A 53559-nucleotide genomic window follows, 5' to 3' on the forward strand; every position below is an offset into this window, starting at 1 on the left:
GGAAGTGGTCGGGGACGTTCAGGGCGAGGATGTTCGCCGAGGTGCCGACGAGGAAGAAGCCGACCACGCCCAGCAGCAGATAGGCGGCGCCGATGGTGGCGTTGACCGTCTTGGCGGCGCGCACGCCGCTCAGGCCCGCGATCACGAGCGCGGCACCGATGAGAAGGTGCGCGATGTTGTGCAGCGGGTTCACGGCGAAGATCCTCAGCAGCAGTCCGCCGTCGGTGGCGAGGAATCCCACGCCGCCGGTGACGGCGAAGCCCAGGGCGCCGACGACGAGGTAGACGGCGCCGAAGACGGTGGCGACGAGACGGTTCGGTGACGAGTTCATGACGGACCTCCTGTTCGGGTCGCGACCGGTGTCGTGACGGAGGTTGTTCGAGGCGCGACGCCGAACGGATTGGCGGGCGGGCTGCGCGTCAGGCGAGCCGCGCCGCCACGATCCGTGTCGCCGCCTGCGCATCGAGTCGATGACCGACCGACTCCGGCGAGACGATCAGCTCGGCGTGCGGCATCGCCGCCGCGAGGCGCTCGGCAGCCGCGCTGAGGAACGGGAAGGTCTGCTGACCGCAGAGGATCGTCACCGGGACGTCGACGGCGAGCATGGCATCGGTCGGCGTGGACAGCTCGCGCGCGAGTGTCGCGTCGTAGACGGTCGACTGTGCCAGCGGCACCACGCCGGCGAAGGCGTCGGTCGCGCGGAACTGCGCGATCATCGCGTCGGGAAGTCCGACCGCCTCGCGCTGGAACAGGACGACGGCCTCCTCGCGATCTCCCGCGTCGACGAGCGCCTGGATGCGCGAGGGGAGATCGGGAGCCGGCTCGTGGACGCCGAAGTGGAACGGGGGTTCGGACAGGAACAGTGCGCGCACCGGCACGCCCGTCTCGGCGACGAGGGATGCCGCGTACAGGCCGATCACCGCGCCGGAGGAGTGGCCCAGCACCGCCGCCTCCCCTCCCGCGCCGGCGATGACGGCCGCCAGATCCTCCGCCTCCCGACGCACCGAGAACGGCTTCGTGTCGCCGCTGTCGCCGCGGGCGCGCCGGTCGTATGTGATCGCCCGGAGGCCCGCATCGGCCAGCGCCGCGCCGAGCGCGGCGGCATCCTTCGCCGTCGACAGGGCGCCGTTGACGATCACGACGGCGGGCCCCGATCCGGTGTCGTGGACGGCGAGTCGGGTTCCGTCGGCGGAGGTCACATGATGCATGGCCCGATGCAAGCACCGACCCTCGACGTCGTCAAGACATCGCGTGGCGTCGGAGCGCAGGGGGCGGATTCAGAGCAGGTCGGCGCGGTGCACGAGTGCGCCGGCGCCGATGAGCGGGGCATCCCCGCCCAGCCCGGCACGCACGACCTTCAACCGCCCGGCGTAGGCGTTGACGGCGCTGTCGCGAACGACGCGTTCGATGCGGTCCGGATAGTCGTCCGCCACGAACGAGAACCCGCCGCCGACGACCGCCAGCTCGAGATCCAGCAGGGTCGCCGCGCTCGTGAGACCGACGCCCACCGCGTGCGCGGACCGCGCGACCGCCGCGACCGCCACGTCCTCGCCCGCGCGGTACGAGACCGCGAGCTCCTCGCCGGTCGTGCCCGCCCAGCCCTGGGCGCGCGCCCAGGCGACCGTGTGCGGTCCCGAGGCACGCTGCTCGAGGGTGGATGCCGCCGGCTCGCCGTCGACGTCGGCGACGAGGATCTGCCCGAGGTGTCCCGCGTTGCCCGAACCACCGGCGACGAGCCGCCCATCCGACACGATGCCGCCGCCGACACCCGTCGACACGACGAACACGATCGCGTTGCGCACCCCGCGTGCGGCACCCCGCCACGCCTCGGCGAGGGCGATGCACGTGCCGTCCAGGCGCAGCGTCACGGCGTCCAGCCCACTTGCGGTTCGCACCGCCGCCACGATGGCGAATCCGTGCGCCGCGGGAAGGTTGATCGGCGCGATGGTGCCGGCGGTGATGTCGATCGGCCCGGCCGCGCCGATGCCCGCCGCGACGACCTCGTTCCACCGCGGGGGCGCGCGGCATCCGTCGATCACCTCCGTGAGGCCGCGCTCGAGCACGGTGAGGTCCGTGGCGGCGCCCGCGCCGGTCGGGGTGCGGTGGCGCGAGCCCTCGATGATCGCGCCGTCCGCGTCGACGAGGGCGCCCTCGATCTTCGTGCCGCCGAGATCGATCGCCAGTGCCAGAGTCATGCCGCGTCCTTGAGGAGTCGTCGAGAGGGGCGGGGCCGGGAGTATGCCGGGCGCCGTATAGATGTAAGCGTAGTGTCGGCGCCAGCGATCGGCACCCGCCTTTGGCTTCGCCCCACGGGCATCGTCTCCCGCGATGGACCGCCGATCAACGGAGCCGGTCATGGCCACACTCACCCCCGCATCCACTCTCGGCCCGATCCGACAGACGTACGCGACGTCGGAGACGTTCCCGCCGGTCGCGCGTTCGTACACCCAGGTGTCGCAGGTGGTGAAGGAACTCGGGCTGCTGCGCCGGGCTCCGGTCTTCTACGCTCTCGTCGGCTCGGCGCTGGCCCTCTGCCTCGCCGGATGCGTCGCCGGCTTCGTCCTGCTGGGCCAGAGCTGGTTCCAGCTGCTCATCGCGGCGGCGCTCGGCATCGTGCTGACCCAGGTGGCGTTCCTCGCCCACGAGGCGGCGCACCGGCAGATCCTGTCCTCGGGGCCGGCGAACGATCGCCTTGCGCGCATCCTCGCCGCCGGCGTCGTCGGCATCAGCTACTCGTGGTGGGACTCCAAGCACTCCCGCCACCACGCCAACCCCAACCGCGTGGGCAAGGACCCCGACATCGAGGTCGACACGATCTCGTTCCTCGTCGAGGATGCCGTGCAGGCCCGCGGCATCCGCCGGTTCATCACCCGCCGCCAGGGCTGGTTCTTCCTCCCGCTGCTGACGTTGGAGGGGCTCAACCTGCACGCGCACGGCATCCGCCACCTGCTGTCGCGGCAGCCGGTGAAAAAGCGCGGACTCGAGTTGGCGCTCATCACGACGCGACTCGCGGTCGTCATCGTCCCGGTCTTCCTGCTCCTGCCGCTCGGGATGGCCTTCGCCTTCCTCGGCGTGCAGCTCGCCGTGTTCGGCGTGTACATGGGGGCATCGTTCGCCCCGAACCACAAGGGCATGCCCGTCATCGATGCGAACGCCCGACTGGACTTCTTCACCAAGCAGGTGCGCACGTCCCGCAACATCAACGGCGGCTGGTGGGCCACCTGGATGTTCGGCGGCCTCAACCACCAGGTCGAGCACCACCTGTTCCCGAGCATGGCCCGCCCGCACCTCTCGCGCGCACGCGCCGTCGTGCGTGACTACTGCAAGGGCGCCGGCATCCCGTACACCGAGACGAGCGTGTGGCGCTCATACGCCATCGTCATCGACTACCTGAACCGCGTCGGCCTCGCGGCGCGCGATCCGTTCGACTGCCCGATGGTCGCCGGCTACCGCCGCGCCTGACGGCCCACGGCGGCGCCGGCTGCGGTCGCGTCAGGCGTTGCGCTTCACGACGCGCATGAGCCACGCGATGATCGCGATGAGCAGAATGACCAGTCCGATCCACAGCAGGAACTTCGCCGCCTCGACGAAGACGCCGAGAAGGATCAGGACGATACCGACGATGAGAAGGATGAGTGCGAGTGCCATGCGCTCAGTGTGCCCTCGTCGCGAGCGCGGGCGCGGGGGGTTGACATCGTCGCGGGAGGCTGTCAAGCCCCTCGTCGAGGCCGCCCGGTTCGGCTGTACTGAGGATCACCATCCCACGTACTGACGATCCCCGGCGAGGTCGAACCGTGAAAGACATCCTGATCGAGGGGCATCGCATCCTCACGACCGATGACGTCGCGGATGCGGTGCTGACGTACGCGCAGCGACTGAACCAGACCGGCTCCACCGACATCGTCGAGTTCCCCAGCATCGACGACGGTGCCCTCAGCGTCTGCCGGATGCTCCTCGGCAGCGGCATCCCCGTCGCCGTCTTGGATGCGACGACCTCGCTCGCCTCCGACATCCTGGGTGCCGACCGGGCGTGCGCGGAGATCTCCCGACGCACGGCGGCGCTCGCCTGACGGATCGAGCCGATCGGGGCGTACGTGACTCGCACGTTACTCTGGAGCGGTGGGACGGTTCAGTTACGACGGCAATGTGAAAGCCGATTTCGACGATCGCGTGCTCGCGCACCTGCAGGTCGTCATCAGTCAGAAACTCCGCCGCGGCGAGACATTCACCTTCACATGGCGCAACGACACGAGCCTCGGTGACGGGCGCACGGCCATCTGGCTGCACCCGCACGCGTCGATCGTCTACTCGTACCACGGCAGCCGTCAGCCCGCCCTGAACCGGGCGTGGCTGGAGGCGCTGACGCACGCCGCGAACTCGACGGCGGGGTTGCAGATCGTCCCCGAGCCCGAGGGGCCTTACTCCGGTGAGGTCTTGACCGGCTGACGGCCTCGCGCGTCGCACGGGCGAGGGGACCTGTCAATCCCCTCGCCCCGCCGGCTGGTTTCCCCGACACTGGGGGAGAAGGCGGTGACGATGATGACGGCGACGACGCAGACAGCGCATGTCGGCGGCCACCTCGAACTCCTCCCGATCGATGAGGATGCCTGGCGGTTGTGCGACCGGCGCGTGAGCGCACGCGACGCCGAATTCGTCGTGGCCTACATCGAGCGCACGGACGACGGGTTCGAGACGGTCTGGATCAGAGGCGGTGCTCGGCGATCACGTCTGTCGTCGCTGGAGGAGTGCGTCGAAAGAGGCGAAGAGATCCTCCGGGCGCAAGAACAGTCGACCTCGAGCCGGCCGGTTCCGATCCCGCACTTCCCTCCGGCGCGCGGACTCTGAAGCGATCAGTCGTCGGCGACGGCGACCGTCTGGGGAGCGTTGTCCGCGTCACCCTCGACCGACTCGATCTGCTCTTCGGTGAGCTGGATGCCGCCGGACGTGCTCGCCGACTGGGCCAACTCTTCGATCCATGCACGGTTCAGCTCGGTGGGTTCGGGATCGTCGAAAACGAAGCGCAACGGGATCGATGGATGCAGCCAGATGGTGCTGCGGCCTCGCGTCTCGCCGTCGGGGTGCTGCCACGACACGGTGAAGCTCTCGCCGCGGCGGAGCTTGGTGGCCACGACCACCTTCAGGTGTGCGAGCACCCTGTCCTCGATATGGATCGGAGTAGCCGAGCCCCCGTAATAGATCGTGCCCACGGTGCGATTGTAGGCCGTGCGGCGGCGATCAGGGAGCGACGAGACTCACGCCGGCCTGCACGAGCGCGTTCGCGAGAGGGGGAGGTGGGGGAGCGTCGGTGATGAGGTAGTCGACGCCCTCGAGGGGGGGCGACCTGGGCGAAGAGCCGACGTCCGAGTTTGGAGGAGTCGGCGAGCACCGCCGTCCGGTCGGCGCGGTCGATCAGCTCCGCCATCATGGTCGCGTCGCCGAGGTTGCTCGTCGAATACCCGGACCCTGCGTGATCGTGCCGACGGCTCCGCCGAACACGTAGAGGTCGCGAAACGCCGACGGGGCGATCTCCGCGGGGATCCTCAGATTGTTGGTCGCGATCGTCAGATCGCGGTGTCCTCGGAGGGCGGGAACGACGTGGCTGATCGCGGCGGCCGAGGGCGATGTCGTCGCCAGCGGCCGCGGTGAGCTTCTGGTCGCGCGGCCACCGGCGCCGTAACCTGTCGCGTTCGGTGCCCGGGCGGGCGGCGTCAGGAGATGCGGGAGAGCTCGCCGAGGCGGTGCCAGGTGCGGTTGTGGTAGACCAGCGCGTCGCCGGGCTCGCCCGGGGCGACGTCGCGCTCGAGCTGGGACTGCAGCGCGTGCGCCGCGAACACGGTGGAGCCGCCGGCATCCATCCGCTCGATGACGGCGCACCGCACCCACGCGCGCACATCGTGGTACACCGGCTCGCCGGTGACCAGACGTGACCACGGCTGCGACCCGTCGAAGCGATCGACGCCGCTGGTGGCGCCGAGGCGGGCGAGGTCGAGGTCGTGGGCGTCGAGCAGGTGGACGACGACCGTCTCGGCCTTCGCGAGCACGGCGGCCGACGATGAGAGGGCCGACACCGAGAAGATCAGCAGGGGAGGCTCGGCGCTCACGCTCGCGACACTCGTCGCGGTGAGCGCGACCGGTCCGTCGCCGGCGTCGGCGGTGATGACGGCGACGCCGCCCGGGTGGCCGCGGAAGAGCGCCTTGAACTCGTCGGCCGACAGCGACGACGAGAAGCCCGGTGAGGTGAGGTCGGTGGTGTGGTGGGCGGGGGCATCGACCGGCACGGCGATCGGTGCGGTGGGCGACGAGGTCATATCTCCACGGTAAACGCCCTGGCGCAGGCCGGCTCCGTCAGACGCAATACGGCGACATGTCCGGAGCCGTGATCCGTCAGGAAGAGGCTGCGGCGAGAGCCCGGTCCAGGTCGGCGATGAGGTCGGATGCCGTCTCGATGCCGATCGAGAGCCGGATGAGTCCGTCGCCGATTCCGAGCCGCTCCCGCTCCTCGGGCGGGAACGACACGTGCGTCGTCGTCGCCGGATGCAGCGCCATCGAGCGGACATCGCCGATGTTCGTCATACGGCTGATGAGGCGAAGGCTGTCGAAGAAGCGCTCCGCGGCGGCCCGTCCGCCCCGGACGGTGAAGGCGAACACCGATCCGGCGTGGCCGCCGAAGCGCTCTCGCGAGATGCCGTGGAAGGGGCTCGTGGGCAGAGCCGCGAAGTCGACGCTCTCCACGGCGGGGTGCGTCGCCAGCCACGCGGCGACGATCTCGGCATTCTCGAGGTGCTTCGCCATGCGCAGCGACAGGGTTTCGATGCCCTGCTGCAGCAGGAACGAGTTGACCGGCGACAGAGCGGCGCCGAGATCGTTGACGATGCCGAAGCGCAGGTAGGCCTCGAGTGCGCGCTCGCCGTGGCTGTCCACGAGCGCGGGGCGGCCCGGGGCGGCCGGCGCGGTCAGCCCCGGGTAATCGCGGGACGAGCCAGCCCAGTCGAAGCGGCCGCCGTCGACGATCACACCCGACAGGGCGGCGCCGTGCCCGGTGAGGAACTTCGTCGAGGAGTGCACGACGACATCGGCGCCGTGCTCGAGCGGGCGGATCAGGTACGGGGTCGCGACGGTGTTGTCCACGATCAGCGGGATCGTGTGCCGCTGTGCGATGCGAGCGACCGCGGCGACGTCGACGAGGTCGTTCTTCGGGTTGGGGATCGTCTCGACGAAGATCGCCTTCGTCTGCGGCGTGATCCGCCGCTCCCACTCGTCCTCGTCCGCAGCGTCGCGGACGTAATCGGTCGACACGCCCAGTCGTGCGAAGGTGCGATCGAACAGGATGCGCGTGCCGCTGTAGATGCTCGCGGTCGAGACGAGGCGTTCGCCCGCGCCGGCGAGGCCCAGCAGCAGCGCCGTGATCGCCGCTTGGCCCGAGCCGACGACGATCGCCCCGGTCCCTCCTTCGAGCGAGGCGATACGACGCTCGGCGACCTCGTGGGTCGGATTGAGGTTGCGGGAGTACAGCTGACCCGTCTCGGCGCCCGTGAAGCGGTCCTCGGCTTGCGCGAACGAGTCGAAGCGATAGGCGGCCGTCAGGTAGATCGGGGTGATGCGCGCGCCGTGGTTGCGCTCGTCGACCTCGCCGGCGTGCACCTGTCGGGTGTCGAAACCGTAGTCGGCGCTGTCGGGCTGCGTGCTCACCAGCACAGATTAGGGCGGCGCGGGCGATTGTGACGGATCGGCCGTAACACTTCGCGGCATCCCTTGCGCGTGGGCCTCCACCGGCGCCGCTAGCGTGGAACCATGAGCGACAAAGCACGCTGGGCGGTCCTGGGCGCCGGCGTCATCACGGGTGACTTCCTCGCGGCGCTGCCGCACGCCGAACACGGAGTCCTGCACGCCGTGGGCGCGCGCGACGGCATCCGGGCGCGTGAGTTCGCCGACCGGTACGGCGCTGCGGTCGCCGGCACGTACGACGAGGTGCTCGCGCGCGACGACGTGGATGCCGTGTACATCGGCACCGTCCACACGACCCACGCCGAGCTCGCCCACGCCGCGCTCGATGCGGGCAAGGCGGTGCTGTGCGAGAAGCCGCTGGGCATCTCGGTCGCCGAGACGGAGGCCGTGCTCGCCCACGCTGCGCGCGTCGGGCTTCCCGTCGTCGAGGCGTTCAAGTACCGCTTCGGTCCGTTCGCAGAGCAGCTGCGCCGGCTCGTCTCCTCCGGCGCGATCGGCGAGCTGCGATCGGTGGACTCCACGCTCGGGTTCGCCGCCGACGCTCATGACGGGCGTCTGTTCGACCCGGCGACCGCCGGCGGTGCGATCCTCGATGTCGGGTGCTACCCGGCATCCCTCGTCGTGGGGCTGGCCGCGTGGGCGGGCATCGACCACCCGCCCGTGATCGTGGACGCCGACGGCGTCGTCGGCGCCGTCGATGAGCAGGCCCGGGCCACGATCGCGTTCGGCGGGTTCGAGGCGCGGATCGCGACGGCGATCACCGCGGACCTTCCCCGCCGTGCGGTGGTGCGCGCAGCGGAGGGCGTCCTCGAGATCGAGAACGTCTGGGGCAGTCGCGTGGTCTCGACCGCCGACGCCGTGCTGCGCCGCCCCGACGGCACCGTCGAGCGGATCCACACGGCGACGATCAGCCCGATGGCCATCGAGGCCGATGCCACGATCCTGGCCCTGCGGGACGGGCGCACCGAGGCGCCCGAAATGCCGTGGGCGCAGACCCGCAGGACCGCACGCCTGCTCGAGGACTGGCGGGCCGCGATCGGCTGAGCCGGGTCGTGCTGTGCGCTCGCCGCTGTGGAGTTCACAGAATCGGAAACCATCAACGGATGCGCAACCGCTGCCGGTTCAGCGCCTGCGGAACAGACCGCGCCGGCGCCGAGGCTCGGACTCCGACGGCGGGGTGGATGCCGCCGCGGCGCGCCGCCGCCGGCGCTCGTGCCACGCGGCGACCTCGGCGTCGACGTCGCGGGTGGCCGTCACGACGGGCGGACCGCCCTGGAGCTGGCGGCGGGCCTCGACCACGCGGCGGTTGAAGTCCTCGACGTGGGCGCGCACGTCGGCGTCGCGCGTCAGGGTGTCGAGGGTCTGTGTGAACTCGGCATCCTCGGTGCGCAGCATCAGCGCGGCAGGACCGAGGCCGGTGAGGCGCTCGTTCTGGATCTTGCGGCGGATCCACCAGTCGGGGTCGTGGTGATCGCCGAGGCCTTCCAGCGGCTTGCCGGCGCCGGGCAGGTCGTCGAAGTCTCCGCGGCGGATCGCCTGCTGGATGGCCGTCTCGACGTACAACGCGCGTTCGTGGGCTGTGGGCGTGCCGTGCGCGCGGGGAGGTGCATCGTCGGCGCCGTCCGCGGCGGGACTGTCCCCGGACGCGCGCGCCTCCTGCGCGATCCGGTAGCGCGCCGCCTCCAGGCGCGGATCCTCGCTCATGCGTCCAGGTTAGGCGCCGGCGCGCTCAGACGGCCCGGATCGTCGCCGAGGCCGGACCGTGCAGCTGTCCGTGCAGGCGTTCCATGCGGGCATCCAGCAGGGATGCCGAGTCGGCCGCCTCTTTGAGTTCGGCGAGCAGTCCGTCGGGAACCGCGCCGGCGTACTTGTAGTAGATCTTGTGCTCGAGGCTCGCCCAGAAGTCCATCGCGATCGTGCGGAACTGCACCTCGACGGCGACGTCGACCCGCCCCGACGAGAGGAACACGGGGACCTCGACGATCACGTGCAGACTCTTGTAGCCGTTGGCCTTCGGGTGGGCGATATAGTCCTTCACCTCGCGCACGGTGATGTCGTCCTGCTGGGTGAGCAGGTCGAACAGGCGGTAGGCGTCCTTCGTGAAGCTCGTCGTCACCCGGATGCCGGCGATGTCGGTGATGGCCGCGCGGATCGCGTCGAAGCTGGGGTCGACACCCTTACGCGTGATCTTGTCGACGAGGCTGTCGGCCGACTTCACCCGACTGGAGACGTGCTCGATCGGGTTGTAGTCGTGCATCAGCAGGAATTCGTCGCGGAGGATGCCGAGCTTGGTCTCGACCTCCCGCAGGCCGAACTGGTACTCGAGCAGGAAACGCTGGAACTCGTCGCGCATCATCCGCAGCTGCTCGGCCGAGAAGGTCGTCACTCCCTCGTCGGTCGAGATGGACAGGGGCTGCGAAATCGCTTCCATGGTCTCGACCGTAGCCAGCCCTCCTCGGCGCCGGCTGTGCGAACCGGGGGAATCCGGCCGAGCGCCAGGCGAGAATGGAGGGATGCCGTCGTCCACCCCGCCCGCCCGCTTCGGTGACCGCGTGCGGGCCGAGGCGGCCCACGTCGCGCGGAGCCTCGCGACGTTCGGTCCTGCGCGCGGACGGCGCTGGCCGGTGCCGTCTCGCTCGGGCCGCCCGGACCGGTGTTCTTCGTGCTGGTCTTCGGTCTGTCTGCGCAGATCACCTCGCGGCACGGCGGTGCGCGCGCCGTGGACCCGGCGGTCTACCTCGCCGTCGTCGCCGCGTCGGGCGCGTTCGCCTGCCTGCTGGTCGCCGCACCGCTGCTGTTGCCGCGGTACCGCCGCGAGCGGCCTCGACCGCGTGCGGAGCTCTTTCCGCTGCAGTGGTCGGCGCTCGCGCAGACCCTCACGCTGCGTGCGGCGATCGTGGGCGTCGCGGGCGTGGCCGCGGCGGTGGTCGTCGACCCGGCACGCTCGTACTGGATCGTCTGCGCGGGTCTGGCCGTGGTCGGGCTGCCGGTGGGGCGCCGGGATGCGGCGGAGCGCGGCGTCCACCGCACCGTGGGCACCGTGGTCGGCGGCGCGCTGTATCTCGGGCTGGCGTTCGTGCCGCTGCCGGTCTGGGCACTCGGGCTGCTGCTGGGCGTGCTGCAGTTCGCGATCGAGATGGTCGTGGTGCGCCACTACGCGCTCGCACTGGTGTTCATCACGCCGCTCGTGCTGCTGCTGATCGGCGCGGCGACGGGCACGGCCGAGACGCTGCCGCTCGCGCTGGAGCGCATCCTCGACACCGTGGTCGGGGCGGCGGTGGGAACGGCGGCGGCGCTCGCGGTGCGGCTTCGGTCCGAGGACTGACGGCGGTCGGCGACCCTGTTGGCGCGGCGTCGGGGGATTTTCCGCGTATGCATATACTGAGAAATCACATAATCGAGAGTCGGGGGAACGCGGATGTCGGTGCGTCAGAGCCTGTTGGCGATCCTCGATCAAGCTCCGTGCTACGGCTATCAGCTGCGCGCCGAGTTCACTCGACGCACCGGAGCGGCTTCGCTGAACGTCGGCCAGATCTACAACACCCTGGAGCGCCTGGAGCGCGACGGACTGGTCTCCAAGGATGACGTCGACGCCGAGGGCCACGTGTACTGGCGCATCACGGATGCCGGTTCCGCCGCCGTCCGCGAGTGGTTCGACTCTCCCGTGGAGCGGGTAGAAACGACCCGCGACGAGTTGGCGCTGAAGGTCGCGCTCGCAGCGACCCTGCCCGGCGTCGATGTGCTGCACCTGGTGCGCGCGCAGCGCGAAGCCTCGCAGGGGCGGCTCGACGAGCTGACGGCGCGTTACGTCGCCGTGGATGGCGGCGACCCGGCATCCGTGGTGGCAGCGCTGCCGCTGTCGGCGTCGCTGTTCGCCGCCGAGTCGGAGGTGCGCTGGCTCGCACACGTCGAGGACAGGCTCTCCGGCCCGTCATCCGTGTCGCTGGCGCAGGGTCTCTCGTCCGACCGGCCCAAGCGGGGGAGACCGGCGAAGGCCGCCGTCGCCGCGCGGTGAGTGGTGCTTCGCGGTCCCCGCGCCGCCAGGCTGCGGGTGTTCGATGCCGGGGCCGCCGTGCCCTCGCGTCGGTTGGCGCTCGCGCCGGCAACGGCGGCGTCATTCCCGGCGGACGCGCCAACTGAACCGCTCGCGCGCGGCTCAGACCTCGTCGCGCCAGGAGTGCTGCGGCGACCAGCCCAGCAGGCGCTGCGCCTTTGCGGTCGAGAACAGCGAGTCGTTGACGCCGAGCTCGCCCCGGATCTCGACGTCGGGGAAGACATCCGCGACGAGTTCCGCGTTCGGGCGGCTCATGACGGTGTCGCCGGCCGCGATGAGGAAGTGGTCGAAGCCGGCGGGGGCCACCTCGAGCGCGCGGGCGATGACCGCGGCGCCGTCGCGGGCGTCGATGTAGCTCCAGAGGTTCCATTTGCGCTGCGTCGCGTCGGCGTCGAACGACGGGAACTCCGCATAGTCGGCGGGAATCATGACGTTCGAGAAGCGCAGCGCGGTGACCGACACCTCGGGGTGCCAGCGCACGAGCTCCTTCTCCATCGTCTCCTCGAGGTGCTTCACCAGGGAGTAGACCGATTCGGGACGTGCGGCATAGGCCTCGTCGACGGGGATGTAGGGCGGCGGCACGTCGAAGGGCAGGCCCTGCACCGTCTCGCTGGACGCGGTGACGATGCGGGTGATCCCGAGGCGGATCGCCGCCCACATCACGTTGAACGTGACGGCGATGTTGTTGTGGAAGGTCGCGACGGCGGAGCGGATGCCGGGAGCAGGGATGGCCGCGAGGTGCACCACCGCGTCGAGCCCGTCGTGCTGGTCGTTGACGGCCTGCAGCGCGTCGACGGTCTGCCCGTAGTCGGTGAAGTCGACCTGCACGAACCCGGCGCCGCGGGCACCGACGACGTCCATCCCGACGACCTCATGGCCGCTCGCGCGCAGCTCACGGACGACGACGGTTCCCAGTTTTCCGGATGCTCCGGTCACGGCGATACGCATGGTCCCGAGCCTAACTGCGCGCGAACCGCCGCAGCTGCGCGGCACCGACGAGCCCGAGCATGAGGAAGAGCGAAGCGAGCAGCAGCGACCAGCGGGTCGCGTCGGCGAATCCTGCCGACAGTGCCTGCACGGCGGCATCCGTCTGCGATCCCAGCATGCTGGCGGAGCCCTCGGCGCGCAGCTGTGAGATCAGGGTGCCCGCCGAGGTGCGGGTCGCGTCGGCGAGCTGGGAGGCTGCGGGGCCGGTGATCCCGGCATCCGTCAACGCTCCGGGGAGGGTCAGCGCGAGCGAGACCGACAGGGCGGCGCTGGCGAAGGCGGTGCCCAGCGCCGTGCCGATCTGGCGGACGGTCGACTGTGTCGCCGACCCCTGGCCGCTGATCTCCACCGGCACATCGCGCAGCACGGTTCCGGTGAGCTGGGCCGAGGCGAGGCCGAGGCCGAGGCCGTAGACGACGAGCGGCAGGGCGATGAGCCACCCCGGCGTGGTCGCCGTGGCGATCGCGGCGAGGATCAGGATGCCGACGACTTCCAGGGCCAGACCGATCAGCACGGTGCCGGGGGAGCCGAAGCGTGCGGCGAGGTGTCGAGCGGCCGCGCCCGAGGCGAACGCGCCGAACGCCATGGCGGCCAGAACCAGACCTGTCTGCATGATCGACAGTCCGAGCGCCGCCGTGAGGTACAGCGGCAGGACGAAGATGATCGCGAACTCGCCGACGGCCACCATCGCGGCGGTCACGTTGCCCCACGAGAAGGTGCGCAGCGAGAAGAGGTGCAGGTCCAGCAGAGCGTCGCGCTGGACGCGCTCGCGGTGCCGCTCCCAGATGACGAACAGAGTGAGCGCGACGGCCGCGACCGCGAGGCAGATCGGCACGATCGAGATCGGCGCCGTCGCGGGCCACACCCAGCCACCCAGCCGCAGGTCGGCCGTGGGTGTCCACCACCCGAGGTCGGGTTCCTCGATGACGGCGAAGACGAGCGAGCCGAAGCCGATGGCCGACAGGAGCGCGCCGTCGACGTCGGCGCCGCGGCGGAACCCGGCACCGCGCGTCTCGGGCACCGCCCACAGCGCGAGGGCGAAGACGATGGCGCCCAGCGGCAGGTTCACGAGGAACACCCACTGCCAGGAGGCGTATTGGGTGAGCGCACCGCCCACGAGCGGGCCGATCGCTGCCGCGCCCGAGATGACGGCCCCCCACACCCCGAAGGCCGCGGCGCGGTAGCGGCCCCGGAAGACGGCGTTCACCGTGGAGAGTGTCGAGGGCATGATGAACGCGGCCCCGACGGCCTGCACGGCGCGGGCGGAGATCAAAGCGCCACCGGTCGCGGATGCCGCCGCCCACACGCTTCCGCCGACGAAGACGATGATGCCCAGAAGGAACAGGAGCTTTCGTCCGAAGCGGTCCGCGAGCTTGCCGGTGGACAGCAGCAGCGCGGCGAGCAGCACGGCGTACAGGCTCGAGACCCACTGCGCGTCGGTGAGGTCGAGCGTGAGGTCGCGGATGATGTCGGGCATGGCGACGCCCACGATCGTCCCGTCGAGCACGATCATCCCGAGTCCGGCGGCGAGAACCGCGAGCCCCATCCATTCGCGCCGTGACGGCGCCGCATCGATCACACCTTCAGCCATACTGAAAGTATGCACCCGAGGTCCCCGTGTTGTCCATGGGGCGGCGCGGTGCGCTGTCCGGCATCGACGGCGGTGACATCGCGGCGCTGTGGAAGGTTGCGTTCGGCGTGTCCGCCCGTACGCGCACGCGCGTAACCTCGCTCCCATGAGCGTCTCTCCTCTCATTGCGCCTTCCGAGCTGAAGGCCCAGTTGAGCACCCCCACCCCGCCGATCGTCCTCGACGTGCGCTACCGTCTCGATGCCCCTGACGGCCAGGAGGCGTACCGGCACGGCCACGTGCCCGGCGCCGTCTACGTCCGCATGGACGGCGAGCTCGCCGTTCACGGAGTGCCGAGCGAGGGACGTCATCCCCTTCCGTCCCCGGCGGAGTTCGAGCGCTCCGTGCGCCGCTGGGGAGTCGAGGACGGCGACACGGTCGTCGTCTACGACGACTGGAACTCGTTCGCCGCGGCCCGCGCCTGGTGGATGCTCACGGACGCGGGCATTCCCGCCCGGGTGCTCGACGGAGGGCTGCGTGCCTGGCGCGCTGATGGGGGAGCCCTCGAGACCGGCGATGTGACGCCCACGCCGGGCACCGTGACGCTGCACGCGGGACAGCGCCGAAGGCTCGACATCGATGCCGCGGCATCCCTTGCACAGGGCGGTGTGCTCCTGGACGCACGCGCCCCGGAGCGCTATCGCGGTGAGGTCGAGCCGCTCGACCCCGCCGCCGGACACATCCCCGGCGCCCGCAACGCGCCGACCACCGAGAATCTGGATGCCGAGGGGCGCCTCCTCCCCGCTGAGGTGCTGCGTGCCCGCTACTCCGAGTTGGAGGGGCAGGCCGTCGGCGTGTACTGCGGCTCGGGCGTCACCGCTGCCCACGCCGTTCTCGCGCTCGCCGTCGCGGGACACGACGCGGCTCTGTACCCGGGCTCCTGGAGCCAGTGGTCGAATACTCCCGACCGGCCGGTCGCCACCGGCGACCGGCCCTGACACTACGATGTTGACGATGCCACAGACACCTGCCCCGACGACCGCGTCCGTTCCCGTCTCGGGCACCGACCTCACCCTCCGCCTCGGAGCCTACGAAGCGCACATCGCCAGCGTCGGCGCGTCGCTGCGTGCGCTCACCGTCGACGGGCGCGACCTGGTCGTGCCGTTCGCGGCCGACGAGGTGCGTCCCGGCTACCGCGGCGCCACGCTCGCTCCCTGGCCGAACCGCGTCGTCGACGGCGCGTACTCGTTCGGCGGACATACGCACGAGCTCGCGCTCAGCGACATCGGCCGCCCGAACGCGCTGCACGGCCTCGCGGTCTGGCTCGACTTCGCGGTCGTCGACCGCACCGAAGACGCGGTGACGTTGGCCGCCGTGATCGTGCCGCAGTCGGGGTACCCGTGGCGTGTGCGCGTGGAGACCACCTACCGGTTGAGCGCAGACGGCCTCACCCAGACGGTCGTGGCGACCAACGAGAGCGCGGATGCCGCGCCGTTCGGTACCGGCCCGCATCCGTATCTGGTGGCCGGTTCCGCGCCGCTGGACGCGTGGACGTTGACGCTGCCCGCCGAGCAGGTGCTCGAGGTCACCGACCATCAGCTCGCCCCGATCGCGCTCGCCGAGGTCGCCGGCTCGGAACGCTTCGACTGGCGTGCGCCGCGGGTGCTGGGCGAGGTGGAGATCGATCACGCCTTCACCGGTCTCTCCCGCGTGGATGGCGTGGCGACCGTGCGACTGGTCGACCCGTCCGGAACCGGTGTGGAGATGGTCTGGGACCAGGCATGCCCGTGGGTGCAGATCCACACGGCGGACCGTCCGCCCCTGGCCGACGGCAGCCCCGACCCCGGTCATCGCGCCGGCCTCGCGGTCGAGCCGATGACGTGTGCTCCCGACGCCTTCAATGCCGGTCGTTACGACTACGACGCGGGCCTGATCGTCATCCCCGCCGGCGGGTCGGTCTCGGCCTCGTGGCGTATCGCCGCCGTGGACGCCTGAGCGCAGCCGCCGCCCTCTCACGCCGAAGGGCCCCGACACGGATGCGTCGGGGCCCTTCGGCGTGAGATCGGCGACTCAGTTGTCGCCGCGGATCTCTTCCTTGATCTCGTTGCGCTTGTGGACGGAGTCGCGCTCGGCTTCGGCCTTCTTGACCTCGGCGTCGGCCTTCGCCTCGTCGATCTTGTCGGAGACACGATCGACCGTGTCCTCGAAGCCTTCCTTGATCTTCCGGCCGGCCGTCTCGGCCGCGTCCTTCGCGTCGTCGATGAATCCCATAGCGACTCCTTTCATCAGGTCGGACCTCCACGGTATGAAGGATCGCCGCCGCGCGAAAGGGCTTGCCGCCGGCGCGGTGACCGTGGTAGCCGGATCGGGCAGTGTTGGCACGGCGCGCGCGGCCCCTAGGATGGCGCCGTGAACAACACCGGCACTCTGGACCAGTGGCAGGCGGCCTTCGGCGGCGGCACCGGTTTCGTCCTCTTCGTCGCCTACTACGTGCTGCTCGCCGTGGCGATGTGGAAGGTGTTCAGCAAGGCCGGATACCCCGGCATCCTCGCCCTCATCCCGATCGTGAACTGGTTCATCCAAGTGAAGATCGCAGGATTCTCGGCGTGGTGGGGGCTGCTGGCGATCGTTCCGCTCGTCAACGTGGTCTTCTTCATCATCGTGGCGATCCGCATCGGCCGCGGTTTCGGCCACGGCGCCTTCTTCTCGATCGTGCTGCTGCTGCTGTTCGCCCCGATCGGATTCTTCATCATCGGCTTCAGCTCCGATCGGTACACGTCGCCGGCCTGAGCACCCGTCGCGCGTTCCGCCGCGGCGTCGGTCTTCCCTAGGATCGAGGGGAGGGGATGCCGTGGTCAACGAGAAGCGCGTACGCACCCGTGACGTGGTTGCGGAGGGGCTGTACATCGCGTCCGCTGCGACGCGCCTGAGCCTGAAGAACACGATCCTCGTCCACATCCTCGCCGAGGGAGAGGACTTCGACCTCGATCGGTATCTTCCCGAGGCCAAGGAGGCCCTGGAGACCCTCGCTGCCGAAGCGGAGGAAGACGCGGCGCGCACCGAACGACAGCGCCGCGCGGCCCGCGGCCGCCACACCGACTCCGATGGGACGCACGACTATCGCAGCCGCGATGTGCGCAACCTGCGCCGGCGCCAGAAGCAGTCGCTGCACGTCGCCCACGAGCTTCGCCGTCGCGCCGACGACGCCGAAGAGCTGCGCAAGCTGGTCCTCGACGCGCGGGATGCCGCGTGGACGGAGGTCGCGGGCAACATCGATCGGACGCTGCGGATCGAGGCGGCGCGCCCCGACCTCGATCCCGACTACGAGCGCATGCGCACGGCGCGGATGCAGGCCCTGCGGCTCGTTGACCTTCCGAAACTGCGCGCCCATCGCCGCAGCGTCGCGGCACAGCAGAAGCAGCAGGGCCTCGATTCGTCACATCCCGATGCGTAGGCTAAGCTGGTCCTCGGCCCTCGAAGAGGTGCCGGAAACTGCGCCCGTAGCTCAATGGATAGAGCATCTGACTACGGATCAGAAGGTTAGGGGTTCGAGTCCCTTCGGGCGCACACTGTGTTGAGACAGTAACCAGAAAGGCCCGCGGCATGCCGCGGGCCTTTCTCGTTCCCTGGCGGCATCGGCGATCGCGCGTGCGTGCGTGCGTGAAGAAGTGTGACGATCCCGGCCCCGGCGCCTGCGCGGCGACCTAACGTATCTGCGTGGCCACTTCCGCTCCCGCCTCCGTCCGCCCCGCCGGTATCGATCCCCGGGGTCCGCGCTTCGCGGCATCCATCACCGCCCTGCTTCTGCTGGCCGGTACGTTCCTCGCTCTGCTGGGGACGGCCGTTCGCGAGGGCACGACTCTCGCCGAGCGGGTCTCTGACCCCGCGTTCGTCCTGCTGCTCGTGGTCGATCTCCTCTTCGTGTGGGGTTTTGCCGCTCCGCGCACGGCGCCGTGGGGCGCGCTGTACCGCGTCGCCATCCGACCGCGCCTGCAGCCGCCGGTCGACCTCGAAGACCCGCGGCCTCCGCGCTTCGCGCAGGTCATCGGCTTCGTCGTCGTGACGGTCGGCCTCGTGCTGCACGTGGCCGGCGTCGCATGGGCCCTGCCGATCGCCGCGGCACTCGCCTTCGTGGCCGCCTTCCTCAACGCGGCGTTCGGCGTGTGCCTCGGCTGCCTGCTCTACCTCGCGCTCGCCCGGGCCGGGGTGTTCCGCCCGCGTGGCGGGCTGCTCGGCGCCTGAGACCCCTCAGGTCGCACCGGTCAGACGGGCGTGACGCGCAGCCAGACGAACCCGTGCGGGCGTAGCGTGACGCCCTCGTCGAGGTCGACGCTCGCGTCGTGCACGGGGTCGAACGCGGTGCGCGCGAAGCCCGACAGCGTGAGCGGGTCGATCGTGACCTCGGCGTCGCCGACGTTCGCCAGCACCAGCAGCGTGCTGGTCTCACCGAGGCGCTGGTAACCGACGACGGCGGGGTGCGGGGTATGGAAGGGGATGAGCGCGTTGCCCGCGAGCTCCGGAGACTGCTGGCGCACCGAGATCAGCTTGGTGAGCCGGCGGAACACCCGCCCGGCCGGCGTGGTGTCGTCGTCTCGCTGCGCGTAGGCGTCGCGCGGACGATGGCCGCGGTGCACCCAGCGGGTGTCGCCACGGCGAACCGGATCGTCGGCGTAGGAGTAGTCGTTGAGCTGTGCGACCTCGTCCCCGAGGTACAGCAGGGGGATGCCGCCGGTCGACAGGGCGAGGGCGTGCGCGAGGATCACGCGATCCTCCCCGCCGGGGGCGCCGGCTTCGATCCCGGCCAGAGAAGCCGTCGTTCCGGTGACGCGGGCATCGCCGGTGACGGGGTTCTCCTGGAAGGCGACACCGCGCGCGAACGTGCCCTCGTGGCGGCCCGTGTAGAAGCGGTTGAGGAACTGCCGGTGCGCGTAGCCGTCGATGCCGAGCTCCGCGGCGTCCTCGTCGGCGAAGGTCCAGCCGATGTCGTCGTGGCTGCGGACGTAGTTCACCCAGGCGGCGCCGGCCGGCAGTGCGTGGCGACGATCCAGCGCCTGCTGCAGGAGTCGGCCGTCGCGCGTGGCGAGCGCTTCCCACGTCAGCGCCATCTGCAGCGGGTTGTACGACAGCTGGCACTCCTCGGGTGAGATGTAGCTGACCACCTCGTCGGGGTGGACGATCGCCTCGGACTTGAAGATCATGCCGGGCGCTGCCATCGCGAGCACCGCGTTGAACCCCTGCAGCAGCAGGTGGGCTTCGGGCAGCGACTCGCAGGACGTTCCCAGACGCTTCCAGATGAAGGCCACGGCATCCATCCGGAGCACCTCGACGCCCTGGTTCGCCAGGAACAGCATCTCGCCCGCCATCGCCCGGAAGACGGCGGGGTTCGCGTAGTTGAGGTCCCACTGGTAGTGGTAGAAGGTCGACCAGATCCAGCGGCCGTCCTCGAGCTGCACGAACGATCCACGGTGGTCGTCGGGAAAGATCTCGCGCGTCGTGCGCTCGTAGGCGTCGGGCATCCGTCGGTCGGGGAAGATCAGATAGAAGTCGGCGTAGGCGGGGTCGCCCGCCACGGCCTTTTGCGCCCACTCGTGCTCGTTGCTGGTGTGGTTGAAGATGAAGTCCAGCACGAGTGAGATGCCCGCCATCCGCAGCTCCGCCGCGAGCTCGGCCAGTTGCGCCATCGTGCCCAGGCTCGGATTCACGCGCCGGTAGCTCGACACCGCGTAGCCACCGTCGTTGTCGCCGAGGGGAGCGTCGAACAGCGGCATGAGGTGAAGGTAGGTGAGCCCGAGCTCGCGGAACGAGGGGATCAGCTCGCGCACGCCGGCGAGGTTGCCGGCGAAGCGGTCGACGTAGCAGACACCGCCCAGCATGCGCTCGGACTGGAACCACTCGGGGTCGGCGGCGCGTTGCGCGTCGTGCACCTTCAGGTCGAGAGGGCGCGCATTCCACGAGGCGGATGCCGCCGCCACCGTGGCCGCCAGCTGCTCGCGGCCGTCGGCGCGCTCGCCGTAGAGGCGGGTGAAGAGGCCGTGCAACCGCGGGAACTGCTCATCGAACCGGGTGAGGAACGCGTCGTCGAGGCGCCCTGCCGCCTCGCAGGCCTCGAGCGCCGCGACGCGATCGGCGTCGGACGTGGTCAGTGCGGTCATGGTTCCCCCTCCGGTCTCAGCGTATCGGGCAGGGCCCGGCGCGGCGGGCGGCGTAGGCTCACACACGTGAGTGCGTACGTCTCGGCGTTCGACCTGTTCTCCATCGGGGTAGGACCATCGAGCTCCCATACGGTGGGCCCGCTGCGCGCGGCCCGAGATTTCGCGCGCCGCGTCGGGGATCTGCCGGGGCTCTTCCGGGTGGAGTGCGCCCTCTACGGTTCGCTCGGCGCCACCGGGATCGGGCACGGCACGCCCGACGCCGTCGTCGCGGGCCTGCAGGGGTTCGCGGCCGAGACCGTCGATCCGGCGCGCGTGCGGGGCGCCTGGACCGATTGGGTCGACGGAGCGCACCTCCTCCTGGACGGTCGCATCCCGATCCCGTTCTCGCGCTCAGACATCTCGCTCGCACCGCGCACGCGTCTTCCCGGACACCCCAACGCGATGACCCTCGTCGCGCGTGATGCCGACGGAATCGCGCTGCGCGAGGACACCTACTACTCGATCGGTGGAGGGTTCATCCGGCGCGAGGGCGAGTCGGATGCGGTGGCCGCGGCATCCTTCCCGCTGCCGTACGCGACGGCGGCGCAGCTGCTGGACGTCTGCGATACCTACGGGCTCACGATCGCGGAGGTCGCCCGGCGCAACGAGGAGGCGCTGCGGCCGGAGGCGGACGTCGCGGCCGGCCTCGACGCGATCTGGGACGCCATGGCGGCGTGCGTCGATGCGGGCCTGCACGCCGAAGGGGTGCTGCCGGGAATGCTGAAGGTGAAGCGGCGCGCGGGCGCGATCCGCGCGCAGCTGGAGAGCGTCGAGGCGACCGGTCGCGAGCTTCCCGGTGAGTGGCTCGGTGCGTTCGCACTGGCCGTCAACGAGGAGAACGCCGCCGGAGGACGCGTCGTGACAGCGCCGACGAACGGTGCTGCCGGCATCCTTCCGGCCGTCGCGATGTACTGGTGGCGCTTCCTCGCCGATGCGGGCATCGGGGCGGAGAACGCGGTCACTCCCTACGGCGAACTCGTTGGCTCGGCGCTTCTCGGGCTGCACGGTCCGGACGGCCGCGAGGCGGGTGAGGCGGCGCACGGGTCGGAGGACATCGTCGCCACCGTGCAGGAGCTCGCCGAGGCGAACCGTCGTCGCGGCATCCGTCGATTCCTCTTGACGGCCACGGCTCTCGGTTCCCTCTTCAAGGCCAACGCCTCGATCTCGGGAGCCGAGGGCGGGTGTCAAGCCGAGGTCGGCTCGGCGTGCGCGATGGCTGCCGGCGGCTTGACCGCGGTGATGGGCGGCACGAACCGCCAGATCGAGAACGCCGCTGAGATCGCGATGGAGCACCATCTGGGTCTGACGTGCGACCCCGTGGGTGGGCTCGTGCAGATCCCCTGCATCGAGCGCAATGCGATCGCGGCATCCACCGCCGTCACGGCCGCGCGCCTCGCGCTGCGCGGCGACGGCACGCACTACGTGCCGCTGGATGCCGTCGTGGAGACGATGCGTCAGACGGGCATCGACATGTCGACCAAGTACAAAGAGACCAGCGAGGGCGGACTCGCCGTCAACGTCGTCGAGTGTTGAGCGCCGCGAGCGCCTGCCGCGGTTCAGTTGGCGTTCGCGCCGGAAATCGCGATGTGATTACCGGCGCAAGCGTCAACCGAGCAGCCGATCACGCGTGCCAACTTCGGCGTGCAAGGGCGGCGCGGACCAGCGCGACTCCCCGCGAGGGATCGTGTCGAATGTGCGCGGCGCTCAGGCGCACAACATCCCAGCCGAGGGTCGCGTAGTCGGAGTACTTCTCGAGGTCGCGCACCCACTGGCGACGCGAGGTGCGGTGGTGATCGCCCTCGATTCCGCAACGGCGGCCTGCGGCGACAGCCGCGGCCAGATTCTCGAGTCCGGCGTGTTGAGCTTCGGGCAGACGCCGCCCCCATCCGTCGCGCGGCACGCGGATGATCGCATCGCCAATCACCACCAGGTCTCGAATCGTGTGCTCGCGGGCGAGCATCGCCCAGGCGGAGGCGGGCGTCGCGACTGGAAGGCCCGCCCGGACGGTGGTGTGGACGAGCATCGGGGTGATCTGCACGGCGGTGATGCCCGTCCGCCTGAGGGCACGGTGTGGCGCGGGAACGGCGACGTCGAGGTCGGCGGATGCCGCGGCATCCGCGTCGGGGAAGGGGAGCCCGTGGATCGCGAGCGCCGTCGTCCCGGTGTAGAACGCAGGGGGCGGCAGCACGAGTGCGTGGGCGCGGACGCGACCCAGGATGTTGCGCCGGGCGATCTCGTACGGCGTGTCCTCACCGTGCGGTGCGGCGTCGACCGTGTCGCGCCGGACGCGGACTCCGCGGAAGGGTGCGTCGAGGTTGCGGGCTCGTGGAGAACTGGCGCTGTTGCCGCTTCCGGCGCGAGGGTCATGTGAACGGCGCGCGCGATCGCGCACGTTCGCTGTGCGTGAACCGTTGGCACTCTCACTGGTCGAGTGCTAATCTTGACCTAGTTGAGCCGATGAGGCTCAACTTTGAGAACCCACAGAGCCATACACGAACAGGAGAGAACAATGGCCACGTATGACCCGTTCCGTGACCTCGACCGCATCGCGTCGGGCCTCTTCGACACGCGCCGGGGACCCCGCCGGATGCCGATGGACCTCTACCGCGACGGCGACCACTACGTGCTGAGCGCCGACCTTCCGGGAATCGACCCGGGCTCGGTCGACATCGATGTGGACGGCCAGCTGCTGACCATTCGTGCCGAGCGCACCCTCAGCGAGGGCGACGGCGTGAAGTGGATCACGCGCGAGCGTGAGACCGCGAGCTTCCTGCGCCAGCTGAACCTCGGTCAGGGAATCGACACCGACGGCATCACCGCGACGTACAGCAACGGCGTGCTGACGGTGACCATCCCGGTGAGCGAGAAGGCCAAGCCGCGCAAGGTCCAGGTCGTCGCCGACGGCACCGCCCCCACGATCCAGGCCCACGAGTCTGCACAGGAGCCGCAGCCCGTCGAGCAGTAGTCCCGGTCCGCGCACCCGCGCACGAACCGCCCCGTGTCCGCGAGGACCGGGGCGGTTCGCGTATGCGCGCTAGTGTCGAAGCACCCCACCGGAAGCACCAGCACTCGGAACGTCAGCAAGGATGCCGATGACCGCACCTCCCGCCGCGCGCGAGCGCGAGCTCACCGAACCCGTCTCCCTCACCGGCCCCGACGGCCGCCTCAACCCGGCGGCGATCGGCTTCGCCCGCTCGCCGCTCGTCGACACCCGCGGCATCGGACGTGGACGCTTCGTCCGAACGTGGGGTCGCAACAAGAGGTGGGAGTACTGGAACGTCATGACGCCCACGCACATCGTGTCGCTCACGGTGTCGTCGCTGGACTACGCCGCGGTGCACGAGGTGTGGATCCACGATCGTGCCACGACGCGTTCGTGGGGCCGCAGCGTCACGGTGCTGCCGTCGCGGGAGGTGTCCCTGCCTGCGTCGCTGGGCACCGGCATCACGATTGCGCGGCACGCCGGCCTCGCCGCCACGATCACGCCGGCCGAGCGCGGGTCGCTCTGGCGTCTGCACGCCGAGATACCGGACGCGTCCTTCGACATCACGGTGCGCCGCCCGCCCGGACACGAGCTGCTGGCGGTCGTGGTGCCCTGGTCGTCGCGCCGGTTCCAGTACACCGTGAAGGATGTCGCGCTCCCGGCATCCGGTGTGCTGACGCTCGACGGCGTCCACTACGAGGTGCCGGCGGGATCGTGGGCGGTGCTGGATCACGGGCGAGGGCGCTGGCCTTATGACGTGTCATGGAACTGGGGCGCCGGATCGGGCACCCTCGCAGACGGGCGCAGCCTCGGCATCCAGGTCGGGGGACGACGGACCGACGGGACGGGGTCGACGGAGAACGGCGTCGTGCTCGACGGCACGCTGCACAAGATCTCCGAACCGGTGTCCTGGATCTACGATCTGGCCGCGCCGCTTCACCCCTGGCGGGTGCACGGCGGAGGGCTGGATGCCGTGTTCACCCCGTTCTACGACAAGACATCCGCCATGAACCTCGGCGTGGTCTCCTCGCGCACGGACCAGTGCTTCGGCACCTGGTCGGGGACATTCGCCGTGGACGGCGGCGTGATCGCATTCGACGGCATCGAAGGCTTCGCAGAGGACGTCCGCAACCGGTGGTAGCCGGGGCGGCACGAGACGGTCAGGCGCCGCGCAGCTTCGCCGTCAGCTGCTGCAACTGTGCCAGCTCGTCGTCGCTGAGCACCGACATCCGCTCGGCGATCGATCGACCGTGCACTGTCGCGAGTCGCCGGAACGCGGCCGCGCCCCGTTCGGTCGCACGGACGATCGCGCCGCGCCCGTCCAGCGGGTCGACGCACTTGCTGATGAGGTCGCGAGCGACCATGCGGTCGACGAGCCGTGAGACGCTCGGCTGGCTGATGAGCATGTTGGCGGTCACATCGCGCAGGCGCGCGCTGTTGTCGTCACCGCGGACGACGGTGAGCAGCACGTCGTACTCTGCCTGGGTCAGCTCGTCCTCGCCGAAATCTCCGCTGATCTCGCGCAGGATCTCGTGCTGCGCGCGAAAGAGACTCTCCCACGCGGAGATGGCGAGACGGCGGTCGGTCATGGCGTCAACTGTAGTGCGCCACTCGCACGGCGCCCCATAGGCTGAAGCCCATGGGGCGCGCGCGTGCACGGATCGTCGGAGCCGCACTCGCGATCGCCGGTGTCGCGGTCGCGCTGGCGGCCGGGACAGCGAGCCCCGCATGGGCTGGACCCGCGACGGCGGCCGCACAGGTCGCACCCCCGGCATCCGTCGCCTCCGTCGCCGCGGCGGGGGTCGACGACTTCTCGTTCTCGTCGATGACGGCCGACTACACCCTGACGCGGGCCGCCGACGGAACCAGCCGGCTGCGGGTCGTCGAGACGATCGTGGCGCAGTTCCCGGATGCGGATCAGAATCACGGCATCCGTCGGCAGATTCCCGATTCGTACAACGGTCAGCCCCTCCGCCCCGAGCTCATCTCGGTGACGGACGGCGACGGCACGCCGCGCCCGAGCGAGGTGGAGGATCAGGACGGTGTGTTCTCGGTCGTCTCGCGGTCGGACGAGTTTCTGCGCGGCGCGCAGACCTTCGTCCTCACGTACACGCTCGAGAACGTGACGTGGGTGTTCGGTGACTCCGGCCTCGAGTTCTACTGGGATGTGAACGGCGTCGACTGGGGACAGTCGTTCGGCCGTGTGACGGCTCGGCTGCACCTGGACGCGTCGTTGGCGGCATCCCTGACGGGGCGCATGTCGTGCTATCAGGGAGTGCAGGACGCGAAGGAATCGTGCGCGTCGATCTCGTCGACCCCGGATGCCGCGATCAGCGGTTCGGGTACGGTCATCACCGCCGTCGCCGACGACGTGCAGCCGCACCAGACCCTCACGATCGCCGTCGGGTTCGCGGACGGCACGTTCGCGACCTTCGACTCCGGATATCTTGCCTCCCCGTTCGGCTGGGGGCAGCTGGGTGCGGGGCTGCTCGCCGTCGGCGCGGGTGCTCTGGGTCTGCGTGCGCGGCGACGCGAGCTGGCCGATGAACCCGGTCGCCCGACGATCATCGCGGAGTACGATCCCCCACGGATCGTCGACGCGCTCGAGAGCGCCGTGCTGCTCGGGCAGCCGTCGAAGGCGATCCCGGCCGAAGTGCTGGAGCAGGCGGTGCGCGGCTCGATCCGCATCCTGGAGTCCGACGGGCGCGGCTGGGGCAAGCCGAAGCTGATCGCGGAGCTCGTCGACCGGTCGAAGTCGGACGGCGACGGGATGATGCTGCTGGACGGACTCTTCCCGGGCGGGGCGCCGGGGGCGCAGTACCAGTTCGGAAAGCAGGACACCAGGTTCTCCAAGGTCGCGCAGAAGATCCTCGCGGCGGCGGAAACGGAGCTGACCGCGCGCGGGCTGCGGCGGGCGGTGCCGCTTCGCGCCCGCTGGCTGCCGATCCTGCTCGCCGCCGCGGCTGCGGGACTGGCTCTGGGGTTGGGGTTCGTGGCGATCGCGGCCTACGTGCAGCCCGTCCTTCCGTGGACGGTGATCGGCATCAGCGTGGCGATCGCGGTCGTGGTGATCGGGGTGTGCTCCCGCAAGCCGCTGACGGCGCTCGGGGCCGAGACCCGCGATCATCTGCGGGGACTGGAGGAGTTCATCCGCTGGGCCGAGGCCGACCGCATTCGGATGCTGCAGTCGCCGGCGGGTGCCGAGCGCGTCGCGGTGGATGTGAACGACCCGCGCCAGAAGCTGGATCTGTACGAGAAGCTGCTGCCGTATGCGGTCGTGTTCGGCCAGGAGAAGCAGTGGTCTGCGGAGCTTGCGGTGCTGTACACGGCGGTGGGCGCGACGGGACCGTACTGGTACTACGGCTCCGGGGCCTTCGACGCATCGTCGTTCTCCGCCGGGATCGGTTCGCTCTCGAGCGCCGCGATGTCGTCGTCGTCGAGCTCGGGCGGGTCGGGCGGAGGCGGTTCTGCCGGCGGTGGCGGTGGCGGAGGCGGCGGCGGCGGGGTCTGAGCCGCCGTCTGAAGAACCGGCGTCAGGCTGTGTCGTCGTCGCCGGTGTCGGCCTCGAGGATGCTGCGGAGTGTCGCCACGTCGATGGTGGTGCGCTCGCCGTCGATCCGCTCGTGCAGGAGGAAGGGCAGGCCCAGCTCGTCGAGGTAGGCGATGGTCTTCTCGAGGCGGGGAACGACGTCGATGTGCTCGCGCCCGAACAGGGTGGCGATCAAGAGCGGCTCGCCCTGCTGGATGCTGCGGCGCAGCTCGATCGTCGAACGGCCCGTGATCCGATACAGCGCCTGCAGGATCGCGCTCGGAAGGTCGGGAGTGCCGTCGATGGTCAGGGAGATGGCGTCGTCGGGCATGGTGACATTCCATCACGGGGATGGGGTCCTCCCCGTTGTGATTCAGAACGGTGGTGGTTCGAACACGAGCGTGCGCGCGGGGCGGTCATCGTGCACGCGCCCGGTGGGGCTGGTCCATTCGAGGGTGCCGTCCGCTCGTTGGCGGACCCGCCAGGCGGAATGGTGTTTCAGGGTGTGATGTCGTCGGCACAGGTGCGCCAGGTTGGTCACCGCGGTCGGGCCGTCGTGTTCGCGTGCGACGGTGTGGTCGACGTCGCAGCGGGGGAGCGGCTGGCGGCATCCGGGGAAGCGGCAGTGCTCGTCGCGGGCGCGGAGCATGCGCAGTTGGTCGCGAGACGGGCGGTAGCGGTCGATCGCGAGGACGGCCCCCGTCGTCGGGCTGGTGAACAACCGATCCCACCCGGCGGCGGTGCCCGCGAGTTGCCGCGCGAGGTCGGGGTCGATCGGGCCGTATCCGGTCAGGTCGGCCGCCGCATCCGCGGCGCCGAGGAGACTCATCGCGGGAATCGTGACCTGGATGCGGGCACGGATCGCATCGGCCGCGGCGATGCTCTCGCTGCTCGCTTCGGCGGTGGCGTGTCCGCAGAGCAGGAGATCGAGTGCGACGTCGACGCGAACCTCATCCACGCGTCGCGTGTCGGGAGCCTTCGCGGAGGCGGCATCCGCGGTCGCCATGATCGTGTCCTCGTCCGCTACTGCGGGGCGAGGTGCGTCGAGGACGGCGCGTGCGAGCTGTGTCAAGCGGTCGTAGACGCCGTGAACGAGAGGGGCTGGGCCGGTGAGTCCGAGCTCGGCCATACCGTCCTCGCCGTCGTGGATCCAGACACGGCGCTGGCGGCGGGCGTCGTGGTGGCGCTCACCGATCGGCGTCGGATGAAGGGCGTCGGCGAGGCGTCGGGCGACGGGACGCAGTCTTCCGACCGTCTCGCGTTCGGCCACCGGCAGGACCGCCGTCTCATAGGCGGCGCGGGCGTCGTCGTCGGTCAGGCGGGCCCCGGCATCCGCGATCACCGCCGCGTGCGCGCGGCTGATCCGTCCGCTCGTGAGCGCATCGAGCGTCGCGGGAAAGCGCGTCACGAGGGTCGAGGCCTCATCCATCCGCGACTGGATCGTGCGATCGGACTGCCGTGTCGCCGCGCCGATCTCGGCGGCGATCGACCGGATCGTGATGTCGTCCGGAGCATCGTTATCGGCGCAGGCGGCGTTGCGCTGCGAGAGTGCATGCTGCTGCGCCGCATGCAGCAGCACCGCCTCCTCGGCCTGCAGCGACGCGATGCGTCGACGCCTGTCGACGAGGGCCTCGACGATGTCGCCGACGACCGCGCGCTCCTCGCGTGCGGTGGGGGACTCGGTGGTGGCCATGACTCAATTCTGCCCTCGACCTCCGACATCAGAGCGGGATAAGACCTGGTCAACGGCGCATTGTGGACAAACCTCGGATGCCCCCGTCTGGGGAGGAATCGGCGCAAGAGTAAGGGCCGGTCGGAGAGGCTTCCGACCGGCCCTTGTCCCTTGCACCAAGAGTGTCCTGCAATCACATGCCGGTAGCTGCCACAGCAAAACAACTACCGTGCGAGCACTCTATAACGGCCAGATAACGGCCACAAGGGGTTTCCGTTACCTTTTCGTGACTTCATACGAAAGTCGAAAGGTGCTGGCGTTTGCCGCGGCGCACGGCGACGGCCAAGCCCCGCGCGAGGGAGTTGTGAAGGGCTGAGATGGGACACTGAGCCATGCCCGTCCGCCCCGACATCGTCTGCATTTGCGGCTCCTCGCGCTTCGTCGCCGAAATGAGCGACGCGAACCGTGACCTCACCCTTCAGGGCGTCATCGTCCTCGCCCCCGGCGAGATGGAGGGCGCCGTCAGCGCAGAGCAGAAGGCCGTCCTCGATGCGCTCCACCGGCACAAGATCGATCTCGCCGACCGTGTGCTCGTCGTCAATCCCGGCGGCTACATCGGTGCATCGACTGCGGCGGAGATCGCCTACGCGCAGGCAGCGGGCACGCCGGTCTCCTTCACCGACCCGCCGGTGGATGCCGCGGGCACGATGAGCGCGGAACCGTGATCGCCCTCATCCCGTTCGAGCTCGACGGTGTCGTCCGCCACGTCGAACCCCGAACCGCCGGTCATGCCGGCCGCAGGTCCAGCAGGATGTCGGCATCGGCCGCGCCGGCATCGGCTGCCCGCATCACGGCTCGATGCTCCCCGTCGATCGGTCGGGGTGAATCATCGGCGATGGTGCGCGCTCGCTCGACGTCGTCGGACTCCATGGCATAGACGATGACCGGGCCGTCTATGCCCTCCAGGATCATCGCCGTCTCATGACGGATGCCTTCCGCCTCGAGTGAGGCGAGCGCCTCTTCGCGACGCGGACCGTCAACGGTGCGTAACCACTCCACAACGTGTTCGCGCTGGTCGGGGTCGATGCGCCGCGCGACGAGATGGATCATGTCCCCACCTTAGGTCGCCGAACCCATCCGATCTCCGGCCCGTGCCGAACAACACAGGTACCCCGACCCCGGCGGCAGGAGATCATCGTGACCACGCACACCGGCCGGCGCGCGTCGCTCGCCCTCGCCGCCCTCGCGGGTGTCGTCAGCGGGGCGGTGTTCCTCGGTGTCGCCGAGGTGCTGGCCCTGCTCGTCGCGCGCAGCGCCAGCCCGATCCTGGCGGTCGGCGGCTTCGTGATCGACATCGTCCCCCAGCCCTTCAAGGAGTTCGCGATTGCGACGTTCGGGGCGAACGACAAGATCGCCCTCCTCGCGGGGCTCGGTCTCGCCGTCGTCATCGCCTCGGCGATCGGCGGAGTACTCGAATACCTGCGCAGTCCCCTCGGCGTGGTGGTCGTCGCGATCGCCGGCCTGCTTTCCACCGCGGCCGTCGTCTCTCGCACCGGGGTCACGCCCCTGTCGTTCGTTCCTCCTGTGATCGGCGCGGTCGCGGCATCCGTCGTCCTCGTCGCGCTGGCGCGTCGCCTTCGGCGCTGGCGGCGACCCGTGCCCGCCCCCGACGCGATCGACGCCGCCCCGGACGACGCACAAGCCCTCGGTCGGCGCGGCTTCTTCCGCCTCGCCGGTGTCGCCGGGGTCTCCGCCGTGATCGTCGGCGTCGCGTCCCGCGTCGTGACGGCCGCGACCTCATCGGTCGACGCGATCCGCGATGCGCTGAAGCTGCCCGCACCCCGTCGAACGCTGACGGTGCCCGCCGGCGCCGAGCTCGACGTTCCCGGTCTCTCGCCGCTCTTCACGCCGAACGCCGACTTCTACCGCGTCGACACGGCGCTCACCGTGCCGGCCATCGACCCGTCGACCTGGCGCCTCGTCGTCGACGGCATGGTCGAGCGCCGCGTCGAGTTGAGCTTCGACGATCTGGTCGGCATGGGCCTGGACGAGTACGGCATCACCCTGACCTGCGTCTCGAACGAGGTCGGCGGCGGGCTGGTCGGAAACGCGCGGTGGCTCGGCGTGCCGGTCCGCGACATCCTGCGAATGGCAGGACCGCAAGCCGGTGCCGACATGGTGCTCTCACGCAGCGTCGACGGCTACACCGCGAGCACTCCGCTGTCGGCGCTCACGGATGACGGGCTCGACGCGATCCTGGCGGTCGCGATGAACGGCGAGCCGCTCCCGGCCGAGCACGGCTTCCCGGTGCGGATGATCGTCCCCGGGCTCTACGGATACGTCTCGGCGACGAAGTGGCTCACCGAGCTGAAGGTGACGACCTTCGCGGCCGACGAGGCGTACTGGACGCCGCGCGGCTACAGTGCCGAGGCGCCCATCAAGCTCTCCTCTCGTGTCGACGTGCCCAAGGTCGGCAGTCCCGTCGCCCCGGGGCGGGTCCCCGTCGCGGGCATGGCATGGGCGCAGCCGACCGGGGTCGCCCGCGTCGAGGTGAACATCGACGACACCGGCTGGATCCCGGCAACCATCTCCACGCCGGTGAACGACGAGAGCTGGGTGCAGTGGATGTACGAATGGGATGCCGCGCCCGGCACCCACTACATCGCGGTACGCGCCTGGAACAAGAACGGCCAGCTGCAGGAGCAGCAGCGTGCCCCGATCGCCCCGAACGGCTCGACGGGGTGGCACCGGGTTCTGGTCACCGTGTCGTCGTGAGCGCTCGTCCGCCGCGACGGAGCCCCGCGCGTGGGAATGTCGGCATGACGCCTCGTTGGACCCCGCTCGCGATCACCTATGTCGTGCTGGCGATTGCCGGCCTGGTCGGGACGTTCGCCTTGAACGTCTGGTCGGGTGCCTCGTCCGCCCGTGCGGCCCCGCGCTCACGCGCGATCGAGCTCGCGAGCACCTGGCCGCCGCTGGTCAGCAGCGCGCGGCGCCACGGGAGCGTCCCCTCGATCTCGATCTGGATCGACATGGACAGCACCAGCGTGGTGCGCAGCACCAGGTAGGCCGCGTGCGCCCGCCGCTCGCGGCGGAGCGTGCGCCACGCCAGCACGACCGCGATGACGAACCCGGAGACCATGGCCAGGGCACCGATCACCTCGAACACGATCGCGATGACGGTGAAGAACGGCTCGATGGATGCGGACATGATCGCCACTCTAGGGGCGAGCTCCTCCGGACGCAGCGCGACGCCCCCGCCCGACGGGGGCGGAGGCGTCGCGCGGGGGGAGGCTTACTTGAAAGCGTCCTTGACGTCCTCGCCGGCCTTCTTCACGTGGGCCTTGGCCTGCTCGGCCTCGCCCTCGGCTTCGAGGCGCTCGTTGTGCGTCAGCTTGCCGACGCCCTCCTTGACCTTGCCGCCGAGGTCCTCGGCCGCGTTCTTGATCTTGTCGTCGAGACCCATGATGTGTTCCCTTCTCTGGCCTTCTCCGGACTCCTGACCTCGACGCTACGAGGGCCGCCGGCGCGAGGGCAGTGGGTTGACGGGCTGGGATCGAGGGGGTAAACGGGCTACGCGCGATGCGTGACGGGATGCCGCAGCATCCCCATCGGGCGGGCGCCCGGCACCCCGGTGATCGGACGCACCTCCTCGAAGCCGAGCCGTCGGTACAGGCGCCGGTTGACCGGGGTGGACGACTCGAGGTACGCGCTCTGGCGCATCGCGTCGAGGGCGTCCAGGTGAGTCGAGAGCAGGCGTCCGCCGACGCCGCGGCCGCGGGCGCGTGCCGTCACGCCCACCTCGGCCAGGTACCAGTGCGGGGAGTCGGGACGTTGGCGCTCCAGGTGCGAGAACAGCGAGAGCGCGCGGGGGATGCCGCGCCATCCCAGGGCGCGCACGAAGTGCGGCGCCTGCCCGACGAGACGTCCGAGAGCGCCGTGCAGTGCATTCGGGCCCTCCCACACGGCGACCCCGAGGATCGAGCCGTCCCCGTCGCGGGCGAGGTCGACGGTTCCGGTCGTGAAGGCGCCGGCCGCCAGCATCCCATGGAAGAGGTGCGCGAGCCGTGTGCGCCGACGGCCCGGCGTCGGCACGATCGCGGCGAGCACCGGGTCGGCCTCGAAGGCTTCGGCCAGCACATCTGCGGCGGCGGGGAGGTCGCCGCGGCGGGCGGGGGGGATGGTGATCTCCGGTATGTCTCCTCCAATTGGTCCGAGTGGATAAAACTAGTATGAGGGGGACCGCCGGCCCCGACCCTGGAGGACGCTGTGAACGAAGCGCCATCGCCCCGCGCCTACCTGGGCGTGGACGATCGCCGCCGGCAGCTGCTCGACGCGGCGTGGGAGGTGATCCGCGACGGCGGCGCGACGGCGCTCTCGCTGCGGACCGTCGCGCAGCGCGCCGGGGTGGCGCACCGCGTGGTCACCTACGCGTTCGGGACCAAGAGCACGCTCGTCGCCGCGCTGCTCGAACGCGAGTCGGCGCGTGCGGTGGAGGCCGCCTGGGCGGCGCCGCTCGCCGAGGAGACGCTGGAGAGCGCGGTCGCCGCAGCGCTGCGTGCCTACCTCGACGACGTGCGGGCCGATCCGCGCCGGCACGAGTGCCTCGCCGAGCTGACGATCCTCGCGCGATCGTCGGGCGAGCCGGCGGATGCCGCCGCGATCGAGAGCGCCGCGGCGCTCACCGAGATCGGTGCCCGCCTGGAGGCCTGGCAGTCCGCACGCCCGGCGGCATCCGTGCGGGATATCGACGTCGTCGCCGCGGCGATCCTCGCCACCGCCGACGGACTCGCGCAGTGGTGGCTCGCGACGCGCGACGACGCGCACGCCGACGCCGTCATTGCCGTGCTCGCGAGAGCGTTCGTGACGCCGTGACGCCGTGACGGCGCTCAGGCGAGCGGGTCGTGCGGGAGCGTGTCGTCGGCGAAAGCGGGCCACGCCGGAAGGGGATCCTCCAGCCGCGCCCAGCCGGCGGCGCCCTGCTCCAGCTCGGCGTCGGTGAGCAGCGCGGCGTCCAGGGTCGCGACGACGGCGCCCGTCATGAGATCGAGTCCCGTGAGGGCGAGGTCCTGCGCCGTGAGGCTCGCCTCCATGCTCGCGTCTTGCGGGTCGATCCACATCGCCGAGCCGACCTGGTTCCAGCGGGCCAGGATGCCGGGGCGCGTCGCCAGCCGGCAGAAGCCGGCCGAACGCAGCAGCAGGCCGAAGCGACCCGTGTCGAGTTCGTCGAGGGCGGCGGCGAGGCGGGCCGGGTGGAACGGGCGCAGTCGTTCGTAGCGCACCGTCGATACCCGGGGATCGGTCATGTAGGGGTCGTGCTCGTCGTTCAGCGCCTGCACCCATCCGGGGCGCTCCAGCACCGAGCTCTCGTCGAACCCGCGAGGGTCGGAGCCGGCGAGGGCCTGGAGGTCCTCCGCCGGGCCGCGGGACAGGCGTACCCGTGCGCGCGGGGCGAGGTGGGAGGCGAGCGCCATGAGCACCGACAGCTCGGCGGTCTCCACGTGCTCCCAACGCACGAGACTGATGAGGGTCGCCGACTCGAGCAGCGTGACCGCACGTCGCGCTCGCGCGCCCGCGTCGCCGTCGCCGTTGCGGCGGCGCCCATCGAGCGGACTCGGGTCGCGCAGATCGTCCAGCATGTGCCGGGCGTCGACGACGCAGACGATCGGTGCAGGCGGTGTGCGCGTGACGATGTCCAGGTGCAGCACGTCCACGTCGATGTCCGCATCGATCACGAAGCGCTCGACGTCGTGCCGATCCCGCTCGAGCGTCACCGCGACGGGATCGCTCGGCGCCGCACCCGCATCCGCATCCTCGCGTCCAGCCGAGACGCGGAGGAGTGGTCATGAAGGTTCGTGCGTCCCTCAAATCCCTGAAGGAGCAGCCCGGCGCGCAGGTCGTGCGCCGTCGTGGTCGCGTCTACGTCATCAACAAGCTGAACCCGCGCTTCAAGGGTCGGCAGGGGTGACCGTCCCCGGTTGCGCAGCACCGGCATCCGTCGAGATCCGCTGCGCCGTCGAGAGCGACGTGGCGGCGGTCTGCGCCTTCGGTGCCGTGGTGCTCCCCGCGCACTACACGCCTCTCATCGGGGCCGATGCCGCACAGGAGCTGGTCACCGACTGGTGGAGCGCCCCCGCGACGCTCCGCGCCGTCGACGCCCAGGCGCTCTGGGTGGCACTCGATGCCGACGGGGAGATCGTCGGCGTCGGCGAGCTCGGCCACATCGGCGACGATCCCGTCATCTACAAGCTGTACATCGGCGCCCACCGCCGCGGCGAGGGTATCGGCGCGCTCCTGATCGACCGGATGATCGCGACGCTCGCACCGCGCACGCCGCGCGTGCTGATCGAGCACGTCGCCGCCAACGACCGCGCCGCGGCGTTCTACGAGCGCCACGGGTTCGTCGTCGACCATGTCGACGTGATCGACCCGCACGCCCCCGAGCGCGACGTCGTCTGGCGGGCCCGCGAGCTCGCCGCCTGATCGGGCGGCGCTCAGGCGAAGCGGTCGAGGTGGATGCCGGCGTACGCGAGCGCCGCGACGCTCTCGCCGTCCGTGATCTCGCCCGCGGCGATCATGCGGAGGACATTGCCGAACGGCACCCACCGCACGGCGTCGATGCCCTCCTCGTGTTGAGAGGCGTCGGCATCCGCACCCCGGGAGATGCCCTGCGCGAGGAAGACGAACTCGGGTGCGCGCGCGATGCCGTTGAGGGCGTTCATCCGCCCGAGCGCCGTCCAGCGTGCCGCGGTGATGCCGGCCTCCTCGGCGAGCTCTCGCTGCGCCGCGACGAGAGGGTCCTCGCCGTCCGAGCCGCCCGCCGGAACCTCCCAGGAGCGGCCGGTGGTGTAACGCTCGAGCGAGACGAGACAGACGCGATCATCGTCATCGACGGCGACGACGAACACGGCGGGATGCTGCATCTCCACCACGCCGTAGATGCCCTCGCCGTGAGGGCCGACGACATCGTTCTCCTCGACGCGGATCCAGCGGTTCTCGTACACGGTGCGCGATGCGCGCGTCTGCCACGTCATGCGCCCACCCTAGAACGGGCGAACGGCCCGGACGCAGAGTCCGGGCCGTTCGAGCGGGCGGTGGCGATCAGTACCAGCCCACGGACTCCGAGTGGTCCCATGCGCCGCAGGGCGTGCCGTAGCGGCCCGCGATGTAGCCCATGCCCCACGCGATCTGGGTCGCGGGGTTGGTCTCCCAATCGGCGCCGGCGGAGGCCATCTTGCTGCCCGGGAGTGCCTGCGGGATGCCGTACGCACCGCTGCTGTTGGCGGCGTTCACACGCCAGCCCGACTCCTTGTTCCACAGCGACACGAGGCAGGCGAACTGGTCGTCGCCCCAGCCGTAGTTGGCGGCAGCCATCGAGCGGGCGATGCCCTGGGCGGATGCCGGGTCGACGTTGACGTCGACCGCGGGACGCGACGAGACCGAAGCGGTCTTCGCGGCGGCCTCTTCCTCGGCCTTCGCCTTCGCGGCGGCTTCCGCGGCGGCAGCGGCTTCCGCGGCGGCCTTGGCCGCAGCCTCGGCGGCAGCCTTGGCAGCGGCCTCCTCGGCGGCCTTGCGCTGCACGGCGGCATCGAGCGCGGCGCGCAGCTGCGCGGTCTTGGCAGCGACGACCTCGGTCTCGGCCTTCGCGTCGGAGGTGAGGGTGGGGATCATCATGGCGGGCGTCACATCGAGTGCGCGGAGCTTCGTGATGAGGCCACCGAGCTTGTCGGTGTCGACGGTGGTGGCGGTGGTGCCGACGTCGAGGCCGGAGGCCGAGATGTCGATCGACACCTTCGCGGCGGCGGCGACGGCGCTCTGTGCGGCACTCATGGCGGTGACGCCGCCGGCGGTGATCGCGCTGAGCGGTGCGGAGCTGGTTTCGACGGTGACCGAGCCGGTGGAGGCGGCGGGAGCATCGCTCGCAGCGAAGGCCGGCAGGGCCCCCGCGGTGGTCGTGGCGGCGCCGATCACGAGGCCGAGGCCGAGGAGGGCGGATGTCACGGGGCGGTAAGGCAGACGGGGCATAAAGAGAGTACTTCCGGTGAATCAGCACCGCCCAGGCGCCGGAGCGCGAGCGGTGTGCGTCCTCGGGTGGACACGAAGGTCACAGCTTCACAACGTTTTCTGGACATCCCCGGCGCAGAACCTGAGTGATCCCTGAACGTCAACCGGCCGTCGGGGCGCATTTCCTCCGGGCCGTTTGCCACGGTCCGGGCCCTGTCCGCTGTCCTGACGGCGATATAGAGTCGCCTGCGACAGATCGTCATCGACAGGACGTCGCATAACGAAAAAGAGGCGAAAAAAATGGCATCCACTTCGGCATCCGAGATCGTCGACGCCGTCGGCGGTCCCGGAAACATCGCGAGTCTGACCCACTGCGCTACACGATTGCGCTTCCAGCTCAACGACGGTGAGAAGGTCGACAAGACCGCCGTCGAAGCTATTCCGGGAGTGCTCGGCGCGGTTCCGCAGGCCGGCGACCGTTTCCAGGTCGTGATCGGCGGCGGCGTGCAGACCGTCTACAACGAGATCATGGCGTTGCCCGTCATGGCCGGCGGCGCATCCGCCGGCGGCGGCGCGGACGAGAGCATCGCCGACATCAAGGCGCGCGAGCGTGCGAAGGGCCCCCGTGGCACCAACGCCTGGCTCGACTCGCTGTTCGAGTTCCTCTCGGACTCGTTCCGCCCCATCCTCGGCGCCCTCCTCGGCGCGTCGCTGTTCATCACGTTCATGGCGCTGGCGGCGACCCTCGGCTGGATCCCGGCGTGGAACGCGCCCGGCGTGGTGCTGCCGCCGTCGTGGGCGTTCGTCAACCTCATGTGGCAGTGCGTGTTCGTCTTCCTGCCGCTGATGGTCGCCTACAACGCGTCGCAGAAGATCGGGGCCGACCCGTGGGTGGGCTTCGCGATCATGGCCGTGACGATGCTCCCGGGCTTCGCCGGGCTCGGCAAGACCGCCGATGCGGTGCAGTCGACCTTCCTCGGCTCTCAGATCACGACGGTCCAGGTGTTCGGGATGCCGCTGACCATCTTCGACTACAGCTCGCAGGTCTTCCCGCCGCTGCTCATGGCGCCGGTGCTCGGCCTCGTCTACAAGGGGCTGAAGAAGGTGATCCCCGAGAACATCCAGCTGATCTTCGTGCCGTTCATCTCGATGCTGGTCATGATCCCGCTGACGGCGTTCCTCATCGGCCCGATCGGCGTGTACGCCGGTGCGGCGCTGGCGAACCTGCTCAGCTCGATCAACTCGTTCTCGCCGTTCATCTTCGCGATCGTCATCCCGCTCGCCTACCCGTTCATGGTGCCGTTGGGCCTGCACTGGCCGATCAACGCGATCATGCTCCTGAACATCCAGACCCTCGGCTACGACTTCATCCAGGGCCCCATGGGCGCGTGGAACTTCGCGTGCTTCGGTGCGACCGCCGGTGTGCTCGTCCTCGCCTGGCGGGAGAAGGACAAGCAGATGCGGCAGACGGCGACGGGCGCGCTCGCGGCGGGCCTGCTCGGCGGCATCTCCGAGCCCTCGCTCTACGGCATCCACCTGCGGTACAAGCGCATCTATCCGCGGATGCTCGTCGGCTGCCTCACGGGCGGTCTCATCATCGGCATCGGTTCGCTGGTGCTGGGTCTTCCCCACGGCATCACGACGCAGGCGTTCGTCTTCACCTCGCTGCTGACGATCCCCGCCTTCAACCCGATCGGGCTCTACCTGGTCGCCGTTGCCGGCGCGTTCGTGGTCGCGATGGTGCTCGTCATCATCTCGGGCTACAAGAACCCGGAGCCGGCCGATGCGGCCGTCGCGGCGGCCACGGCAGGCGCGGCATCCGTCGCCCCCGGTGTGGCGCGCGACAGCATCCCGGCTGTCGCCGGCGGCGCCGAGCTCGCCGGTGTCGCCGGTGAAGGCGCGGCGACCGCGACCGCGACCGCCCTGGCAGACCGTCCGGCCGCCGTCGGGGAGCTGATCCAGCTCGCCTCGCCGTTGGACGGAACCGTCGTCGCGCTCGACCAGGTGCCCGACCCCGTCTTCGCCGGCGGTGTCATGGGCCCGGGCGTCGCGATCGAGCCCACCGGTGACACGGTCTACGCGCCGGGTGCCGGCACGGTGGTGGCCGCTCAGCCGACCGGACACGCGTTCGGCCTGCAGCTGGACAACGGCGCCGAGGTGCTCATCCACGTGGGAATCGACACGGTCAACCTGAAGGGGGAGGGCTTCGACGTCAAGGTCAAGAACGGCGACCGCGTCGAGACCGGCACGCCGCTCGTCACCTTCGACCGCGCCGTGATCGAGAAGGCGGGCTACCCCCTGATCACGCCGGTGATCGTCCTCAACGGCGACACGTTCGACACCGTCGACCCGGTCGCCCTCGGCCCCGTCACGCACGGATCGCCGCTGCTGGACGTGCAGAAGAAGGCCTGACCGCTGCGCTCTGCGTTTCGACTCGCTGCGCTCGCTCAACGACCGGGGAAGGCCTCCCCGGTCGTTGAGTGAGGAGCGCAGCGACGAGTCGAAATGCGGTGACCCCGCCGTCAGCGCACCGCGGCGACCGCGTCCCAGATCGCGTCGGCGACCTCCCGCTTCGTGCCCGCCGCATCCGACACGACGGTGCCGGCGGCATCCAGCAGCAGCACACGATTGTCGGTCGCCTCGAAGCCGTGGGTCTCATCGACCCGGTTCACCGCCAGCAGGTCCACGCCCTTGCGCTCTCGTTTGCGGCGTCCCCGTGCCAGAAGCTCCGCATCGTCGGCCGCCGTCTCGGCGGCGAAGCCGACCACGATCTGACCGGGCCGGCGTGCGGCGACGAGTCCTGCGAGCACATCGGGGGTGGTCACCAGCTCCAGCCGCGGCACGCCGTCCTCCTTGCGCAGCTTTTCGCGCGAGACCTCCGCGACCCGGTAGTCGGCGACCGCGGCCACCATCGCGATGATGTCGGCGGCGGGCGCGGCATCCGTCATCGCCGTCTCCAGCTCGGCGGCCGTGCCGACGCGCACCATCGTGATGTGCGTGTGGCGGGATGCCGACGCGAGCACCCCTTCGTCCACGTGGGCCGCCACGAGCGTGACGTCGGCGCCGCGGTCGGCGGCGGCGAGGGCGAGCTCAGTACCCTGACGGCCACTGGAGCGGTTGCCGAGGAAGCGCACCGGGTCGATGGGCTCACGGGTGCCGCCGGTCGACACGGCGACCCGCAGGCCCGCGAGATCGGCGGGCGGCGGCGCGGCGATCGCCAGCGCCGCAGCGACGATCTCCTCCGGCTCCACCATCCGCCCGGGCCCGCTGTCGCCGCCCGTCAGCGGGCCGTCGGCCGGCCCCACCACGTGCACGCCGCGCGCCCGCAGCGTCGCGACGTTGGCCTGCGTGGCGGCGTGTTCCCACATCGCCGTGTGCATCGCGGGCGCGACGACGACGGGCGCGGTGGTGGCGAGCAGCGTCACACCGAGCAGGTCGTCCGCGATGCCCGCCGCCATCTTCGCGAGGATGTTGGCCGTCGCGGGGGCGATGACGATGAGGTCCGCGGAGGTGCCGAGGGCGACGTGGCGCACGCGCGCGACGTCGTCGTGGACACTGGTCGTGACAGGATTCCTGCTGACGGCCTCCCACGTGGTCGTCCCGACGAAGCGCAGCGAGTCCTCGGTGGGAACAACGTGCACCTCGTGCCCGTTGGTGACGAGGGCGCGCACGAGGTGCACCGTCTTGTACGCGCCGATGCCGCCCGTCACGCCCACGACAACGAACATGGTCCGATCCTCCCACGCCGCAGGCGTCGCCACGAGGAGCGGACGGAGAGGTCACGAGCACCGTGTGCACCGTCATCGTCCACGTCCCGCACGGCGATGGCGCGCCCGTACGGTTGCTCGCCGTCCGTGACGAGGACCCCGCGCGCTCGTGGGATCCGCTGGGCCCGTGGTGGCCCGAGCTTCCCGCTGTGCGAGGGGTGCGCGACCGTCGTGCCGGTGGTGCGTGGTTGGCGGTGGATGCCGAGGACGGCCGCGTCGCGGTGATCCTCAACCGCGCCGACGTGCTGGCCGCCGACCCGACGGGACGGGCCGAGCCCCCGATCTCCCGCGGTCGGATCGTCCTCGATGCCGTCGCCGGCCGCACCCCGGACAGTCCACCGCATGCGCAGGGGTTCAACCTCGTCGAGGCGACGGCCGCCGGCGCCCGTGTCACCATGTGGGACGGCGGCGCTCTGCGGCACGTGGAGCTTGCTCCCGGCATCCACATGGTCGCGCATGACGACGTCGACGACGAGGCGACGGCGCGCATCGCGGCGTGGCGCGCGGCCTTCAGCGCGCCGGCTGCCATCGACGGGCACTGGTGGGAGCCCTGGCTCGACACTCTCGAGCTGACGAGCGGACTGGGACCCACCGACGATCGCGCCATCGTGCGCGACAACCGTCCCTTCGGGTACCCGACCCTGTCGCTGCTGGTCGTCGCCGCCTCGCTCGGACCCGACGGCGTCGACGTGCGCTACGCGGAGTTCGACGAGCCGGGGCAGTGGAACCGACCCCGGCTCGCCTGAGCGTCTCGCGCCACCGTCGTCTCAGGCCCCGCGGCGAATGGCCGTGACCAGGGGCCGCGATGTGAGCAGCGACAGGCACACCAGCACGATCCCGGCGAGGAACGTCCCCACGATCACCACCATCGAGATCGGAGCGATCAGCACCGTCAGCCCCACCACAGGCAACGCCAGAGCGACGCCGACGAGTGCGCCCCCCACCGCCGCCCATCGCAGCGGCACGATGACGGTGAGCGCGCGGGCGCGGCGCAGTTCGCGCCCCGGCATCCCCAGACGATCCAGGCCCACGATGAGCTCGCGGTCCTCGAGCGTGGACGCGGCCTGTGTCACCCCCACCGAGCAGGCGAGCAGCGCGAAGCCGACGCCGAGCGTCACGAGCACGCCCGTGCGCATGTCGGCGAACAGCACGGCCTGAGACCCCGTCTGCCCGTCGTCGCCGGCGAGCGCCACGAGGCTCGCTCCCGAGCCGCCCACCACCGCGATGACGCCGATCATCGCGATCCCCGAGACGCGGCGCCAGGCCGAGGCCGCGTGCGCCGACAGCTCGCGCCCGGCGATGAGCTGCGCCGCAGACGACGTGGTGCGCGCGAGGCGGCGCCCGCGGGCCGCGACCAGCGGTGCTCCGACGACGTTCACGATCACGAGTGCGACGCCGAACAGGCCCACCAACGCGATCAGGCCGACCGAGGCGCCCTAGACCTGCGCGATCGCGGTGATGTTCGACACCGCCGTCGCCACGGCGACGATCGCCAGGACGCCGAAGACCAGCGCCGTCGTGCGCCGCCGTGGCGGGTCGGTGCGACGAGCCACGCCCAGCGGCGTCAGCTGCACCCGTCGCAGGCTCAGTGCCGCGCTCGCCGTGGCGCCCACGACGACACCCACGACCGCCCCGGCCGCCGCGCCCGCGCCGGTCCAGAGCGCCGCGGCTCCGACGGGGCCGCCGAAGAACGGCAGCAGTCCCACCAGCGGCAGCAGCGCCGCGTACAGACCGACGCCCAGGATGCCGCCGACCAGTGCGGTCGCGCCCGCTTCGACGACCGTCATCGCGCTGACCTCTCCCGCCCCGGCGCCGAGGAGGCGCAGAGTGGCCGGACGGTCGTTGCGTCGGCGCGCCGACAGACGTGCCGCGGCCGCCCCCAGCGTCGCGATCGGCACCGTGAGCAGCACGAGCGCCAGTGCGCTGAGCACGCGGTAGATGATCTGCATCTCCCCGGCGGCGCGCGGGTCGGTGAAGAACATGCCGACGCCGCCGCCGACGACCAGCAGCAGCGCGGTCGTGACGCCGAAAGCGACGATCGGCCGCACCAGCGCGGCGCGGCCTTGCCGCGACGGGCGCGCGAGCATCACGGTGAGGCGGACGGTGCCGGCGACGCTCATGCGGCGCCGCCCGTCGCGACCGTCGCCGAGCCCTGGATGCGCCCGTCGGTCATGCGCAGCGTCCGCGAGCAGCGCGCCGCGACTCCCGGGTCGTGGGTGACGACGACGAGGTCTTCGCGGCGGCCCCCGCGGCGTCATCGGCCCCGGGATGTATCGGCATCCGCCTCCCGGGCGATCTCTGTCGCGCGTCGGGGGTCGCTGCTAGCGTCGCGGCATGGGAGTGGACGGGGGCGAGCCGGTGTTCTTCGCGGATGCCGCGGCCTTCCGGGCATGGCTCGAAGCCCACCACGACACCGCGACCGAACTGTGGATGGTGCGCCGGCGCAAGGGTCATCCCGAGCAGGGGCTGCGCTGGGAGGACGCGGTCCCCGAGGCGCTGTGCTTCGGCTGGATCGACTCGACGAGTCGACGGCTCGACGACGACGCGCGCATCCAGCGGTGGACGCCGCGCACGCCCACCTCCACGTGGAGCGCGGTGAACATCGCCCACGTCGCGCGGCTCACCGTGGAGGGGCGCATGCACCCGGCGGGCCTGGCGGCACTCGAGCAGCGTCGACCGGAGCGCAGCGCGACCTACTCCTATGAAGTGCGCGAAGAGCTCGATGCGGCCGAGTTGGCCGCCATCGCCGCGGTTTCCGCCGCCCACGCGTTCTGGGATGCCGCGACGCCCGGCTACCGTCGGGTCTGCGCGAACTGGGTGCACGGCGCGCAGCGTGCCCAGACGCGCGCTGACCGACTGAGCACGCTCGTCGCGGAGTGCGCGGCCGGGCGACTCATCCCTTCGCAGCGCTACGGCACCCCGCCCGCGTGGCTCGCGCGCGCCGCTGCGGCGGCCGCGGTGCACGGAGAGTCATAACGGCGGCGCGCGGCCGCGTCGTCGACCGTCAGCGCCGGCGCAGCAGCAGCAGCACGCCGTCCTCGAGCGTCCCCGGCTCCCCATCGGGGCCCGTTGCGGCGCGGGTGCGGGTCTCCACGCGCACGGGCTCCCACGCCTCCGGATCGAGGTCGAGCAGTCGCAGCTCCTCCTCCGGGGGCAGCAGCCGTGGGCGTTGCCCGTCCTCTTCGTGACGGGACCACGGCGGCGCGGAGGCGTGCGACACGATCAGTAGATGCCCGCCGACGGCGACGCGCGCGGCGGCGCCGCGCAGGAGCGAGATCCGTGGGAAGTCCGGCTCCCAGGAGCGCAGGAAGCTCGCGCTCACCAGGTCGAACGTCCCGGTCGGCGCCGCGTCCGCACCGCTTCCCGCGAAGAAGGCTATCCGTTCGGCGAGCCCGCGGTCGCGCGCTGCCGCCGCGCCCCGGCGGATGGCCGTCTCCGACACGTCGACCGCCGTCACGGTCCAGCCGCGCTCGGCGAGCCACACGGCATCCGCCCCTTCGCCGCACCCGATCTCCAGGGCCCGGCCGACCGGGAGCGTCGCGGCGAGGTCGGCGAAGGTCGCATTGACGTGACCCGACCAGATGCTGTCGCGGGCCGCGTAGCGCTGCTCCCACGCCGAGGCTCGTTCGCGGGCGCGCTGCGCCAGTGCCAGGTCGCCGTCCTCCACGACCAGTGCGGCATTGACCCCGGCGCCCGCCATCGATCCGGCCGCCATCGCGACGGGAACATTGCCGTAGGGCGCGACGACATTGCCGGCCGCCCACACGCGCGGATGCGAGGTCCTGCCCAGGAGGTCGACCGCCAGCGGCGCCCCGGGATCGTCGGTGCGCGCCAGGCGAAGGGCGTCGGCGAAGGCGAGGTCGATCACCGGCGCCGGCGCGACGAACAGGGCATCGATCGCGTGCGTCTCGCCGTCGGCATCCCGCGCCGCGCGCAGCGCACCGCCCGCACCGTCGAGTGCGACGATCGGTGTCGGCACGATGCGGATGCCGCGCGCCTGCCAGCGCACTCGCAGCTCGTCGTCGAGGGGCTCGATCGCGCCCGTGAAGGCGGTGAGCTCCTCGCTCCACTGCCGAACCAGCTCGATCTGGTGCACGCTCTGCGGCGAGGTCGCCAGCACGCCGAGACGGCTGCCCGCCACCTCGAAGCCGTGGCAGTACGGGCAGTGCAGCACGCTGTGGCCCCACAGTTCGTCGAGCCCCGCGACGGGCGGCAGCTGGTCGCGCACTCCGCTGGCGATGATGACGGCGCGAGCGGTGTCGATCGTGCCGTCGGTGCGCGTGAGGCGCAACACGGCGCCGTCATCGCGGATGCCGTCGACCTCGCCCTCTTCGACGCGCACGCCGTAGCGGCCCAGCTCGTCGCGTCCGCGCGCGAGCAGCGCCTGGGGATCGATGCCGTCGTGGCCCAGGACGCCGTGCATGTGCGCGGCGAAGCGATTGCGCGGGCTGGCGCTGTCGATCACCAGCGTGCGCCGACGCGCACGTCCCAGCATCTGCGCGGCGCTCAGGCCGGCCGCGGCGCCGCCGATGACGACCGCGTCCCACTCTCTGCTCTGCATAGGTCCACTGTGGAAGGTGCGGGTGATGATTGCAAACGAAATTGCGTTATTGGCAAACTGAGGAGATGTCCCACGCTCTCGATCAGGTCGGCGCTCGCCTTCGTGCGGCCCGGCACGCACGCGGCTGGACGCTCGAGGAGCTCGCGACGCCGGCGGGCGTCTCGGTGAGTACGCTGTCGCGTCTGGAGTCGGGCAAGCGACAAGCCTCGCTCGAGCTGTTGCTGCCGTTGACGCGTCGACTCGGCATCCGCATCGACGATCTCCTTCCTACCGAGACACGTGACCCGCGCGTGCACCGCCCGATCGAGCGTCGCGACGGGATGGTCATCGCGCCGCTGACGCTCGAGGACTCGCCGATGCAGGCGCTGAAGATCGTCTATCCGCCGATGGATGCCGCGCCCGCCGCCTGCATCCACGAGGGATACGAGTGGCTCTACGTGCTGAGCGGACGCGTGCGGTTGGCGCTCGACGGCAGCGAGCACGCGCTCGGCGCCGGCGAGGCCGCCGAGTTCGACACGCGGTTGCCGCACTCGATCAGCGCGACCGCCGATGGCCCCGCCGAGGTGCTGAGCATCTTCAGTGCCTCGGGCGAACGCTTCCACACGCGCCTCGCCTGACGGCGAGAAACCACGACCGCCGCGAGAAACCACGCCGGCGCGTGTTTCTCGACGCGGCGATGGTTTCTCGCGGAGGAGGGACGCGTCAGCCGCGGTGCGTGCGGTAGTACGACAGGAGCGCCTGGGTCGAGGCATCCTGCGCAGCCGTCGCGGCCTCGTCCCCCTCGATCGCCGGGGCGATCTGCAGGGCGAGCTGCTTGCCGAGCTCGACGCCCCACTGGTCGAAGGAGTTGATGCCCCAGACCACACCCTGCGTGAAGGTGATGTGCTCGTACAGAGCGACCAGCTCGCCGAGCACGCGCGGGGTCAGCGCCGGCGCGAAGATCGACGTCGTCGGGCGGTTGCCGGGGAACGTGCGTGCCGCCACGAGCGCGCCGGTGGTGCCCTCGGCTTCGACCTCCTCCGCCGTCTTGCCGAAGGCGAGAGCCTTGGTCTGCGCGAGGAAGTTCGCCAGGAACAGGCCGTGCACGTCGCGGCCGCCGTCGTTCAGGTCGTACGCGGGGTTCACGAAGGCGATGAAGTCCGCCGGGATCAGGCGGGTGCCCTGATGGATCAGCTGGTAGAAGGCGTGCTGACCGTTGGTGCCCGGCTCGCCCCAGAAGATCTCGCCCGTGTCGCTCGTGACCGGCGAGCCGTCCCAGCGCACGCGCTTGCCGTTGGACTCCATGGTCAGCTGCTGCAGGTACGCGGCGAAGCGGCTGAGCTGCTGGGCGTAGGGGAGCACGGCGTGCGACTGCGCGCCGAGGAAATTCGTGTACCAGACGTTGAGCAGGCCCATGAGGACCGGCACGTTGCGCGCGAACGGGGTCGTGCGCACGTGCTCGTCGATCGCGTGGAAGCCCGCGAGAAGCTCGCGGAACGCGTCCGGTCCGAGCTCGACCATCAGCGACAGGCCGATGGCGGAGTCGACCGAGTAGCGGCCGCCCACCCAGTCCCAGAATCCGAAGGCGTTGGCCGGGTCGATGCCGAAGTCGGCCACCTTGTCGAGGGCGGTCGAGACCGCGACGAAGTGGTGCGCGACGGCATCCTGCTTCTGCGCGTCGGAGCCGTCGATCGCCCCGGCGGCGGCCAGGCCCGTCCACAGCCAGTCGCGCGCGAGACGCGCGTTGGTGAGCGTCTCCAGCGTCGTGAACGTCTTCGAGGCGACGATGAACAGCGTCGTCTCGGGGTCGAGGTCCTTCGTCTTGTGCGCCAGGTCGAACGGGTCGATGTTCGAGACGAAACGCGCGCTGATCCCCGCGGTCGCATACGGCTCCAGCGCGGTCGAGATCATCGCGGGACCGAGGTCGGAGCCGCCGATACCGATGTTGACGACGTGCGTGACCGTCTTGCCGGTGACACCCTTCCACGCGCCCGAGCGCACGCGATCGGCGAAAGCGCTCATCGCGTTCAGCACGGCCTGCACATCGGCATCCACGTGCTGGCCGTCCACGACGAGTTCGGGCGTCGCTCCGGCCGGGCGTCGCAGCGCCGTGTGCAGCACGGCGCGGTCTTCCGTCGTGTTGATGTGCTCGCCGCGGAACATGGCCGCGAGGCGATCGGCCAGGTGCACGTCGTCGGCGAGGGCCAGGAGCGAGGTCAGGATGCCGTCGTCCACGAGGTTCTTCGAGAGGTCCACGTGCAGGTCGGCGGCGTCGAAGGTCAGCCGCTCGACCCGCGTCGGGTCGTCGGCGAACCAGGCGCGGAGGTCGGGGGCGAAATCCGCGGCGCGTGCGGACAGATCGGCCCAGGCGGGAGTGCGGGTGGCGTCGATGGGAGTGCTCACGCCTTTACGCTAGCGTCCGCGAGCCGGGTGTGCAGACGCGAGTCCTGTGAGAAAGGCATGGCCGGACGAGATCGATGCGCGAGCCCCGGAAACGACGGTGGGCCGGCCGTCCGAGAGGACGACCGGCCCTGCAATCCGTTGCACCGCATTCGCAGGGGGAGAGTCCTGCGTCGCCTCCTCCGGCTCATGGAGTCGGTGTCCGGATTCGGCGATGACTCACGTTATAACGGCCAGGTCACGACCGGAGGCACGTCCGCCGAGTGCATATCGTTCGCATACCGTCCTGCCAGGAAACGGTCCCGTCCTCACGATCGCAGCGAGGCGAACCCTGCCGAGACCGTCAGGCTGATCCGCCGCGGCGAATCCGGATCCACGCGCAGACGGTTCTCCACGTCCCCGGCGGCGGCGTCGGTGGACACGGCGTAGGTCGCGTCGGGCAGCACGAGAGCGAGCCGGCCCGCGCTGAGGTCCGCCGTCAGTGTCCGGGGCGCGGACCCGGTGAGGCTGCCCTCGACGGACCCGGCGCTCAGCTTGAAGCCCGCGCGATCGACTCCGGCGAGATCCACGACGAGTCGCCCGGCGGAGACGTCCGCGGTGAGCGCTGCCGCTCGCCCAGACAGCTCCATCGATCCGGCGCTCACGGTGGCGTCCACCGTCCCGTACGTGCCCTGCACCCGCAGCGCGCCGGCGCTGAGCGTGAGATCGCCGTCGAGGGCGACCCGCTCCAGCGAACGGGGGAGGGTCAGCACCGCGGTGTCGCTGCGCCCGAAGGGGCGGATCGCGCTCCACCACGTACGCTGCGTCGTGACCACGAGCCGATCGCCGTCGCGACGCAGGCGCCAGTCCGCGACGGCACCGTCGACCTCCAGCGACGCGCGGTCACCGCCGTAGACGATGCTCAGATCCGCGGCGGCCACGTCGACGGTGAGGGCGCGTACGTCCGCGGCATCCGCCGTCAGCGTGCCGCTGCCGCGCGCGGCGCCGGCGATCGCGCCGAGCGCCGAGGTGGCGAACGCGCCGAAGATCAGGGCGGCGCCGAGCGCGATCGTCAGGATCGCCACGACGCGGGCCGCCGGGCGTGGGCCGGTCGGACGCGGCGGTCCGTCGGGACGGCCGGCGGATGGCCCGCCCGCGCCGGCGGTCGGCGGAGGCGGTGTGAGGGTGGTGGTCATCGGTTCGTTCCGTTCTCCCAGTGGATGAGGGCGGCCAGCACCCGTCGGTTGCCGTGTTCGTCCTGCTCGAGGTCGAGCTTTTGGAACAGCGAGGTGATGTGCTTCTCGACGCTCGCCTCGGTGACGAACAGCGTCTGTGCGATCGCCTGGTTGCTCTTGCCTTCGGCGATCAGCGCCAGCACGCTGCGCTCGCGTTCGGTCAGCCGCTCCATGCGTGCGTCGCGTCCGCGGCGGGTGAGCAGCTGCGCGACCACTTCGGGGTCGAGGACGGTGGCGCCCGCGCCGATGCGTTCGACCGCATCGAGGAAATCGCCGACATCGGCCACGCGATCCTTCAGCAGGTAGCCCAGCGCCGCGGACTGCGTGCTGATCAGCTCGCCCGCATACCGCTCCTCGACGTATTGGCTGAGCACCAGCACGGCCACCTCCGGATGTGCGGCGCGCAGGTGCACCGCGGCGCGGATGCCTTCATCGGTGAACGTGGGCGGCAGGCGCACGTCGAGGATGCACAGATCCGGGGTGGAGGTGGCCACGGCATCCATCAGCGCCCCGGCGTCGGGGAGCGCGGCGACCACCTCGTGACCGGCGTCGTCGAGGAGGCGCACGAGACCCTCGCGCAGCAGGGTGGAATCCTCGCAGATCAGGATGCGCACGGCACACTCACCTCCAGAGCGGTCGGACCGCCGTGGGGGCTGTCGAGGCGGCTCACCCCGCCGGCTGCCGCGATCCGATGCGCGATGCCGTCGAGGCCGCCGCCGGGCAGCACGCGGGCACCGCCGACACCGTTGTCCTCGACGCGTGCCCAGAGCATCGGCGCGCCCTGATCGACGCCATCGCGTCGGCGCACCGTCACGCGCACCTCGCTGCCCCGCGAGTGCTTGGCCGCGTTGGTCAGCGACTCGGCGATGGCGAAGTAGACCGCGGCCTCGGCCGTGCGGCTGCACCGATTCGACGGGTCCCCGGAGGCATCGGGCAGACGCACGTCGAGGGTCACGGGGACGTGCGATCGTGCGGCCAGGGCGCTGAGGGCGGCATCCAGGCCCCGGTCGTCGAGGACGGAGGCGTGGATGCCGCGGGCCAGCTGGCGCAGCTCGGTGATCGCCGCCTTGGTCGAGGTGTGGGCTTCATCGATCAGCGCCTTGGCCGCGGCAGGATCGCTGTCGATCTTCTGCTGGGCCAGCCCCAGCATCATCCCCACCGAGACGAGTCGCGGCTGGACGCCGTCGTGGAGGTCGCGTTCGATGCGCGTGCGCTCCAGTTCGCCGGAGCGCACCGCGCTCTCGCGCTGCGTGCCGGCGGCGCGGGCCTGCTCCACGAGCACCGCTTCACGGCTCGGCACGAGGACCGCCCGGGTGAGCACCGCATGCAGGAGCGCGGCGCCGATCAACAGCGCGAGGCTGACGATGATGCCCACGATGCCGACCGGGACGGCCGCCTCGATGCCGATCTGCACGTCCGTGGCGGGGATGCGAGCGGCATCCTCGCCGATCAGTGGAGCGAACAGCAGCACCACGCTGGAGGACAGGGCGCCGACGATCGGCAGCACGACGAGCCCGAGGATCGTCGAGATGCCCGCCGAGGCGACGCCGCGCCACATCGGGCCGTCGGTGAACTGCTGCCAGAGGGTGCGCAGCCACCCGGTGAACCCGGGGTGGGCGCTGGGGCGTGCCGTCAGCGCGGGCAGGCCGTACTCGTAGAGGCCGTCGACCCGCGCGTATTCGAGCCATGCGGTGGCCCACGTCGCGTAGACGAACGCCACCAGGAACAGCGCCCCGACCCCGAGAGCGGGAAGGAGCCCGACGCCGAGGCTCAACAGCAGCAGAAGCAGGCTGAAGATCGCGGTGCCCGCCAGCCCCATCGCCGCCAGCTGCGCGATGGCCCCGAGATGGGCGAGGACTCCGACGCGGCGCGCGGGCGCCGTCGGCGCGGGCGGTGGGGGTGCGGCGTGTGGCACGGATGCCGGGGGCAGGGCGGCGGTCTCTGACATGACTCCACGCTAGGGCGCGCCACGGCGCGGACGCAGGGAGCGGTCCCCCGAATCGGGGTGGGGTTATCCCCACCGGCCGGCTCCGCGCCGAGGGAGGGCGTGCGGAAGGATGGAGGCATGACCGTCCGCGACATCCGCCTGATCGCCGTCGACATGGACGGCACGCTGCTGCTGCCCGACGGGTCGGTGCCCGACGGGCTGTGGTCGCTGCTGGGGCGGCTGCGCGAGCGGGGCATCGCCTTCGCCCCGGCCAGCGGTCGCCAGCTGGCGACGCTGCAGCAGACGTTCGCCGCCGTCGACGGCGAGCTCGACTACATCGCCGAGAACGGCGCGTACGTGGTCCGCGGCGACGTCGAGGTCAGCTCGGACGCCGTGGATCCGGCGGTCGCGGCATCCGTCGTCGCGCGCCTGCGTGCCGCCGTCGCGGAGGGGACCCTCCGCGCCGGACTCGTGCTGTGCGGCAAGAGGTCGGCGTACGTCGAGGACACCGCTCCTCGCTTCCTCGCGGAGGTCGAGAAGTACTACGCGCGTCGGGAGGTCGTGGCCGATCTGCTCACCGTGGACGATCAGATCCTCAAGCTCGCGATCTACGACCTCGACGGCGGAGAGGAGCACTCCGCGCCCGCCTTCGCCGATCTCGCCGAGACCCACCGGGTCGTCGTCTCCGGTCACCACTGGGTCGACATCATGAACGCGACCGTCAACAAGGGGGTCGCGCTGCGGGCGCTGCAGGATGCGCTCGGTGTGACGGCCGAGCAGACCGCCGCGTTCGGCGACTACCTCAACGATCTCGAGATGCTCGGTGCCGCGCACTGGTCGTACGCCATGGCCGACGCCCACCCGGATGTCGCGGCCGTCGCGCGGTTCCGGGCGCCCTCGAATGCGGATGCCGGGGTGCTGAGCGTCATCGAGGAGTTGATCGCACGGTGATCATCCGCCGGGCGTAGCGTGGAGGCATGGTCAAGATCCCCACGGTCACCCTGAACGACGGCACGTCCTTTCCCGAGCTCGGATTCGGCACCTACAAGCTGCAGGGCGAGGACGGTGTCGCCGCGATCGAGGCGGCCATCGGCGCGGGCTATCGCCTGCTCGACTCGGCCGTGAACTACGAGAACGAGACCGAGGTCGGCGAGGCGGTCCGCCGCAGCGGCATCCGCGACGAGCTCATCGTGACGACGAAGGTTCCGGGCCGCGACCACGGCTACGAGGAGACGATCCGCAGCGCCCACGCGTCGCTCGAGCGTCTGGGCCTGCAGCGCATCGACCTCTACCTGATCCACTGGCCGAATCCCAGCGTCGGCCGCTACGTCGAGACGTTCCGCGCGATGGTCGACTTGCGAAGCGAGGGCAAGGTCGGCTCGGTCGGTGTCTCCAACTTCACGCCGGCGATGCTCTCCCGGCTGATCGACGAGACGGGCGTGGTGCCGGCGGTCAATCAGGTCGAGATGCACCCGTACTTCCCCCAGGCCGCGCTGCGCGCCTTCCATGCCGCTCACGGCATCCGCACGGAGAGCTGGAGTCCGCTGGCCCGGCGCAGCGAGCTGCTCGGCGAGCACGTGGTCGCCGATGTCGCCGCCGCCCATGCCGTGACGCCGACGCAGGCCGTGCTGCGCTGGCACACCCAGCTCGGCTCGACGCCGATCCCGAAGTCGGCGACGCCGGCGCGTCAGCACGAGAACGCGGACATTTTCGGCTTCATGTTGACCGACGACGAGATGGCCGCGCTCAGCTCCCTGGAGCGGGGTCGTCTGTGGGGCGGAGATCCCGAGACGCACGAGGAGATGTGAACGCCCGCGCGAGCAGGCGGTCGCATCCCACGAAGACATAGCCGACCGCGACGAGCCCCACGGTCAGGCCGCCGATCCACAGCGCGACGCCGCCGACCCCGTGTTTCGCGACGTTCATGAACGGGTACGGCACGCTCGTGCCGCCGGCGAACCGGCCCCCGAAGGCGCCGTAGGTGTACGCGAACGCGAGGTAGGCGAACGGGATGAGCACCCACAGCAGCGGGTCGTAGCGGCGCAGATGACCCTTGGGGACGAACAGCGCCCAGTCGATGATCACGAGGATCGGCGTGACGAAGTGGACGAGATTGTCGGTGAGGGTGAACGGCCGGTAGGTGCCCGGCTGGGTGAACAGCGCGGGCGCGAGCACGAAGAGGTAGACCAGCATCGTGACGGTGATCGTCTGCATCACCGCCGCCGCCGCCCGGGGCGACGGGGTCGACGTTCCGCTCCAGCCGGCGTGCTGCGCATCGCGGAGTGTGGCGAGGGCGGAAAGGACCATCCAACCCAGGCACAGCACGTTGCTCAGCACCGTGTAGTACAGGAAGGCCGACCAGTTGGGACTCGCCGTCCACAGCCCCGACACGCGGGCGATGCCGATCACGATCACGAGCGCCGCCACGGCGCGGTAGCCGAAGGCGAGGATGCGTGAGCGCGCGATCATTCGCTCATGTGAGGGCTCACGCTCACAGTTGCGCGCCGTCGTCCCACGGGTCCTCGAGCTCAGGCGTGCGTCCGCGCCACGATTCGTACGCGATGAGCCAGCCGATCGAGCAGCACGTTCTGCATGATGAGTCCGAACAGCACTCCCGAGCCGAGCAGCACCACGGTTCCGATCAACCAGCCGATGCGGCCGCGTGGCCATCCTCTGTGGGGCATGGCACCAGCGTAGAAGGTCGGCCCGGTGTCATCGCCCGCGGTGGTCCTCCGGTGCGAAGCGGGGACCGCGGCGCGGTTCGAGCCGGCCGCTCAGCCCGATCAGTCTGATCACGCGTTGACGGTGCCCACGCCAGGGCTCCAGCAGCTCGAGCATCCCGTCGTCGTCGACGCGGCGACCGGTCAGGGCGTAGCCCACCTGGTGGGAGAGGTGGTAGTCGCCGACGCTGACGGCATCGGGATCGCCGAAGGCGCGGATGCGCATCTCCGCGCTGGTCCACGCCCCGATGCCGCGGAGGCCCGTCACGGCGCTGTC

At 70.8% G+C, this 53559-nt stretch carries 62 protein-coding genes and 1 tRNA gene (1 of these 63 only partly in view); 28 read left to right on the plus strand and 35 right to left on the minus strand.

All coding sequences use genetic code 11. The features are described from left to right. The 3 genes from BGN98_RS08020 to BGN98_RS08030 all read right to left on the minus strand — a co-directional run. Window positions 1-331 (minus strand): DUF4383 domain-containing protein (locus BGN98_RS08020; RefSeq protein ID WP_288120683.1); only part of this gene is annotated, 331 nt, incomplete at its 3' end. An 88-nt stretch (window positions 332-419) separates the two neighbouring features. Continuing rightward, window positions 420-1208, minus strand: coding sequence for an alpha/beta fold hydrolase (locus tag BGN98_RS08025; protein WP_288120685.1), 789 nt, complete (start codon window positions 1206-1208; stop codon window positions 420-422). A gap of 69 nt (window positions 1209-1277) precedes the next feature. Next, window positions 1278-2195 carry an ROK family protein gene (locus BGN98_RS08030; protein WP_288120687.1) on the minus strand — a complete coding sequence of 306 codons (918 nt, stop codon included), beginning with the start codon at window positions 2193-2195 and terminating at the stop codon, window positions 1278-1280. Window positions 2196-2355: 160 nt separating this feature from the next. Here BGN98_RS08030 and BGN98_RS08035 point away from each other — a divergent pair, with 160 nt between their 5' ends. Further along, the gene (locus BGN98_RS08035) at window positions 2356-3462 is read left to right on the plus strand and encodes a fatty acid desaturase family protein (protein ID WP_288120689.1); all 1107 of its coding nucleotides are present in this window, start codon (window positions 2356-2358) and stop codon (window positions 3460-3462) included. 30 nt (window positions 3463-3492) lie between these two features. Here the strand turns inward: BGN98_RS08035 and BGN98_RS08040 are convergent, their stop codons facing one another. Next, complete coding sequence (locus BGN98_RS08040; RefSeq protein ID WP_016464229.1) at window positions 3493-3648, minus strand: hypothetical protein; 156 nt, start codon at window positions 3646-3648, stop codon at window positions 3493-3495. 146 nt (window positions 3649-3794) lie between these two features. On the opposite strand from BGN98_RS08040, the gene BGN98_RS08045 reads away from it, so the two are divergent. The 3 genes from BGN98_RS08045 to BGN98_RS08055 all read left to right on the plus strand — a co-directional run bounded on the left by BGN98_RS08045 (window position 3795) and on the right by BGN98_RS08055 (window position 4845). After that, window positions 3795-4070 carry a hypothetical protein gene (locus BGN98_RS08045; protein WP_005049635.1) on the plus strand — a complete coding sequence of 92 codons (276 nt, stop codon included), beginning with the start codon at window positions 3795-3797 and terminating at the stop codon, window positions 4068-4070. A 49-nt stretch (window positions 4071-4119) separates the two neighbouring features. Continuing rightward, the gene (locus tag BGN98_RS08050; protein ID WP_036288180.1) at window positions 4120-4446 is read left to right on the plus strand and encodes a DUF7882 family protein; all 327 of its coding nucleotides are present in this window, start codon (window positions 4120-4122) and stop codon (window positions 4444-4446) included. Window positions 4447-4536: 90 nt separating this feature from the next. Beyond that, on the plus strand, window positions 4537-4845 hold the full coding sequence (locus tag BGN98_RS08055; protein ID WP_288120692.1) for a hypothetical protein: 309 nt from the start codon (window positions 4537-4539) through the stop codon (window positions 4843-4845). Window positions 4846-4850: 5 nt separating this feature from the next. Here the strand turns inward: BGN98_RS08055 and BGN98_RS08060 are convergent, their stop codons facing one another. The 3 genes from BGN98_RS08060 to BGN98_RS08070 form a co-directional block, all read right to left on the minus strand. Next, a complete protein-coding gene (locus tag BGN98_RS08060; RefSeq protein ID WP_036288183.1) occupies window positions 4851-5207 on the minus strand; it encodes a DUF7882 family protein in 357 nt (118 codons plus the stop codon). Between the two features lie 501 nt (window positions 5208-5708). Further along, the gene (locus BGN98_RS08065; RefSeq protein ID WP_036288186.1) at window positions 5709-6308 is read right to left on the minus strand and encodes a flavin reductase family protein; all 600 of its coding nucleotides are present in this window, start codon (window positions 6306-6308) and stop codon (window positions 5709-5711) included. Between the two features lie 76 nt (window positions 6309-6384). Then, window positions 6385-7695: an O-acetylhomoserine aminocarboxypropyltransferase/cysteine synthase family protein gene (locus BGN98_RS08070; RefSeq protein WP_288120695.1), complete on the minus strand. Its 1311-nt coding sequence runs from the start codon at window positions 7693-7695 to the stop codon at window positions 6385-6387. A 96-nt stretch (window positions 7696-7791) separates the two neighbouring features. On the opposite strand from BGN98_RS08070, the gene BGN98_RS08075 reads away from it, so the two are divergent. Further along, window positions 7792-8769 (plus strand): Gfo/Idh/MocA family protein, encoded by a 978-nt coding sequence (locus BGN98_RS08075; RefSeq protein WP_288120696.1) that lies wholly within the window; start codon window positions 7792-7794, stop codon window positions 8767-8769. 78 nt (window positions 8770-8847) lie between these two features. On the opposite strand, the gene BGN98_RS08080 is transcribed toward BGN98_RS08075, so the two are convergent. Both BGN98_RS08080 and BGN98_RS08085 read right to left on the minus strand, forming a co-directional pair. Then, window positions 8848-9429: a DnaJ family domain-containing protein gene (locus BGN98_RS08080; RefSeq protein ID WP_288120698.1), complete on the minus strand. Its 582-nt coding sequence runs from the start codon at window positions 9427-9429 to the stop codon at window positions 8848-8850. 25 nt (window positions 9430-9454) lie between these two features. Further along, entirely contained in the window at window positions 9455-10156 is a 702-nt protein-coding gene (locus tag BGN98_RS08085) for a GTP pyrophosphokinase (protein WP_036288210.1), read from the minus strand. Between the two features lie 222 nt (window positions 10157-10378). On the opposite strand from BGN98_RS08085, the gene BGN98_RS08090 reads away from it, so the two are divergent. Beyond that, window positions 10379-11050 carry an FUSC family protein gene (locus BGN98_RS08090; RefSeq protein ID WP_052323084.1) on the plus strand — a complete coding sequence of 224 codons (672 nt, stop codon included), beginning with the start codon at window positions 10379-10381 and terminating at the stop codon, window positions 11048-11050. A gap of 93 nt (window positions 11051-11143) precedes the next feature. After that, window positions 11144-11740 carry a PadR family transcriptional regulator gene (locus BGN98_RS08095; RefSeq protein ID WP_005049672.1) on the plus strand — a complete coding sequence of 199 codons (597 nt, stop codon included), beginning with the start codon at window positions 11144-11146 and terminating at the stop codon, window positions 11738-11740. A 141-nt stretch (window positions 11741-11881) separates the two neighbouring features. On the opposite strand, the gene BGN98_RS08100 is transcribed toward BGN98_RS08095, so the two are convergent. Both BGN98_RS08100 and BGN98_RS08105 read right to left on the minus strand, forming a co-directional pair. Continuing rightward, entirely contained in the window at window positions 11882-12727 is an 846-nt protein-coding gene (locus tag BGN98_RS08100; protein ID WP_288120701.1) for an NAD-dependent epimerase/dehydratase family protein, read from the minus strand. Window positions 12728-12737: 10 nt separating this feature from the next. Next, a complete protein-coding gene (locus tag BGN98_RS08105) occupies window positions 12738-14357 on the minus strand; it encodes an MFS transporter (protein WP_502687825.1) in 1620 nt (539 codons plus the stop codon). Between the two features lie 145 nt (window positions 14358-14502). On the opposite strand from BGN98_RS08105, the gene BGN98_RS08110 reads away from it, so the two are divergent. After that, on the plus strand, window positions 14503-15333 hold the full coding sequence (locus BGN98_RS08110; protein ID WP_288120703.1) for a sulfurtransferase: 831 nt from the start codon (window positions 14503-14505) through the stop codon (window positions 15331-15333). A gap of 16 nt (window positions 15334-15349) precedes the next feature. Continuing rightward, on the plus strand, window positions 15350-16330 hold the full coding sequence (locus BGN98_RS08115) for an aldose 1-epimerase family protein (protein ID WP_121189054.1): 981 nt from the start codon (window positions 15350-15352) through the stop codon (window positions 16328-16330). 75 nt (window positions 16331-16405) lie between these two features. Here BGN98_RS08115 and BGN98_RS08120 read toward each other — a convergent pair whose 3' ends face one another. Then, complete coding sequence (locus BGN98_RS08120; protein ID WP_036288227.1) at window positions 16406-16606, minus strand: hypothetical protein; 201 nt, start codon at window positions 16604-16606, stop codon at window positions 16406-16408. Between the two features lie 138 nt (window positions 16607-16744). Here BGN98_RS08120 and BGN98_RS08125 point away from each other — a divergent pair, with 138 nt between their 5' ends. The 4 genes from BGN98_RS08125 to BGN98_RS08140 all read left to right on the plus strand — a co-directional run bounded on the left by BGN98_RS08125 (window position 16745) and on the right by BGN98_RS08140 (window position 18577). Continuing rightward, complete coding sequence (locus BGN98_RS08125; protein ID WP_288120708.1) at window positions 16745-17125, plus strand: DUF5684 domain-containing protein; 381 nt, start codon at window positions 16745-16747, stop codon at window positions 17123-17125. Between the two features lie 61 nt (window positions 17126-17186). Next, window positions 17187-17789 (plus strand): hypothetical protein, encoded by a 603-nt coding sequence (locus tag BGN98_RS08130; protein ID WP_061683758.1) that lies wholly within the window; start codon window positions 17187-17189, stop codon window positions 17787-17789. A 40-nt stretch (window positions 17790-17829) separates the two neighbouring features. After that, window positions 17830-17902: transfer RNA gene (locus BGN98_RS08135), tRNA-Arg, on the plus strand. A 150-nt stretch (window positions 17903-18052) separates the two neighbouring features. Further along, on the plus strand, window positions 18053-18577 hold the full coding sequence (locus tag BGN98_RS08140) for a DUF4395 domain-containing protein (protein WP_121189057.1): 525 nt from the start codon (window positions 18053-18055) through the stop codon (window positions 18575-18577). Between the two features lie 20 nt (window positions 18578-18597). Here the strand turns inward: BGN98_RS08140 and BGN98_RS08145 are convergent, their stop codons facing one another. Beyond that, window positions 18598-20487, minus strand: a complete 1890-nt coding sequence (locus tag BGN98_RS08145; RefSeq protein ID WP_288120711.1) for an amylosucrase — start codon at window positions 20485-20487, stop codon at window positions 18598-18600. Between the two features lie 66 nt (window positions 20488-20553). Here BGN98_RS08145 and BGN98_RS08150 point away from each other — a divergent pair, with 66 nt between their 5' ends. Next, complete coding sequence (locus tag BGN98_RS08150; protein WP_061683755.1) at window positions 20554-22059, plus strand: L-serine ammonia-lyase, iron-sulfur-dependent, subunit alpha; 1506 nt, start codon at window positions 20554-20556, stop codon at window positions 22057-22059. An 88-nt stretch (window positions 22060-22147) separates the two neighbouring features. Here the strand turns inward: BGN98_RS08150 and BGN98_RS08155 are convergent, their stop codons facing one another. Then, window positions 22148-22918, minus strand: a complete 771-nt coding sequence (locus BGN98_RS08155) for a putative endonuclease domain-containing protein (RefSeq protein WP_288120714.1) — start codon at window positions 22916-22918, stop codon at window positions 22148-22150. A gap of 117 nt (window positions 22919-23035) precedes the next feature. On the opposite strand from BGN98_RS08155, the gene BGN98_RS08160 reads away from it, so the two are divergent. Beyond that, window positions 23036-23491 carry an Hsp20/alpha crystallin family protein gene (locus BGN98_RS08160; RefSeq protein ID WP_288120716.1) on the plus strand — a complete coding sequence of 152 codons (456 nt, stop codon included), beginning with the start codon at window positions 23036-23038 and terminating at the stop codon, window positions 23489-23491. Between the two features lie 127 nt (window positions 23492-23618). Next, the gene (locus tag BGN98_RS08165; protein ID WP_288120718.1) at window positions 23619-24650 is read left to right on the plus strand and encodes a DUF2804 domain-containing protein; all 1032 of its coding nucleotides are present in this window, start codon (window positions 23619-23621) and stop codon (window positions 24648-24650) included. Window positions 24651-24669: 19 nt separating this feature from the next. Here the strand turns inward: BGN98_RS08165 and BGN98_RS08170 are convergent, their stop codons facing one another. Then, window positions 24670-25098 carry a MarR family winged helix-turn-helix transcriptional regulator gene (locus BGN98_RS08170; protein WP_005049698.1) on the minus strand — a complete coding sequence of 143 codons (429 nt, stop codon included), beginning with the start codon at window positions 25096-25098 and terminating at the stop codon, window positions 24670-24672. A gap of 50 nt (window positions 25099-25148) precedes the next feature. Here BGN98_RS08170 and BGN98_RS08175 point away from each other — a divergent pair, with 50 nt between their 5' ends. Next, window positions 25149-27020: a DUF2207 domain-containing protein gene (locus BGN98_RS08175; protein WP_036288258.1), complete on the plus strand. Its 1872-nt coding sequence runs from the start codon at window positions 25149-25151 to the stop codon at window positions 27018-27020. A 22-nt stretch (window positions 27021-27042) separates the two neighbouring features. On the opposite strand, the gene BGN98_RS08180 is transcribed toward BGN98_RS08175, so the two are convergent. Both BGN98_RS08180 and BGN98_RS08185 read right to left on the minus strand, forming a co-directional pair. Beyond that, window positions 27043-27369 (minus strand): hypothetical protein, encoded by a 327-nt coding sequence (locus BGN98_RS08180; protein WP_036288261.1) that lies wholly within the window; start codon window positions 27367-27369, stop codon window positions 27043-27045. 42 nt (window positions 27370-27411) lie between these two features. Further along, entirely contained in the window at window positions 27412-28731 is a 1320-nt protein-coding gene (locus BGN98_RS08185) for an HNH endonuclease signature motif containing protein (RefSeq protein ID WP_036288264.1), read from the minus strand. Window positions 28732-29102: 371 nt separating this feature from the next. Here BGN98_RS08185 and BGN98_RS08190 point away from each other — a divergent pair, with 371 nt between their 5' ends. Continuing rightward, complete coding sequence (locus BGN98_RS08190; protein ID WP_036290937.1) at window positions 29103-29435, plus strand: hypothetical protein; 333 nt, start codon at window positions 29103-29105, stop codon at window positions 29433-29435. A 61-nt stretch (window positions 29436-29496) separates the two neighbouring features. On the opposite strand, the gene BGN98_RS08195 is transcribed toward BGN98_RS08190, so the two are convergent. Next, the gene (locus BGN98_RS08195; protein ID WP_288120721.1) at window positions 29497-29820 is read right to left on the minus strand and encodes a DUF6176 family protein; all 324 of its coding nucleotides are present in this window, start codon (window positions 29818-29820) and stop codon (window positions 29497-29499) included. 87 nt (window positions 29821-29907) lie between these two features. Here BGN98_RS08195 and BGN98_RS08200 point away from each other — a divergent pair, with 87 nt between their 5' ends. Further along, entirely contained in the window at window positions 29908-31485 is a 1578-nt protein-coding gene (locus BGN98_RS08200; protein ID WP_036290941.1) for a molybdopterin-dependent oxidoreductase, read from the plus strand. A gap of 76 nt (window positions 31486-31561) precedes the next feature. Here BGN98_RS08200 and BGN98_RS08205 read toward each other — a convergent pair whose 3' ends face one another. The 3 genes from BGN98_RS08205 to BGN98_RS08215 form a co-directional block, all read right to left on the minus strand. Then, on the minus strand, window positions 31562-31921 hold the full coding sequence (locus BGN98_RS08205; RefSeq protein ID WP_288120722.1) for a DUF1622 domain-containing protein: 360 nt from the start codon (window positions 31919-31921) through the stop codon (window positions 31562-31564). A gap of 84 nt (window positions 31922-32005) precedes the next feature. Continuing rightward, window positions 32006-32176 carry a CsbD family protein gene (locus BGN98_RS08210; RefSeq protein WP_036290850.1) on the minus strand — a complete coding sequence of 57 codons (171 nt, stop codon included), beginning with the start codon at window positions 32174-32176 and terminating at the stop codon, window positions 32006-32008. Window positions 32177-32283: 107 nt separating this feature from the next. Beyond that, on the minus strand, window positions 32284-32850 hold the full coding sequence (locus tag BGN98_RS08215) for a GNAT family N-acetyltransferase (protein WP_288120724.1): 567 nt from the start codon (window positions 32848-32850) through the stop codon (window positions 32284-32286). Window positions 32851-32979: 129 nt separating this feature from the next. Here BGN98_RS08215 and BGN98_RS08220 point away from each other — a divergent pair, with 129 nt between their 5' ends. Beyond that, the gene (locus tag BGN98_RS08220) at window positions 32980-33585 is read left to right on the plus strand and encodes a TetR/AcrR family transcriptional regulator (protein ID WP_036290847.1); all 606 of its coding nucleotides are present in this window, start codon (window positions 32980-32982) and stop codon (window positions 33583-33585) included. Window positions 33586-33599: 14 nt separating this feature from the next. On the opposite strand, the gene BGN98_RS08225 is transcribed toward BGN98_RS08220, so the two are convergent. Continuing rightward, window positions 33600-34484 carry a GTP-binding protein gene (locus BGN98_RS08225; RefSeq protein WP_081768070.1) on the minus strand — a complete coding sequence of 295 codons (885 nt, stop codon included), beginning with the start codon at window positions 34482-34484 and terminating at the stop codon, window positions 33600-33602. A 71-nt stretch (window positions 34485-34555) separates the two neighbouring features. On the opposite strand from BGN98_RS08225, the gene ykgO reads away from it, so the two are divergent. Both ykgO and BGN98_RS08235 read left to right on the plus strand, forming a co-directional pair. Further along, window positions 34556-34678, plus strand: coding sequence for a type B 50S ribosomal protein L36 (gene ykgO / locus BGN98_RS08230; protein ID WP_036290846.1), 123 nt, complete (start codon window positions 34556-34558; stop codon window positions 34676-34678). Then, window positions 34675-35193, plus strand: a complete 519-nt coding sequence (locus BGN98_RS08235) for a GNAT family N-acetyltransferase (RefSeq protein WP_051498889.1) — start codon at window positions 34675-34677, stop codon at window positions 35191-35193. The genes ykgO and BGN98_RS08235 overlap by 4 nt, the downstream gene beginning before the upstream one ends. An 11-nt stretch (window positions 35194-35204) precedes the next feature. On the opposite strand, the gene BGN98_RS08240 is transcribed toward BGN98_RS08235, so the two are convergent. Together BGN98_RS08240 and BGN98_RS08245 are read right to left on the minus strand one after the other, a co-directional pair. After that, a complete protein-coding gene (locus tag BGN98_RS08240; RefSeq protein ID WP_036290844.1) occupies window positions 35205-35744 on the minus strand; it encodes an NUDIX domain-containing protein in 540 nt (179 codons plus the stop codon). Window positions 35745-35811: 67 nt separating this feature from the next. Next, complete coding sequence (locus tag BGN98_RS08245; protein ID WP_502687826.1) at window positions 35812-36735, minus strand: aggregation-promoting factor C-terminal-like domain-containing protein; 924 nt, start codon at window positions 36733-36735, stop codon at window positions 35812-35814. A gap of 279 nt (window positions 36736-37014) precedes the next feature. Here BGN98_RS08245 and BGN98_RS08250 point away from each other — a divergent pair, with 279 nt between their 5' ends. Continuing rightward, a complete protein-coding gene (locus BGN98_RS08250) occupies window positions 37015-39126 on the plus strand; it encodes a glucose PTS transporter subunit IIA (RefSeq protein ID WP_288120730.1) in 2112 nt (703 codons plus the stop codon). Between the two features lie 110 nt (window positions 39127-39236). On the opposite strand, the gene coaBC is transcribed toward BGN98_RS08250, so the two are convergent. Beyond that, window positions 39237-40442, minus strand: a complete 1206-nt coding sequence (gene coaBC, locus BGN98_RS08255) for a bifunctional phosphopantothenoylcysteine decarboxylase/phosphopantothenate--cysteine ligase CoaBC (RefSeq protein ID WP_288120732.1) — start codon at window positions 40440-40442, stop codon at window positions 39237-39239. A 62-nt stretch (window positions 40443-40504) separates the two neighbouring features. Between coaBC and BGN98_RS08260 the strand changes: the two genes are divergently transcribed. Next, window positions 40505-41227 carry an NRDE family protein gene (locus tag BGN98_RS08260; RefSeq protein ID WP_288120734.1) on the plus strand — a complete coding sequence of 241 codons (723 nt, stop codon included), beginning with the start codon at window positions 40505-40507 and terminating at the stop codon, window positions 41225-41227. Window positions 41228-41248: 21 nt separating this feature from the next. Here BGN98_RS08260 and BGN98_RS08265 read toward each other — a convergent pair whose 3' ends face one another. Together BGN98_RS08265 and BGN98_RS08270 are read right to left on the minus strand one after the other, a co-directional pair. Then, on the minus strand, window positions 41249-41890 hold the full coding sequence (locus tag BGN98_RS08265; protein ID WP_288120736.1) for a hypothetical protein: 642 nt from the start codon (window positions 41888-41890) through the stop codon (window positions 41249-41251). Between the two features lie 27 nt (window positions 41891-41917). Continuing rightward, window positions 41918-42601 (minus strand): FtsX-like permease family protein, encoded by a 684-nt coding sequence (locus tag BGN98_RS08270; protein WP_288120738.1) that lies wholly within the window; start codon window positions 42599-42601, stop codon window positions 41918-41920. A 214-nt stretch (window positions 42602-42815) separates the two neighbouring features. On the opposite strand from BGN98_RS08270, the gene BGN98_RS08275 reads away from it, so the two are divergent. Then, the gene (locus BGN98_RS08275) at window positions 42816-43457 is read left to right on the plus strand and encodes a YdeI/OmpD-associated family protein (protein WP_288120740.1); all 642 of its coding nucleotides are present in this window, start codon (window positions 42816-42818) and stop codon (window positions 43455-43457) included. A 28-nt stretch (window positions 43458-43485) separates the two neighbouring features. On the opposite strand, the gene BGN98_RS08280 is transcribed toward BGN98_RS08275, so the two are convergent. Then, the gene (locus BGN98_RS08280; protein ID WP_288120742.1) at window positions 43486-45042 is read right to left on the minus strand and encodes an SAM-dependent methyltransferase; all 1557 of its coding nucleotides are present in this window, start codon (window positions 45040-45042) and stop codon (window positions 43486-43488) included. Between the two features lie 65 nt (window positions 45043-45107). Here BGN98_RS08280 and BGN98_RS08285 point away from each other — a divergent pair, with 65 nt between their 5' ends. Next, complete coding sequence (locus BGN98_RS08285; RefSeq protein WP_288120744.1) at window positions 45108-45659, plus strand: helix-turn-helix domain-containing protein; 552 nt, start codon at window positions 45108-45110, stop codon at window positions 45657-45659. An 85-nt stretch (window positions 45660-45744) separates the two neighbouring features. Here the strand turns inward: BGN98_RS08285 and pgi are convergent, their stop codons facing one another. The 4 genes from pgi to BGN98_RS08305 form a co-directional block, all read right to left on the minus strand. Then, on the minus strand, window positions 45745-47424 hold the full coding sequence (pgi, locus tag BGN98_RS08290) for a glucose-6-phosphate isomerase (protein WP_016464266.1): 1680 nt from the start codon (window positions 47422-47424) through the stop codon (window positions 45745-45747). A gap of 305 nt (window positions 47425-47729) precedes the next feature. Further along, window positions 47730-48596: a hypothetical protein gene (locus tag BGN98_RS08295; RefSeq protein ID WP_016464267.1), complete on the minus strand. Its 867-nt coding sequence runs from the start codon at window positions 48594-48596 to the stop codon at window positions 47730-47732. Further along, a complete protein-coding gene (locus BGN98_RS08300; RefSeq protein WP_016464268.1) occupies window positions 48593-49249 on the minus strand; it encodes a response regulator in 657 nt (218 codons plus the stop codon). The genes BGN98_RS08295 and BGN98_RS08300 overlap by 4 nt, the downstream gene beginning before the upstream one ends. After that, on the minus strand, window positions 49237-50583 hold the full coding sequence (locus BGN98_RS08305; RefSeq protein ID WP_288120747.1) for a sensor histidine kinase: 1347 nt from the start codon (window positions 50581-50583) through the stop codon (window positions 49237-49239). The genes BGN98_RS08300 and BGN98_RS08305 overlap by 13 nt, the downstream gene beginning before the upstream one ends. 117 nt (window positions 50584-50700) lie before the next feature. On the opposite strand from BGN98_RS08305, the gene BGN98_RS08310 reads away from it, so the two are divergent. Beyond that, a complete protein-coding gene (locus tag BGN98_RS08310) occupies window positions 50701-51513 on the plus strand; it encodes a Cof-type HAD-IIB family hydrolase (RefSeq protein ID WP_288120748.1) in 813 nt (270 codons plus the stop codon). Window positions 51514-51539: 26 nt separating this feature from the next. Continuing rightward, the gene (locus tag BGN98_RS08315; protein WP_288120750.1) at window positions 51540-52370 is read left to right on the plus strand and encodes an aldo/keto reductase; all 831 of its coding nucleotides are present in this window, start codon (window positions 51540-51542) and stop codon (window positions 52368-52370) included. Here the strand turns inward: BGN98_RS08315 and BGN98_RS08320 are convergent. The 3 genes in view from BGN98_RS08320 to BGN98_RS08330 are tightly spaced (at most 59 nt apart) and all read right to left on the minus strand, a layout consistent with a single transcriptional unit that may run on beyond the window. Further along, on the minus strand, window positions 52309-53031 hold the full coding sequence (locus tag BGN98_RS08320) for a Pr6Pr family membrane protein (RefSeq protein ID WP_288120752.1): 723 nt from the start codon (window positions 53029-53031) through the stop codon (window positions 52309-52311). The two genes, BGN98_RS08315 and BGN98_RS08320, sit on opposite strands and share 62 nt — an antisense overlap. A 59-nt stretch (window positions 53032-53090) precedes the next feature. Beyond that, window positions 53091-53246, minus strand: a complete 156-nt coding sequence (locus BGN98_RS08325) for a hypothetical protein (RefSeq protein ID WP_288120754.1) — start codon at window positions 53244-53246, stop codon at window positions 53091-53093. Between the two features lie 28 nt (window positions 53247-53274). After that, a protein-coding gene (locus BGN98_RS08330; RefSeq protein ID WP_016464274.1) for a DNA-3-methyladenine glycosylase family protein crosses the window boundary here: on the minus strand, window positions 53275-53559 show its final stretch. The gene runs 684 nt beyond the window's last position; only the last 285 of its 969 coding nucleotides appear in the window; its start codon lies off the right edge, out of view; it ends in the stop codon at window positions 53275-53277.

The sequence above is a fragment of the Microbacterium sp. 69-7 genome (genome assembly GCF_001897985.1).
GTDB lineage: Bacteria > Actinomycetota > Actinomycetes > Actinomycetales > Microbacteriaceae > Microbacterium > Microbacterium laevaniformans.

Bases quoted from the DNA above. Each gene is read 5' to 3' on its own strand.
- BGN98_RS08165 (WP_288120718.1), top strand. From the start codon at position 23,619: ATGACCGCACCTCCCGCCGCGCGCGAGCGCGAGCTCACCGAACCCGTC.
- BGN98_RS08115 (WP_121189054.1), top strand. From the start codon at position 15,350: ATGCCACAGACACCTGCCCCGACGACCGCGTCCGTTCCCGTCTCGGGC.
- BGN98_RS08305 (WP_288120747.1), bottom strand. From the start codon at position 50,583: ATGTCAGAGACCGCCGCCCTGCCCCCGGCATCCGTGCCACACGCCGCA.
- BGN98_RS08105 (WP_502687825.1), bottom strand. From the start codon at position 14,357: ATGGCTGAAGGTGTGATCGATGCGGCGCCGTCACGGCGCGAATGGATG.
- BGN98_RS08145 (WP_288120711.1), bottom strand. From the start codon at position 20,487: ATGACCGCACTGACCACGTCCGACGCCGATCGCGTCGCGGCGCTCGAG.
- BGN98_RS08120 (WP_036288227.1), bottom strand. From the start codon at position 16,606: ATGGGATTCATCGACGACGCGAAGGACGCGGCCGAGACGGCCGGCCGG.
- ykgO (WP_036290846.1), top strand. From the start codon at position 34,556: ATGAAGGTTCGTGCGTCCCTCAAATCCCTGAAGGAGCAGCCCGGCGCG.
- BGN98_RS08285 (WP_288120744.1), top strand. From the start codon at position 45,108: ATGTCCCACGCTCTCGATCAGGTCGGCGCTCGCCTTCGTGCGGCCCGG.
- BGN98_RS08035 (WP_288120689.1), top strand. From the start codon at position 2,356: ATGGCCACACTCACCCCCGCATCCACTCTCGGCCCGATCCGACAGACG.
- BGN98_RS08250 (WP_288120730.1), top strand. From the start codon at position 37,015: ATGGCATCCACTTCGGCATCCGAGATCGTCGACGCCGTCGGCGGTCCC.
- BGN98_RS08080 (WP_288120698.1), bottom strand. From the start codon at position 9,429: ATGAGCGAGGATCCGCGCCTGGAGGCGGCGCGCTACCGGATCGCGCAG.
- BGN98_RS08325 (WP_288120754.1), bottom strand. From the start codon at position 53,246: ATGCCCCACAGAGGATGGCCACGCGGCCGCATCGGCTGGTTGATCGGA.
- BGN98_RS08095 (WP_005049672.1), top strand. From the start codon at position 11,144: ATGTCGGTGCGTCAGAGCCTGTTGGCGATCCTCGATCAAGCTCCGTGC.
- BGN98_RS08180 (WP_036288261.1), bottom strand. From the start codon at position 27,369: ATGCCCGACGACGCCATCTCCCTGACCATCGACGGCACTCCCGACCTT.
- BGN98_RS08190 (WP_036290937.1), top strand. From the start codon at position 29,103: ATGCCCGTCCGCCCCGACATCGTCTGCATTTGCGGCTCCTCGCGCTTC.
- BGN98_RS08110 (WP_288120703.1), top strand. From the start codon at position 14,503: ATGAGCGTCTCTCCTCTCATTGCGCCTTCCGAGCTGAAGGCCCAGTTG.
- BGN98_RS08040 (WP_016464229.1), bottom strand. From the start codon at position 3,648: ATGGCACTCGCACTCATCCTTCTCATCGTCGGTATCGTCCTGATCCTT.
- BGN98_RS08245 (WP_502687826.1), bottom strand. From the start codon at position 36,735: ATGCCCCGTCTGCCTTACCGCCCCGTGACATCCGCCCTCCTCGGCCTC.
- BGN98_RS08185 (WP_036288264.1), bottom strand. From the start codon at position 28,731: ATGGCCACCACCGAGTCCCCCACCGCACGCGAGGAGCGCGCGGTCGTC.
- BGN98_RS08175 (WP_036288258.1), top strand. From the start codon at position 25,149: ATGGGGCGCGCGCGTGCACGGATCGTCGGAGCCGCACTCGCGATCGCC.
- BGN98_RS08030 (WP_288120687.1), bottom strand. From the start codon at position 2,195: ATGACTCTGGCACTGGCGATCGATCTCGGCGGCACGAAGATCGAGGGC.
- BGN98_RS08055 (WP_288120692.1), top strand. From the start codon at position 4,537: ATGATGACGGCGACGACGCAGACAGCGCATGTCGGCGGCCACCTCGAA.
- BGN98_RS08085 (WP_036288210.1), bottom strand. From the start codon at position 10,156: ATGGAAGCGATTTCGCAGCCCCTGTCCATCTCGACCGACGAGGGAGTG.
- BGN98_RS08210 (WP_036290850.1), bottom strand. From the start codon at position 32,176: ATGGGTCTCGACGACAAGATCAAGAACGCGGCCGAGGACCTCGGCGGC.
- BGN98_RS08280 (WP_288120742.1), bottom strand. From the start codon at position 45,042: ATGCAGAGCAGAGAGTGGGACGCGGTCGTCATCGGCGGCGCCGCGGCC.
- BGN98_RS08025 (WP_288120685.1), bottom strand. From the start codon at position 1,208: ATGCATCATGTGACCTCCGCCGACGGAACCCGACTCGCCGTCCACGAC.
- BGN98_RS08275 (WP_288120740.1), top strand. From the start codon at position 42,816: ATGGGAGTGGACGGGGGCGAGCCGGTGTTCTTCGCGGATGCCGCGGCC.
- BGN98_RS08100 (WP_288120701.1), bottom strand. From the start codon at position 12,727: ATGCGTATCGCCGTGACCGGAGCATCCGGAAAACTGGGAACCGTCGTC.
- coaBC (WP_288120732.1), bottom strand. From the start codon at position 40,442: ATGTTCGTTGTCGTGGGCGTGACGGGCGGCATCGGCGCGTACAAGACG.
- BGN98_RS08170 (WP_005049698.1), bottom strand. From the start codon at position 25,098: ATGACCGACCGCCGTCTCGCCATCTCCGCGTGGGAGAGTCTCTTTCGC.
- BGN98_RS08310 (WP_288120748.1), top strand. From the start codon at position 50,701: ATGACCGTCCGCGACATCCGCCTGATCGCCGTCGACATGGACGGCACG.
- BGN98_RS08295 (WP_016464267.1), bottom strand. From the start codon at position 48,596: ATGACCACCACCCTCACACCGCCTCCGCCGACCGCCGGCGCGGGCGGG.
- BGN98_RS08240 (WP_036290844.1), bottom strand. From the start codon at position 35,744: ATGACGTGGCAGACGCGCGCATCGCGCACCGTGTACGAGAACCGCTGG.
- BGN98_RS08320 (WP_288120752.1), bottom strand. From the start codon at position 53,031: ATGATCGCGCGCTCACGCATCCTCGCCTTCGGCTACCGCGCCGTGGCG.
- BGN98_RS08195 (WP_288120721.1), bottom strand. From the start codon at position 29,820: ATGATCCATCTCGTCGCGCGGCGCATCGACCCCGACCAGCGCGAACAC.
- BGN98_RS08075 (WP_288120696.1), top strand. From the start codon at position 7,792: ATGAGCGACAAAGCACGCTGGGCGGTCCTGGGCGCCGGCGTCATCACG.
- BGN98_RS08205 (WP_288120722.1), bottom strand. From the start codon at position 31,921: ATGTCCGCATCCATCGAGCCGTTCTTCACCGTCATCGCGATCGTGTTC.
- BGN98_RS08270 (WP_288120738.1), bottom strand. From the start codon at position 42,601: ATGAGCGTCGCCGGCACCGTCCGCCTCACCGTGATGCTCGCGCGCCCG.
- BGN98_RS08315 (WP_288120750.1), top strand. From the start codon at position 51,540: ATGGTCAAGATCCCCACGGTCACCCTGAACGACGGCACGTCCTTTCCC.
- BGN98_RS08065 (WP_036288186.1), bottom strand. From the start codon at position 6,308: ATGACCTCGTCGCCCACCGCACCGATCGCCGTGCCGGTCGATGCCCCC.
- BGN98_RS08160 (WP_288120716.1), top strand. From the start codon at position 23,036: ATGGCCACGTATGACCCGTTCCGTGACCTCGACCGCATCGCGTCGGGC.